The sequence below is a fragment of the Aminiphilus circumscriptus DSM 16581 genome (assembly GCF_000526375.1).
Classification (GTDB): domain Bacteria; phylum Synergistota; class Synergistia; order Synergistales; family Aminiphilaceae; genus Aminiphilus; species Aminiphilus circumscriptus.
In genome coordinates this window covers 689,303-746,973 of sequence record NZ_JAFY01000007.1, presented here as the reverse complement: position 1 = coordinate 746,973, position 57,671 = coordinate 689,303, and the positions used below count along the sequence as shown (strand labels likewise).

51 protein-coding genes and 4 tRNA genes (2 of these 55 running past the window's edge) are annotated in these 57,671 nt (G+C 54.6%); 6 read left to right on the top strand and 49 right to left on the bottom strand.

The features are described from left to right. The 13 genes from ftcD to nadE all read right to left on the bottom strand — a co-directional run. A protein-coding gene (ftcD, locus tag K349_RS0114395; protein ID WP_029166459.1) for a glutamate formimidoyltransferase crosses the window boundary here: on the bottom strand, positions 1-737 show its 5' portion. The gene continues 187 nt to the left of window position 1, outside the view; 737 of the gene's 924 nt are visible here — the first part of the coding sequence; its start codon is at positions 735-737; the stop codon falls past the left edge of the window. Positions 738-873: 136 nt separating this feature from the next. Next, the gene (hutH, locus tag K349_RS0114390) at positions 874-2,400 is read right to left on the bottom strand and encodes a histidine ammonia-lyase (protein ID WP_029166458.1); all 1,527 of its coding nucleotides are present in this window, start codon (positions 2,398-2,400) and stop codon (positions 874-876) included. 154 nt (positions 2,401-2,554) lie between these two features. Beyond that, positions 2,555-3,595 (bottom strand): AmmeMemoRadiSam system radical SAM enzyme, encoded by a 1,041-nt coding sequence (gene amrS / locus K349_RS0114385; RefSeq protein ID WP_029166457.1) that lies wholly within the window; start codon positions 3,593-3,595, stop codon positions 2,555-2,557. Next, positions 3,582-4,157, bottom strand: a complete 576-nt coding sequence (gene amrA / locus K349_RS0114380; protein WP_029166456.1) for an AmmeMemoRadiSam system protein A — start codon at positions 4,155-4,157, stop codon at positions 3,582-3,584. Before amrA ends, amrS begins: the two co-directional genes overlap by 14 nt. A gap of 4 nt (positions 4,158-4,161) precedes the next feature. Next, positions 4,162-4,965 (bottom strand): class III extradiol dioxygenase subunit B-like domain-containing protein, encoded by an 804-nt coding sequence (locus tag K349_RS0114375; RefSeq protein ID WP_029166455.1) that lies wholly within the window; start codon positions 4,963-4,965, stop codon positions 4,162-4,164. 141 nt (positions 4,966-5,106) lie between these two features. Continuing rightward, positions 5,107-6,180 (bottom strand): tRNA preQ1(34) S-adenosylmethionine ribosyltransferase-isomerase QueA, encoded by a 1,074-nt coding sequence (queA, locus tag K349_RS0114370; protein ID WP_029166454.1) that lies wholly within the window; start codon positions 6,178-6,180, stop codon positions 5,107-5,109. Positions 6,181-6,187: 7 nt separating this feature from the next. After that, a complete protein-coding gene (locus tag K349_RS0114365; protein ID WP_169731359.1) occupies positions 6,188-7,588 on the bottom strand; it encodes a SpoIID/LytB domain-containing protein in 1,401 nt (466 codons plus the stop codon). A gap of 96 nt (positions 7,589-7,684) precedes the next feature. After that, positions 7,685-7,915, bottom strand: a complete 231-nt coding sequence (locus K349_RS0114360) for a DUF2905 domain-containing protein (RefSeq protein WP_034265774.1) — start codon at positions 7,913-7,915, stop codon at positions 7,685-7,687. Then, positions 7,915-9,051, bottom strand: a complete 1,137-nt coding sequence (gene ruvB, locus K349_RS0114355; protein ID WP_029166451.1) for a Holliday junction branch migration DNA helicase RuvB — start codon at positions 9,049-9,051, stop codon at positions 7,915-7,917. Before ruvB ends, K349_RS0114360 begins: the two co-directional genes overlap by 1 nt. A gap of 8 nt (positions 9,052-9,059) precedes the next feature. Next, positions 9,060-9,671, bottom strand: coding sequence for a Holliday junction branch migration protein RuvA (gene ruvA, locus K349_RS0114350; protein WP_029166450.1), 612 nt, complete (start codon positions 9,669-9,671; stop codon positions 9,060-9,062). Between the two features lie 101 nt (positions 9,672-9,772). Then, positions 9,773-10,276, bottom strand: coding sequence for a crossover junction endodeoxyribonuclease RuvC (ruvC, locus tag K349_RS0114345; RefSeq protein ID WP_029166449.1), 504 nt, complete (start codon positions 10,274-10,276; stop codon positions 9,773-9,775). A gap of 3 nt (positions 10,277-10,279) precedes the next feature. After that, positions 10,280-11,029: a YebC/PmpR family DNA-binding transcriptional regulator gene (locus K349_RS0114340; protein WP_029166448.1), complete on the bottom strand. Its 750-nt coding sequence runs from the start codon at positions 11,027-11,029 to the stop codon at positions 10,280-10,282. Between the two features lie 34 nt (positions 11,030-11,063). Next, on the bottom strand, positions 11,064-11,816 hold the full coding sequence (nadE, locus tag K349_RS0114335; RefSeq protein ID WP_029166447.1) for an NAD(+) synthase: 753 nt from the start codon (positions 11,814-11,816) through the stop codon (positions 11,064-11,066). Positions 11,817-11,917: 101 nt separating this feature from the next. Here nadE and K349_RS0114330 point away from each other — a divergent pair, with 101 nt between their 5' ends. The 3 genes from K349_RS0114330 (at position 11,918) to K349_RS0114320 (ending at position 16,134) form a co-directional block, all read left to right on the top strand. Further along, entirely contained in the window at positions 11,918-13,600 is a 1,683-nt protein-coding gene (locus K349_RS0114330) for a radical SAM protein (protein ID WP_029166446.1), read from the top strand. 322 nt (positions 13,601-13,922) lie between these two features. Beyond that, complete coding sequence (locus K349_RS0114325; RefSeq protein ID WP_420834450.1) at positions 13,923-15,083, top strand: IS256 family transposase; 1,161 nt, start codon at positions 13,923-13,925, stop codon at positions 15,081-15,083. A gap of 109 nt (positions 15,084-15,192) precedes the next feature. Next, a complete protein-coding gene (locus K349_RS0114320; protein WP_338022325.1) occupies positions 15,193-16,134 on the top strand; it encodes an SDR family oxidoreductase in 942 nt (313 codons plus the stop codon). A gap of 294 nt (positions 16,135-16,428) precedes the next feature. Here K349_RS0114320 and K349_RS0114315 read toward each other — a convergent pair whose 3' ends face one another. Next, the gene (locus K349_RS0114315) at positions 16,429-17,052 is read right to left on the bottom strand and encodes a deoxynucleoside kinase (RefSeq protein WP_029166444.1); all 624 of its coding nucleotides are present in this window, start codon (positions 17,050-17,052) and stop codon (positions 16,429-16,431) included. Between the two features lie 660 nt (positions 17,053-17,712). Between K349_RS0114315 and nikR the strand changes: the two genes are divergently transcribed. Continuing rightward, positions 17,713-18,117, top strand: a complete 405-nt coding sequence (gene nikR / locus K349_RS0114310; protein ID WP_029166443.1) for a nickel-responsive transcriptional regulator NikR — start codon at positions 17,713-17,715, stop codon at positions 18,115-18,117. A 354-nt stretch (positions 18,118-18,471) separates the two neighbouring features. On the opposite strand, the gene argF is transcribed toward nikR, so the two are convergent. The 9 genes from argF to K349_RS0114260 all read right to left on the bottom strand — a co-directional run bounded on the left by argF (position 18,472) and on the right by K349_RS0114260 (position 27,271). Then, positions 18,472-19,419, bottom strand: a complete 948-nt coding sequence (gene argF, locus K349_RS0114300; protein WP_029166442.1) for an ornithine carbamoyltransferase — start codon at positions 19,417-19,419, stop codon at positions 18,472-18,474. An 87-nt stretch (positions 19,420-19,506) separates the two neighbouring features. Next, a complete protein-coding gene (locus K349_RS0114295) occupies positions 19,507-20,754 on the bottom strand; it encodes an arginine deiminase (RefSeq protein WP_029166441.1) in 1,248 nt (415 codons plus the stop codon). 88 nt (positions 20,755-20,842) lie between these two features. Next, entirely contained in the window at positions 20,843-21,697 is an 855-nt protein-coding gene (gene speE / locus K349_RS0114290) for a polyamine aminopropyltransferase (protein ID WP_029166440.1), read from the bottom strand. 85 nt (positions 21,698-21,782) lie between these two features. Further along, positions 21,783-22,823 (bottom strand): flavodoxin-dependent (E)-4-hydroxy-3-methylbut-2-enyl-diphosphate synthase, encoded by a 1,041-nt coding sequence (gene ispG / locus K349_RS0114285; protein WP_029166439.1) that lies wholly within the window; start codon positions 22,821-22,823, stop codon positions 21,783-21,785. 13 nt (positions 22,824-22,836) lie between these two features. Beyond that, positions 22,837-23,871 (bottom strand): M50 family metallopeptidase, encoded by a 1,035-nt coding sequence (locus K349_RS0114280; RefSeq protein WP_084460412.1) that lies wholly within the window; start codon positions 23,869-23,871, stop codon positions 22,837-22,839. Between the two features lie 18 nt (positions 23,872-23,889). Beyond that, positions 23,890-25,101 carry a 1-deoxy-D-xylulose-5-phosphate reductoisomerase gene (gene dxr / locus K349_RS0114275; RefSeq protein WP_029166437.1) on the bottom strand — a complete coding sequence of 404 codons (1,212 nt, stop codon included), beginning with the start codon at positions 25,099-25,101 and terminating at the stop codon, positions 23,890-23,892. Then, positions 25,098-25,922, bottom strand: coding sequence for a phosphatidate cytidylyltransferase (locus K349_RS0114270; RefSeq protein ID WP_029166436.1), 825 nt, complete (start codon positions 25,920-25,922; stop codon positions 25,098-25,100). The genes dxr and K349_RS0114270 overlap by 4 nt, the downstream gene beginning before the upstream one ends. After that, complete coding sequence (gene uppS / locus K349_RS0114265; RefSeq protein WP_029166435.1) at positions 25,909-26,631, bottom strand: polyprenyl diphosphate synthase; 723 nt, start codon at positions 26,629-26,631, stop codon at positions 25,909-25,911. Before uppS ends, K349_RS0114270 begins: the two co-directional genes overlap by 14 nt. Next, entirely contained in the window at positions 26,624-27,271 is a 648-nt protein-coding gene (locus tag K349_RS0114260; protein WP_029166434.1) for a uracil-DNA glycosylase, read from the bottom strand. Before K349_RS0114260 ends, uppS begins: the two co-directional genes overlap by 8 nt. Here K349_RS0114260 and K349_RS19995 point away from each other — a divergent pair. Further along, entirely contained in the window at positions 27,265-28,014 is a 750-nt protein-coding gene (locus K349_RS19995) for a hypothetical protein (RefSeq protein ID WP_157367403.1), read from the top strand. The genes K349_RS0114260 and K349_RS19995 overlap by 7 nt on opposite strands. 103 nt (positions 28,015-28,117) lie before the next feature. Here the strand turns inward: K349_RS19995 and hisC are convergent, their stop codons facing one another. The 23 genes from hisC to polA all read right to left on the bottom strand — a co-directional run bounded on the left by hisC (position 28,118) and on the right by polA (position 54,043). Next, positions 28,118-29,233, bottom strand: a complete 1,116-nt coding sequence (gene hisC, locus K349_RS0114250; protein ID WP_029166432.1) for a histidinol-phosphate transaminase — start codon at positions 29,231-29,233, stop codon at positions 28,118-28,120. A 38-nt stretch (positions 29,234-29,271) separates the two neighbouring features. Then, the gene (murA, locus tag K349_RS0114245) at positions 29,272-30,570 is read right to left on the bottom strand and encodes a UDP-N-acetylglucosamine 1-carboxyvinyltransferase (RefSeq protein WP_034265771.1); all 1,299 of its coding nucleotides are present in this window, start codon (positions 30,568-30,570) and stop codon (positions 29,272-29,274) included. Further along, a complete protein-coding gene (gene wecB / locus K349_RS0114240; RefSeq protein WP_029166430.1) occupies positions 30,567-31,724 on the bottom strand; it encodes a non-hydrolyzing UDP-N-acetylglucosamine 2-epimerase in 1,158 nt (385 codons plus the stop codon). Before wecB ends, murA begins: the two co-directional genes overlap by 4 nt. Next, complete coding sequence (locus K349_RS0114235; RefSeq protein ID WP_245588066.1) at positions 31,721-32,545, bottom strand: glycosyltransferase family 4 protein; 825 nt, start codon at positions 32,543-32,545, stop codon at positions 31,721-31,723. The genes wecB and K349_RS0114235 overlap by 4 nt, the downstream gene beginning before the upstream one ends. Before the next feature lie 86 nt (positions 32,546-32,631). Then, positions 32,632-33,735 (bottom strand): uracil phosphoribosyltransferase, encoded by a 1,104-nt coding sequence (upp, locus tag K349_RS0114230; RefSeq protein ID WP_029166698.1) that lies wholly within the window; start codon positions 33,733-33,735, stop codon positions 32,632-32,634. Between the two features lie 51 nt (positions 33,736-33,786). Next, the gene (gene meaB / locus K349_RS17365; protein ID WP_034265768.1) at positions 33,787-34,719 is read right to left on the bottom strand and encodes a methylmalonyl Co-A mutase-associated GTPase MeaB; all 933 of its coding nucleotides are present in this window, start codon (positions 34,717-34,719) and stop codon (positions 33,787-33,789) included. Positions 34,720-34,799: 80 nt separating this feature from the next. Further along, complete coding sequence (locus K349_RS0114220) at positions 34,800-36,614, bottom strand: tetratricopeptide repeat protein (protein ID WP_157367402.1); 1,815 nt, start codon at positions 36,612-36,614, stop codon at positions 34,800-34,802. Between the two features lie 104 nt (positions 36,615-36,718). Next, a complete protein-coding gene (locus K349_RS0114215; protein WP_029166427.1) occupies positions 36,719-36,934 on the bottom strand; it encodes a hypothetical protein in 216 nt (71 codons plus the stop codon). Positions 36,935-37,068: 134 nt separating this feature from the next. After that, positions 37,069-38,034 (bottom strand): Gfo/Idh/MocA family protein, encoded by a 966-nt coding sequence (locus K349_RS0114210; RefSeq protein WP_029166426.1) that lies wholly within the window; start codon positions 38,032-38,034, stop codon positions 37,069-37,071. Positions 38,035-38,063: 29 nt separating this feature from the next. Then, the gene (locus K349_RS20155; RefSeq protein ID WP_420834465.1) at positions 38,064-38,768 is read right to left on the bottom strand and encodes a purine nucleoside phosphorylase YfiH/LACC1 family protein; all 705 of its coding nucleotides are present in this window, start codon (positions 38,766-38,768) and stop codon (positions 38,064-38,066) included. A 103-nt stretch (positions 38,769-38,871) separates the two neighbouring features. Next, positions 38,872-40,203 carry a bifunctional folylpolyglutamate synthase/dihydrofolate synthase gene (locus K349_RS0114200; RefSeq protein WP_029166424.1) on the bottom strand — a complete coding sequence of 444 codons (1,332 nt, stop codon included), beginning with the start codon at positions 40,201-40,203 and terminating at the stop codon, positions 38,872-38,874. 9 nt (positions 40,204-40,212) lie between these two features. After that, on the bottom strand, positions 40,213-42,906 hold the full coding sequence (locus tag K349_RS0114195; RefSeq protein WP_029166423.1) for a valine--tRNA ligase: 2,694 nt from the start codon (positions 42,904-42,906) through the stop codon (positions 40,213-40,215). 21 nt (positions 42,907-42,927) lie between these two features. Next, a complete protein-coding gene (gene yihA / locus K349_RS17355) occupies positions 42,928-43,551 on the bottom strand; it encodes a ribosome biogenesis GTP-binding protein YihA/YsxC (RefSeq protein ID WP_029166422.1) in 624 nt (207 codons plus the stop codon). Continuing rightward, positions 43,548-45,890: an endopeptidase La gene (gene lon / locus K349_RS0114185; RefSeq protein ID WP_029166421.1), complete on the bottom strand. Its 2,343-nt coding sequence runs from the start codon at positions 45,888-45,890 to the stop codon at positions 43,548-43,550. Before lon ends, yihA begins: the two co-directional genes overlap by 4 nt. A gap of 2 nt (positions 45,891-45,892) precedes the next feature. Next, positions 45,893-47,173 carry an ATP-dependent Clp protease ATP-binding subunit ClpX gene (gene clpX / locus K349_RS0114180; RefSeq protein WP_029166420.1) on the bottom strand — a complete coding sequence of 427 codons (1,281 nt, stop codon included), beginning with the start codon at positions 47,171-47,173 and terminating at the stop codon, positions 45,893-45,895. Positions 47,174-47,337: 164 nt separating this feature from the next. Then, entirely contained in the window at positions 47,338-47,919 is a 582-nt protein-coding gene (gene clpP / locus K349_RS0114175; RefSeq protein ID WP_034265765.1) for an ATP-dependent Clp endopeptidase proteolytic subunit ClpP, read from the bottom strand. A gap of 11 nt (positions 47,920-47,930) precedes the next feature. Continuing rightward, complete coding sequence (gene tig, locus K349_RS0114170; protein WP_169731358.1) at positions 47,931-49,301, bottom strand: trigger factor; 1,371 nt, start codon at positions 49,299-49,301, stop codon at positions 47,931-47,933. Positions 49,302-49,427: 126 nt separating this feature from the next. Beyond that, positions 49,428-49,510: transfer RNA gene (locus K349_RS0114165), tRNA-Leu, on the bottom strand. A gap of 13 nt (positions 49,511-49,523) precedes the next feature. Then, a tRNA-Lys gene (locus K349_RS0114160) sits at positions 49,524-49,599 on the bottom strand. A 138-nt stretch (positions 49,600-49,737) separates the two neighbouring features. Further along, positions 49,738-49,814 (bottom strand) — tRNA-Arg (locus tag K349_RS0114155). A 14-nt stretch (positions 49,815-49,828) separates the two neighbouring features. Further along, a tRNA-Ser gene (locus tag K349_RS0114150) sits at positions 49,829-49,923 on the bottom strand. Between the two features lie 163 nt (positions 49,924-50,086). After that, on the bottom strand, positions 50,087-51,166 hold the full coding sequence (locus K349_RS0114145; RefSeq protein WP_029166417.1) for a peptidylprolyl isomerase: 1,080 nt from the start codon (positions 51,164-51,166) through the stop codon (positions 50,087-50,089). 219 nt (positions 51,167-51,385) lie between these two features. Then, the gene (polA, locus tag K349_RS0114140) at positions 51,386-54,043 is read right to left on the bottom strand and encodes a DNA polymerase I (RefSeq protein WP_029166416.1); all 2,658 of its coding nucleotides are present in this window, start codon (positions 54,041-54,043) and stop codon (positions 51,386-51,388) included. 171 nt (positions 54,044-54,214) lie between these two features. Here polA and gltX point away from each other — a divergent pair, with 171 nt between their 5' ends. Beyond that, positions 54,215-55,534 carry a glutamate--tRNA ligase gene (gene gltX / locus K349_RS0114135; protein ID WP_029166415.1) on the top strand — a complete coding sequence of 440 codons (1,320 nt, stop codon included), beginning with the start codon at positions 54,215-54,217 and terminating at the stop codon, positions 55,532-55,534. Here gltX and K349_RS0114130 read toward each other — a convergent pair. From K349_RS0114130 to K349_RS0114120, 3 genes are all read right to left on the bottom strand, one after another. Further along, positions 55,513-56,571 (bottom strand): asparaginase, encoded by a 1,059-nt coding sequence (locus tag K349_RS0114130; RefSeq protein WP_029166414.1) that lies wholly within the window; start codon positions 56,569-56,571, stop codon positions 55,513-55,515. The two genes, gltX and K349_RS0114130, sit on opposite strands and share 22 nt — an antisense overlap. 63 nt (positions 56,572-56,634) lie before the next feature. Continuing rightward, positions 56,635-57,270, bottom strand: coding sequence for a 4Fe-4S binding protein (locus K349_RS0114125; protein ID WP_029166413.1), 636 nt, complete (start codon positions 57,268-57,270; stop codon positions 56,635-56,637). A gap of 15 nt (positions 57,271-57,285) precedes the next feature. After that, positions 57,286-57,671 carry the 3' portion of a respiratory chain complex I subunit 1 family protein gene (locus K349_RS0114120; RefSeq protein WP_029166412.1) on the bottom strand. The gene runs 607 nt beyond the window's last position, so 386 of the gene's 993 nt are visible here — the last part of the coding sequence; the start codon falls outside the window, past its right edge — the gene reads right to left on this strand; the stop codon is at positions 57,286-57,288.

Sequence of the window (57,671 nt, the reverse complement as noted above, 5' to 3'; positions counted from 1 at the left end):
ACGCGGTAGAGGGCGTTCTTTCGGTGGTCAACGAGATTCATGCTCACCTGAACGAGCCCTCGGTCCTCAAGGGCGAGGCCGATGCCTTTCACATGACAAAAGCCTCCGCTGGAAGCGCGAACAGCCTTGGCAATTTCTTTCGCGATGGCGACATCCGTTGTTCCAAGATTGACATTGAACGCGACGAGGAAGGTGCGTGCTCCGATCACGGTGGCTCCGGCAGTGGGATGGAGTGCTGCACTCCCCTTGTCCGGAAGCCGCTCGGGATTCGAGAGGACTTCCACCTTGAGTGTCTCGTACTGCCCCTTTCTGATAACTTCAAGGCGTTTTCTCTCGGGGCGCAGGGCCGCCTCTTCGTAGAAATACACGGGAATGCCCGTCTCTTGCCAATAACGCTCTCCAAAGGTATGCGCGAGGAGCACGCATTCCTCCATGCTCATGTTCTTCAGCGGTGTGAATGGAATGACGTCCACCGCGCCGATGCGGGGATGACCGCCTTGGTGATGCTCCATATCGATGTTTTCCATCGCGACCCTGGCGGCTTCGAGCAGTGCGTCCTCCATCGGTTCCGGTTCACCCACCAAGCTCACGACGAGACGATTGTGGTCCTCGTCGGCCCTGTAGTCGAACAGATAAACACCCTTCCTTTTTTTGAAGGGTGCCACCAGTGCCTCGATGATCTCTGGACGTCGTCCCTCGCTGAAGTTCGGAACACACTCGACCAATCTGCGTACCATTGTTTATAGTCCCTCCCTTAAAAAATACACCATTCGTTGTTCAAAATCATCCTGTTGTCTGCCATTACGTGCAAAAACGTTTCCAAATCCGCAAAAATGACACACGCGCATCACCGTGTCTTTTCAGATTGTCTTGTCACGAGAGGGGCCCGATTTCTTCCTCCACGCACTGCACCAGTTCTCCACTGCGAACCAGATGGAGCACGTCTTCGATGAGCGGCTGGAGAAAACAATCCTCTTGAACAAAGGGTACGTGCTCCCGAATCAGGCGCCGGGCGACACGGGTTCCTCTTCCTGGCTGAAGGGGTTTGTGAAACTCCACCCCCTGGGCAGCGCAGAGAAGTTCCACGGCGAGAACCTTCTCGGCGTTCTCAAGGATCGCTCTTCCCTTTCTGGAAGAATACATCCCCATGGAGACATGATCTTCCTGGTTTGCAGACGTGGGAATACTGTCCACGGAAGAGGGGTGAGCGAGGACCTTGTTCTCGGACACGAGTGCGGCGCAGACATATTGCGGGATCATGAACCCGCTGTTCAGGCCGCTGTTGCTCACGAGAAACGGAGGAAGTCCGGAGAGCTTCGCATCCACCAGGCGAGCCACCCGTCTCTCGGAAATGCTTGCCAGTTCCGCAGCGGCGATACCGAAGAAATCCATGGCGATGGCGATGGGTTGGCCATGGAAATTACCTCCGCTGATAGCTTCTTCCTCGGCGGGAAAGATGAGAGGATTGTCCGTCACGGAGTTAATCTCTACCGCGATCTTCTGGCGTACATACTCCACCGCATCCCGGCTTGCTCCGTGGACTTGGGGGACGCAGCGCAGGGAATAAGCGTCCTGGACACGGTCATGTTTGTATTTTTCGATGATTTCGCTGGCTTCGATGAGACGGCGCATATTCGACGCGACCTGTCTCTGGCCGATGTGGGGGCGCAATTCGTGTGTTCGAGGGTCAAACGCGTAGGGAACGCCTCGGAGCGCTTCAAGCGAAAGTGCCGCGGCAATGTCCGCGACCTTTGCCGTATGAAGTGCATCGTATACCGTCAACGCTCCCACTGCAGTCAACACAGTTGTTCCATTGTTGAGAGCAAGTCCTTCCTTGGGCTTGAGTGCCACCGCTTCCAGCCCTGTCTGAGCGAACGCATCGGCGACGGGAAGGCGTTTTCCCTTGTACATGGCTTCTCCCAGACCAAGAAGCGCTATGGCGAGATGTGAAAGAGGACAGAGATCTCCGCTGGCTCCGACGGAGCCTTGACAGGGAATGATCGGATGAATGCCGAGATTGAGCATGTTCAGCAGAAGGGTGAGCGTGGGGAGGCTGATGCCGGAAAAGCCGCGGATCAATGTGTTGATCCGCAGAAGCATGATCGCTCGGACCACATCCTCGGGAAAGGGTTCGCCTACGCCACAGGCATGGCTAACGAGCAGGTTGTGCTGAAGCAGTTCGCTTTTCTCCTGGGGGATGACTACCGAAGCGAGATCTCCGAACCCCGTGGTGATTCCGTAGATGACTCTTCCGTCACGAACCCAGGAGGCAACCATGTTTGCACCTCGCTCCACGAAGGCTACAGCGGCGGGATCGAGCGACACGGGGAAATCCTCCCTGGAAACACGCACGACATCCTGCAGGGTCAGGGAGTGGCCGTTCAGTTCGATGCTCTGCATGCTCATCTTTCCGTCCCCTTCTTTCTCTTCTTCGATGTAGGTGAATGGGCCCTCACGCGGTTTGTCTTCTGTTATACTTTTCGAAGTTTTCCCTCTCTGTCGCAAGTGCAAACGAAACCCCACACGCGTCCGTCTTCGGAAACACTTTTCTCACTCAGACGGAACCAGGCAGGCGGAAAAAATTGTTCCCTCCGCAAAAGTTGCACTTTCCAAATGCATCTAATTCCATCATTTTTATATTATAACATTCCCTTGTAAGAATGTCATGCCCGCAGTGGCGGCAGATGGTTGTTGCCATGGAGGGAACATTGCCGAGATATACGTAGAAGAGGTGGGTTTTTGCAAGTTTTTCTCTCCGTTGCATCTGTTCGAGGGATGGAGAGGGGCCCGGCCAGCGGTGCTGCGGGAAGGAGCGACTCACGTGGAGAGGGATCGAAGGCGAGAGAGCGGCGATCCAGCGAAGAAGGGATTCAAATTCTTCTTCCGAGTCGTTGAATCCCGGAACGAGGAGATGCGTCAACTCCACATGGACACCTCCTGAAAAAAGTGTTTCCACGAAGGAAAGAACGGATTGGAGGCTGCCACCCAAGAATGTGTAGTGTTCCTCGGAAAAGGCCTTCACGTCCACATTGGCGGCATCAATGTAAGGAAGGAGTGCTCTGAGAGGAGCGGAACACATCATACCGTTCGTGACGAGCACAACAAAATATCCCCGTTCCTTCAAATACTGTGCGCAGCGTAACACGAACTCGTACCAAACGCTGGGTTCATTGTACGTGAAGGCGACGGATCGGAGGGAATGGCGCTGCAAGATTTGCTCCACATCGGGTGGCTCGATCGGAACGAGTTCCACTGAGGGGACGCTGGTGGCGAGGGGCCAGTTCTGGCAAAAAGGGCATCCCATGTTACATCCCACGGTTCCCAGGGAGAGAATGTGTGTCCCCGGGTGAAAGTGATATAAGGGCTTCTTTTCCATAGGATCTACCGCGATGGCCGCGGCTTGTCCGTCATTGAGGGAAATGAATCCGTGATGCGGGTCATTTTTTCTGACAAGACAGCGTCCGACACCACCCGGAGAAATACGGCAGGCATGAGGGCACAGGCGACACAAGGCGTCCTCTCCGGCACGCTCGTACCAAAGGCAGCTCCGGTGTGGCAAAGACTTGCTTCTCCGTTCTTCCTCAGACGCTTTCATCGGGTATGCCTCTTTCAAGGTACCTCTCGACAATGAAACGATACAGCGTCGTTCCCTCGAGAGTGCGGATCCCAGCCTTGGCACAGGCGATGGCAAGTTGCTCCGAAGTGCTTTCCACGCCCTCCAGATTCGGGAGGAGCACACCTCGAGAATTACCTTTTTCCACAATAACACCGTAACGTTTCGGGTCCAGTTCGCTTTCAGACCGGACCAGCTCTGGGAGAGAAAGAATATCTACGGAGACGCGGATATGCGGCAACTCTTCCTCGGTCAGGGGAGGAAAACGAGGATCTCTGGAGGCGGCGGCCACGGCGTTGGCGAGAAGCTCTTCCGCGAGAGTGGAACGACTTGGAAGTATGGTGCCGATACACCCCCGCAGATGTCCCTTCGTTGTCTTGATGGAAACGAAGCAGGCTCGTCGAGGAGTCCAGATTGCCGAGTCCGCGCAAAGAAGCAATGCCTCTTCTGCAGAAAGAAGCTTTTTGTGCATCACGTAGGCTTCAATCTGTTTTCGTGCCAAACGAACGTAGGGGTGCGGTACCTCATATCCGGAGACGGTCATGCTCTCATCCCCCCTTTCGTGTCTCTTCTCCATGCCAGAAGGCTGTACAGTATCCCACGCCGAAAGGCGCTTCGTAAGACAGAGTGTGTATGGGTTCACCGCGGGCAAATCCCAGAAAGACGAGTAAGGAACGCAGCCCACACTCGCCTGCCTGTTCGACCTGCGATGTTGAAAGAGCGAAGATTGGCGCAGGCGAGGACATTTCAAGAGCGTTTTGGGCCGCCTGATCGTGGATTGCCCCCTGGGGGTTGAATCCACCGGGAGCATCCTGGGAAAGACAATGGGAGAGATCTCCACTGGCTACCAAGGCCCATTTTTCAGGAAAACGTATGTCTCTCAGGAGCTTTCCCGCGTTGAAGGCTTGTTGGAGAGTGAGTCCGAGGGGATTGGCAAGGAGCAGACGCGGCGGAACCTGGCCCCAGGTTTGCGAAAGAAACAGGAGCGGCACCAGGCTTGCGTGATCCAGCGCAACCTGTTCGCCTTCCAGCACGGTGACAGGAAAGGAAGTCGAAAGGGTCCGAGACAATTCCTCCACGCGGATCGTTTCCCCGGTCAAAGAAAGCCCCACTTCGGGGGCTCCAAAGCGCCGCAGGTCACCATGGAAAGATTTTCCTCGAATGATGGTGATTCCTTTCTCCATCGCATGATGAGGTGTGAGGAGGAAAAGCACGTCCGGAACGTTCCTTCTGGAGAGTTCCGCCACACCGGCCATACCCTCCAGCGTCTTCAGGGCCTTCCGCTCTCTGCCTCGTCCCACTTGAGGAATGAGAACGGGAGGGTGTGGCACAAGGGCACTCCAGGTCCACACAACACAACCTCCTCTCGGGATTGGGTCGTATCCTTTCAAGGATATTGTAGCAAGATTTCGAACCGTGGGCCCGCTTGAGATTCTTTGTTGATCCCCCTGTGGGAAAAAGGGTGTGGCAACGCAGCGACACTTGCTTAAAAGCTAGAGCACGAGCATTGCGTCTCCGAAAGAGAAAAAACGGTACTTTTCAGCGACTGCAAGCGCGTAGGCGTTCAATGTCTTCTCGTATCCCGCGAACGCGGCTACAAGCATGAGCAGCGTGCTTCGAGGGAGGTGAAAGTTCGTCACCATACCGTCAATGACACGAAAACGGAATCCGGGGTAGATAAAAATGTCCGTGTCTCCGTCTCCTCCGCAAGAGAGGGTCGTTTCGGAAGCGCTCTCCAGGCAGCGAACAACGGTCGTTCCCACGGCGATGACTCTTTTGCCTTTGTGGCGGACTTGTTTCAGTGCTTCTGCCGTGGAGGGAGGTACGGAATAATACTCCCTGTGCATGGCATGTTCCCGGATATCAGATGAGGAAACGGGGCGAAACGTTCCGAGTCCGACATGGAGCGTGAGGAATGCTATCTCGATTCCCTTTGTATGGAGCGTCTCAAGTAATGTCCGTGTAAAGTGCAATCCCGCTGTGGGTGCAGCGACGGATCCTTCTTTTTCCGCATAGACCGTCTGGTAACGCTCCCGTTCCGCGGAGGTGTCCGTGATATAAGGGGGAAGAGGAATTTCACCCGCTCTGTCGAGAACTGCACGCACATTCACGTTCCGTGGAAAACGGATGAGCCTGATGCCTTCTTCCTGGACTTTCTCCACATAAAGAAAGGTCCCGTCGACAAGACGGACTTCGTGTCCTTCTCGAAGCTTTTTCCCGGGGCGGACGAGAGCTTCCCAGTATGTCCAGTCATCGCATACGGGGCGAAGGAGAAGGATTTCAACATGTGCTCCCGAGGAAACTTTTTCGCCCAGAAGCCGTGCGGGGAGAACCCTCGTGTTGTTCAAAACCAGAAGATCCCCTGCTTCAAGATAATCGGGAAGGTCAAAGAAATGACGATGTTCGCATTTTTCGGTCCCTCGCTGCAGCACAAGGAGTTTCGAGTGATCCCTCGGTTCCACCGGATTCTGGGCGATTTGCTCTTTGGGCAAGACATACTCGTAGGAGTCTGCCGCAAAAAGGGACGGAGCAGGCAGCGCGTATTTCGTTGAGTCGTCTCTCGTCATTCGGGCTTCAATACACTTTCTTCGTCGAGGTTCCGGGATAGTAGTGATCGAGGATCTGGGTACAGGTCCATCCCCTGTCGGCCATGCTTTTCGCCCCCCATTGGGAGAGACCCACCCCGTGTCCCCATCCCCTGCCCTTGAAATGGAACGTTTTCCCCGGCATAGCCGGCGCTTCAGGCACTGGAACGACCGGCAGGGAAGGGCGCTTGCTCCTGGAGAGAGCTTTCTGGACATAGTCCTGTCTTTTCTCCGGATGGAGGAGCATGTCCATGAGTTCTTCCGTGGAAAAAGCCCCTTCTTGCGTAAGGGCGATAACCAGATCCTCTCCCGAGGTGAGGGAACGGTTTGTATCGCTTCCCGTCGGCGGACTCGCCGGAGTAGGCGCGGGAAAAGTGGATGTTGCCGAAGGTACGTCGTTTCCTCGGGGACTGGCGGAAATTTCGAACACGGTACTTCGAAGAACGGTCGGTCCAAGGGCCATGCGGAGCTGATGTGTTGAAACGGACGCTTTGCCGGTCGTGCCCTCTACGAGCAGACGCGGTACTCTTCCTCGGGGATCTTTGTTTTCCGGAATGAGAGAGATGATACTTCCCACATTCACGCCGAGGCTTCTTATGGCATCGGCGAGCTCTCTCTCGCTGAAACTGCTCTCCCAGGATGCATAGGGGGATCCGGAGGCGAACGGTTCCTCCCGCGCCTGAAGGTACTCGTGACTTCCTCCCCAGACACTGGAAACATCCGCAGTGACACCGCCACTGTCGGAATGATACGGAGTCAAAGCAAGCTCACCTCTATAGGTAAGAACCATGCCTTTCGTCACCGAAATGGCCTTGTCGCTTCGAGGATCCTCGGCGTTCACACCTCTGTAGACCTGACAGTGTTGCGTCGCACAAAGATCGAAACCCTGGTCTCTATGTCGTCCGACATGCTTCAGCGCGTAGGTTCGGGCAATGATCGCCTGAGCTTTGAGTGTCTCGAAGGGCCATTGCGGATTGACCTCCATTTTCAGAACTCCTCGGAGATAGCCCTCGACTCCGATCACGTTGATAACATTAACGCCTGATTTGTTTTGAGTAAGACGCAGTGAACCCCGATACGCAGTTTTCTCGAACGTCAACGGAGATTTGCCGGATATGTTCACGGGAAGGGCTAGGGAAGTTTTTCCCACGAGGATCGTTCCCGGTTTGGGTACGGAAAAAACTACGGAACGTGGCACACTGAGCTTTTTGCCGTTTCTGTCCGTCAGAATGAAAGCGCTTCTGGAAGACAGCGTTCCTTGGGTAACGTCCAGAGCGACACCTACGGTGAGCGTTTTTTCCGCCCCTTCGGCGAAAGGAGCGAGGACGACGATAAAGACAAAAGAAGCCACAAGGAGCACGTTTCGGAAGGTGCGATGTGCGTACATCATGGAAGACCTCCACATCATGTTTTCCAGAACAAGTTCATCGTGAAGTTTTGACGCTGCATAGAAATACCCCTATTTCTTCCAGGCAGGAAATGCTTTTCAACGGAACCAGCGCCAAAATATATTAATTCCTACAGTGAGCAGGAGACTTATGATGAGCATTGTCATAAACGGGAATGCGATTGTAATGTTCTTTCGACGGAAAACGAAATCTCCCGGGAGTTTTCCGAAAGGGATCGAACATTTTTCGAAAAGAAGCAAAAGCAGACCGAGAGAAAGCAGAAGAACTCCCGCGACGAGAAAAAGTTTCGCAATCGTATTCACAGACATCATCCCCCTTCCTTTGAGACGTATCTCTCTTCCTCCTCAAGCGTAGCGGCGAAGGAAAGCTGCTCGAACTCCCTTGGTGGATTTTTCCCCAGGTAGGCAAAGGTACCGGACGTCGCTTTTCTTCCGCGGGGAGTGCGCTCCAGGAGTCCCTTCCTAATCAAAAAAGGCTCGTAGATGTCCTCAATGGTTTGGCTTTCCTCATTGAGCGCGGCAGCAAGCGTTGTCAGGCCGACAGGACCTCCGCCGAAGAGTTCGACCAGAGCGCGAAGCAACTTCCGATCTCCTTCATCGAGGCCGAGGTCATCCACACCGAGCATTTCCAAGGCTAGTCTCGACATTGGAAGATCTATGGCCGAGGCGCCGCGTACTTCCGCAACGTCGCGGATCCTTCGGAGGAGGCGTAGGGCGATCCGGGGTGTTCCCCGAGAGCGGCGCCCCATTTCCAGAGCGGCGTTCTCGTCGATGGCAACGCCGAAAGTCCCGGCCGCACGAATGGCAATGGTGGCCAATTCCTCGGGTGTGTAAAGATCAAGTTGCTCGACGATACCGAAACGGCTCCGGAGGGGTGAGGTGAGCAGGCCGAGACGGGTGGTTGCTCCCACAAGAGTGAACGGGGGAAGTTGAAGACGTATGGTACGTGCGAGAGGTCCCTTTCCAACCACGATATCGAGGGCGAAATCCTCCATGCTGGAATAGAGAATTTCTTCCACGGATGGACTGAGTCGGTGAATTTCGTCGATAAAGAGAACGTCTTTCGGCTGCAGGTTGGAGAGGATCGCCGCTAAATCCCCTGCCCTCTCAAGCGCCGGTCCGGTTGTGATGCGCAATTCTCCACCCATTTCCCGGGAGATGATGCCTGCCAGTGTGGTCTTTCCCAAGCCAGGAGGGCCGTAGAAAAGGACGTGGTCGAGCGGTTCACCTCTTTGCCTTGCGGCGGTGACGAAAATGGACAACTTTTGCCGGAGCGCTTCTTGTCCGACAAAATCTCGCAAATTTTTGGGGCGGAGATGGACGAAATCGTCCCCTTCGGTTTGCCGTGGAGGTGTGACGAGACGTTGTGTCTCTTTCGCTGAAGGTCGATCGGGGATGTTTCTCGATTCGAGCGCAGAAAAAGAGGGTTCTTCGGAGGAAAACATACGAGTCGTCACCTCCTTCGCGTGAGGGATTGCAGTGCCGCCTGGAGCAGTTGTTCCTCAGAGTCGGGCGGAACCGTTTTCTTCAAAGCTTCTTGAAGTCCTTCCCGAGACTCGGCAAGAGAGAAGCCAAGAGATTCCAAAGCTTGAAGAACAGCAGCCGCCACTGTGGACTGACCGGAAAGTTCGGGAACAACTATGGTTTGGGAGAGCAAGGGCGTCTTTTTGATCTTCTCTTGCAATTCGAAACAGATGCGTTCTGCTGTCTTTCGCCCGATTCCCGGAGCGGACGCGAGCAAAACCGGCGATCCCGAGAGAATGGCGTGGAGAATTGTCTCCATTTCAAGTGTGCCGAGAAGCCCCATGGCCATCTTTCCGCCGATTCCTTTGACGGAAGTCAACATGTCGAAAAGTTTTCGTTCCTCGGGGGTAGAAAAACCGAAAAGAGAAAGAATGCCTCCCTCTGCGACGGACAGGGACGTGTAAAGACGAAGGTTTCCCCCTCGTTGGGCTCTGGCAAGAACGCTCCTGGAGCAAAGAAGTGCAAAACCGAGGCCGCCCACGTCGAGAACGACGTACTGGTTTTCAATGGAATCGACAATTCCCTGAAGATGTTGCAGCATGGTTTCCTCCGACTTCGGCGTCATTCAAGGTCCGTTTTTGCGAGAGGCTTCGCACTCTGCGGCACCACTTCTTCCGCTGAACGGTGATTTCCCTGTAACGTCTACGGTGATGGAGTTTCTCCACTATTCCAACGCCACAGGGCGATCCCGGCAATCGCCACAGCCAGGGCATCCGCGGCATCATCAGGTTTTGGCGGAGCCGAGAGGCCGAGAAGATACCGAATCATTCCCTGGACCTGCTTCTTCTCGGCATTCCCGTTGCCGCACACGGCGAGTTTCACTTCCGAAGGTTTGGGCTCCACTGTGGGAATACCTGCCTGTGCAGCGGAGAGAAGAACAACTCCTCTGGCCTGCCAGACCATCGCGGCAGTCGTGGTATTGCGGCCGAAGAAGAGCTGTTCCACTGCAACCAAATGGATCGTGCGTTCTTCGAAAATCTTGTGCAATTCTTCATATAACAACAACAAACGTCCCGGAAGAACCGAATGAGGAGGTGTCTCAATGCAACCAAAGCGTTCTACCCTCAGAGTCGAGCGCTCTTGGGCTATTACGCCGAAACCAAGTCTTCCAAGTCCTGGATCGACACCGAGACAGCGAAATTTCACGGATCACTCGTCGAGGGATTCAAGGACATCGTCTGGTATATCCACGTTGCAGGCGACATTCTGTACATCGTCGTGTTCTTCGAGCGCGTCGAGAAGTTTCATAATTTTTGCCGCCATATTCTTTTCCGACACGGAGACTGTGGTCTTGGGAAGAAGCTGAGACTCTGCGTTCGCTACGGGATATCCCTGTTTTTTGAGCGCCTCCGCGACGGTGTGCACCGCTGAGGGATCGGTGTACACCGAGAACGTGTCGCCTTCGTTTGCCAGGTCCTCGCCTCCCGCATCGAGAACGGCGAGAAGCAGTTCGTCCTCGTCCACTCCTCCTTCGATGGTGATGACCCCGCGCCTGGAAAAGTTCCAGGACACGCACCCCGCTTCGCCGAGAGAGCCTCCGTTCCGCGTAAGGAGTGCTCTGATCTCGGGAGTGGTTCGATTCTTGTTGTCCGTTGTGGCTTCAATGATAACGGCAATACCTCCGGGACCGTAGGCTTCATAAAGGACTTCCTCATAAATGGCACCTTCAATCTCCCCGGTGCCTCTCTTGATGGCACGCTCAATGTTCTCGGCGGGGACAGAAACTGCTTTGGCTCGTTCAATAGCGGCTTTCAGACGCATGTTGGCTCCCGGATCTCCACCGCCTTCTTTGGCCGCGATGATAATGGCCTTGACGAGTTTCTGGAAGAGCGCCCCCCGCTTGGAATCCTGTGCTGCCTTCCGGTGTTTGATATTTGCCCATTTCGAATGCCCTGACATAGACTTCACCTCGTGTCATATAAATGAATAAAAACTACAGACCAGTGGTATCGCAGACAGGAGGGACCTTTCGTTTATGCTCCGAACGTGCGTTGGCCTCATTGACGAACGCACGCACTTTCTCACTGCCTTTGCCGGAAAGGATAAACGAATCGAGCTCTTCGTAAGTAACACCCATTTCGCCCTCGTCGGTCTGTCCCGACCACAAACCTGCGGAAGGAGGCTTGTCGATTATTTGAGCGGGAATGCCGAGGTAACGGGCGAGACGGCGGACATCGCCCTTGAGGAGGTCTCCGATGGGAAGGAGATCGACACCGGCATCGCCATACTTGGTGAAGTAACCCACTGTAAGTTCCACCTTGTTCCCCGTGCCGCAGACGAGGTAGTTTCTCGATTGAGCAAGTGAATAGAGCGTGATCATGCGCAACCTGGGCTTGATATTCGCCAGGGCAAGTTCGGGAGAATGTGTTCCCAGATATTGGGAAAGACTGTTCGAAACGGTATCATAGATGGCGCTCAAGTCCACCCGGATCGAGGGAAAACGGAACAATTCCACCATGCGAGCCGCATCGGCCTCGTCGTCAGGAGTGCTGTGGCACGGCATAATCACGGTCAGCATGTCCTCTCCGAAAGCTCGTTGGCAAAGAACGGAAACGACGGCGGAGTCAATGCCACCGCTGAGACCGAGGACGCATCCGCAGGCCTTTGCATCGTTGACAGTCCTGCGGAGCCATTCTACGATATGTCGTTCGAGTCGCGAAAGATCGGGAAAACGTTCAGCACTCATGGCGACTACCACACCTCCGCAGGGGGTCGATTTCGATACGGGGCATATTGTAGCACATCGGAAGGCTCTTCATGATATGCAAGAGAAGGGGAGGTGTGACTTTGGCGCGAGCGTTGCTTTTCGACGGATATGTGGATGAGCCTGCTTGTTTCGGAGTTCCTCCCTATATTTCTCCCTACGTGCGTTATGTCTTTGGTGCATTCGCCGAAGAAGGATGGGAGGTGGAATACATCACCTGCGACCAATGGAGAAAACAGCCCAGAACGGATCTCTGGCGTTCCGCCGACGCGGTCTGTGTGATCTCAGGAATGACGGTTCCCGGACGTTACCGCGGAGGCGTGCCCCTTTCCCTGGACATGCTCCGGAAATTGACAGCCTTGCCGAGAGAGGGGGTTCTTTTCCTTGGTGGTCCCATCAAGGCGGGTTATGCTCTAAGGGGCGGCGAGAACGCCCGCTTGCTCCAAGAGCTTTCCGTAGATTGCATTTGCATGGGGGATCCGGAGGCCACGATTGCTCATTTTGCGAGAACCGGAGAAATCGATCCCTCTCTCACGAGAAGCTACGAGAATTTATTTCCGTGGGCATGTGCCGGAGCGGCTCTTCTTCCCCGCCATCCCTCGTATCCTTGGGTTATGGTGGAAATGGAGCTTTCGAGAGGGTGCGACCGATGTGACGGACGGTGTAGCTTTTGTACCGAAGGATCTGGAATTTCCTATGAGGAGCGGCCTCTGGAACATGTCATCGAGGAGGCGAGGGCGCTCAATCGATGGGGAGCGAAAGCCTTTCGGTTTGGCAGGTGTGCAAATATTCTTGCCTATGGCGGATCGTTTACCGCTTCCGGTGGCAGGCGGCCATCCCCGGAAATACTTCAAACGCTCTACCGGGAATTCCGACAGGTTTGCCCGGGTCTGGAAATCCTTCACACAGACAATGCCAACCCCGCGTCTATTGTAAGCTTTCCCGATGCCGCTGCCGAAGCGATTGCAGCCATTGCAGCGAACAACACCGAGGGTGATGTCCTTTCCTTGGGATTGGAAAGCCTTTCCGAAAGAGTTCGCGGGGCGAACAATCTCAAGGTTGATGAAGAGGGTGCTCTCCTGGCCGTGCGCATCGTCAACGAAGCTGGGGGCTACCGGAAACGCCCCAGGGGACTTCCCTCTCTTTTGCCGGGACTCAATTTTCTCGTAGGACTTGCGGAAGAAAGAGATGAGGATCTCGAACCTAATCAGCGTTTCCTGCGACGACTTCTGGACAGTGCCTATGCGGTGCGTCGCATCAACATTCGTAAGGTCATGGTTTTTCCCGGAACAAAGCTCTCGGAACTCCTCCGCCACTCCCCCTCACGCATCCACGAGAGGGCCTTTCGGAGATGGAAAGAATGGGTGCGGACCGAGGTGGATCCCCTTATGCTCATGCGAGTGGCACCTCAAGGGACGATACTTCGAAACGTAAGGATCGAAGAGCGTCTTGGCCATGTGGGATTCGGCAGAAGTCTGGGAAGCTATCCGCTCTTGGTGGGAATCGTCTGCGACGACGTGAAACCGGATGATGTTCTCGATGTGGCCGTCTGCGATTGGGGGGGGCGCTCACTGACAGCCGTCCCCTATCCGCTTGATATTGAACGGTGTTCGCGCAGCAGCCTTTCCGCTCTCCCAGGTCTTGGAAAGGCAAGGGTTTCCCGCATCCTTGAAGCCAGGCCGGTAGGAGCGATTCGAAACCTCACGATGCTTCTTGACGACCCCCGTGTTGCGGAGGCACTTTTTCCTTATTTTCTCGAAAAATGACCTAGGGACGAGTTTTGCTCTTTCTCGTTGAGAGCGTGTTTGTCCGCGAAAAAGGAACGGAGCGTTTCCTCGAACAATCTTTTATACGTGTCTTTCGGTAATCTTTTATGCTCCGAGACCGTGCCCGTTCTCTCGGATATCAATCATAGGGAATCTCTGAATAAGATTATGCTCTAAAGAGTGTGCAAAAAGTGCTTGCGGAGGGGGATTCAAAAAAAGAAGGTCATGGTGTATGTAGGTTGTCTGCAGCGCACAAGCAACCCGAGCCCTTAGGAGGCGATACACCATGACCGGAAAGAAGCATAGCAGTCGTTTCGCTGGAATGAAAGCCCTTTTCGGGAACGAAACGGACGCCCTGAAGACCCTGATGAAGGAAGTGCTGCAAGAAATCCTTGACGGGGAAATGACGGAACTCCTTGGAGCCGAACGACATGAGCGCAACACAGAACGTACGGGTTATCGGTCAGGCTACTATACCCGAAGTCTGGTCACGCGAATCGGCAAGCTGGAACTGCGGATTCCCAGAGACCGCAACGGAGAATTCTCCACGGCACTGTTCGAGCGTTATCAGCGCAGTGAGAAGGCATTGGTGGCGGCTCTGGCAGAAATGTATGTGCAGGGCGTGTCCACGCGCAAAGTGACGGCGATCACCGAGGAATTGTGCGGACATCGTTTTTCCGCGAGCAGCATCAGCGCCATCAACAAAGGTCTCGATGAAGCCCTGTCTCGTTTTGCGAACCGTCCCCTTGACGAAGAGTACCCGTATTTGATTCTGGATGCCCGCTACGAGAAAGTTCGCGAGAACGGAGTTATCCGTTCCCAGGCGGTACAGATCGCCATCGGAATCAACCGGGAGGGGCAGCGGCAGATCTTGGCGGTGGAATTGGCTCCCCGTGAAACGGCAAGCAGTTGGAAAGAGTTTCTTCTCGGGCTCAAGCTACGGGGTTTGCGCGGTGTCGAATTCGTGGTATCCGACGACCACGCAGGACTTCGTTCGGCCATCGGAGAGACCCTGCTCGAAGCATCTTGGCAGCGTTGCTACGTCCATTTTCTGCGGAATGCTCTGGATCATCTGCCCCGTAAGGCCGATGACGACTGTCTCCAGGAACTCCGCTGGATCTACGACCGCCGGGACATTATGGAGGCCCACCGGGATCTGACGTCCTGGATCACCAAATGGCAGAGGAAATATCCGAAGCTTGTTGACTGGGTGGAGGAGAACATAGAGGAGACGCTGACCTTCTACCGGCTTCCCAGAGCACATCACAAGCATCTGAAGTCAACCAATATGCTGGAACGGCTCAACGAAGAGATCAAGAGAAGGACCCGGGTCGTCCGTATCTTCCCAAACACCGATGCATGTCAGCGCCTGATACGGGCACTGTGCGTCGAAACCCACGAGGCGTGGCTGGAGTCCAGTCGCTACCTCAACATGGACCTGTTGATCGAACACAAAAAGGCACTCTTGGAAAAGTGTGGCTAATCGCCGCAGACGGCCGCCAAACACCATGAAAACCTTTTTGCACAACTTGACGCACACAACTCTGAATTAAAGCTGCGTCAGCCCCGCAGGGCGCCTCGCAGAGCCTGATGTGACCCGAGTCAAGGGAAAGCGAAAGGCCTTTATTCAGAGCTTCCATAGATCAAGGAGTCTACTTCGGGCTCAAGTTCCGATAAAAGTGTATGAAATGCGTTATTCAGAAAGCGTATGCATTAAGAAAGCACCAATGGGAGGTGGAGAAACAATGGAACTCGGATTGAAGGGAAAAGTCGTGCTTGCCATGGCATCGAGTTCTGGTCTCGGGAAAGCGATGGCCAAGGAGTTTGCTTTTGAGGGAGCCAAGGTCGTCCTCTGTGCGACGAACGAGACAAAATTGGAAGCGGCGAGAAAAGAGATACAGGAAACGACGGGGAATAGCGTGCACACAATCCGGTGTGATCTCACCAATGCGAAAGACATTATAAGCGCTGTTGAGGAAACTACGCAGCTTCACGGTACGATTCATGTGCTCGTGAACAACGCAGGCGGGCCGCCTGCCGGAGGATTCGATCTTTTTGACGATGCGGCATGGCAACATGCGTTCGAACTCGATTTTTTGAGCTACGTGAGAACGATACGGGCGGTCTTACCGTTCATGCGAAAACAGCACTGGGGACGCATTGTGAATTCTACATCGAGTTCCGTGAAGCAGGTCATTGACAATCTGATTTTGTCGAATTCCATTCGCCTGAGCGTACTCGGACTCACGAAAACGCTTGCCCAAGAGGTGGGCAAAGATGGAATCCTTGTCAACGTCATTGGACCGGGACGGTTCTCCACGGAGCGGATCGAGTATCTTGACGGCGTTCGGGCGAAAAAGGCCGGTGTTTCTCCCGAGGAAATCCATGCGGCCACATGCAGGGAAATCCCCCTGGGAAGATACGGCAACCCGGAAGAGTATGCGCGTCTTGCTGTTTTTCTCTGTTCGGAAGCAAACACGTATATTACAGGTCAGACCATTCTTGCTGACGGAGGCATGGTGAAAGCGGTGTAACGCTTCTCTGCTTCGGAGATGCCGTTGCGCGACGCTCTTCCGTAATGATTTTGCAGGCAGACTTTTTCGTCCTTGGATTGTCAAGTCAAACGCAACGGAAGTGGAGCCAGCTCTGGATAAGACCTTTGGCTTTCCCTTGACTCAGGTCGCATCAGGCTCTGCAAGGCGCCCTGCGGGGCTGACGCAGCCTTATTCAGAGATTTCCAAGGTTTTTTGTTCTTCTCTTCGCTTTGTTGGGTTTCGGAAACCAGAAAAAACTTTGTAGCACTGAAGTAAAGAGAGTGCTTCGGTTTTTCAACGCCCCAAGCGGTTTCTGACATCGTTAAGAAAAACTTCCTTGTCTTTCTCGGATTCCACCAGGTTCATTCTTTCGCTGTCCACCACGAGAAGGGAAGGAATCTTGGAGTTTTTTTCAAGCGAGTATAGCAATTTTTCATAACTTTCGTGAAGTGTGCTCCAATACTCCTCTCCAGCTCCGAGTTCGCTTGCCACGTTGCGCAAGCGGAGGCGACGCATGGTCTCGTCGAAAGAGCATCTCGTGAAGACAAGGAGCTTGGGGAGTTTGATGTAGCTGAGAAGGAAATCGAAAAGACTCACATACATTTGGTATTGGCTCTCCGGGAAAAAGCGAAGGTTGAAGTACAGAGAGGCGTAAACCCTGTCGCCGAAAATGCTGCGATCGAGAATGGCGTTTTCACTCTCCGACGCGATCAGATAATGGGCAAAGCGCGTAGTGAGAAAATTGAGCTGCATGGGAAAAGCCCAGCGGCGGTCTCTGCTGAAACGCCCCATGAGGTCGAAATGGTCTTTTGCCTGTTCCTGCATGATTTCCAAGCCAAGCGCATCGGAGAGAAGACGTACTGCAGTGGATTTTCCACTTGCGGTCATGCCTTCCACAACTATCTGTACCTGTCCCATTTTTCTCGCATCCCTTCTCTCATTGTCTCTTGCTCTTTCAGGAGCTTTTTCACTCTCGAACATTGAGGCATTTCGTGAAATTTTTCAGAAGAGATAAAAGGCATTAAAAAGCATGTCTAATTAATTAAAAAAGAAACAATTCTACAGTTTTTCTCGACAACGGGTGGTTCGATATGTACTTTTGTTTATGGAAGCTCTGAATAAAGGCCTTTCTCTTGACTCGGGTCGCATCAGGCTCTGCGAGGCCCCCTGCGGGGCTGACGCAGCCTTATTCAGAGATTCCTTATGCCAAAAAAAAGAAGAAATGAAGAGGCCTGAACAATTGAGCTGAGCTTTTCTTGCGAAAAATATCATAAAAATTTAGGTTTTACTTCTCGAAATCTATCTCCAAGAAGGGTCTTTTCTTGCCACAGGACTTGCATATTCCGTTTTCTTTTGTTTTTCTTCGCACAGCACCTAGAGAAAAAGACACGAAAAGATGAGAAATGTATTTCTGTGAAGCAAATGTAGTTTTCAAGACAGAGCACGAGCTTTTTCTTCGGTGGCTCTTTGATGTGGTTGTTATTTCGAGGAGAAGATCCGCCAAGAGACAAGCCCAACCTGTTGCACGACTTGCTCTCGCCATTATCGGGGAAAAGTGACGAAAGGGGAAGCAGAAGAATGGGGCAGACTGTACGATTCGGCGTATCCATGACGGAAGATCTTTTGACCGAACTGGACGATTGGATTGCCCGAAAAGGATATCCCAATAGGTCAGAGGCCATTCGCCAAATAGTTCGTGCATTTGTTAGCGAGGCAAAATGGGAGCAGGGCATTGGTAATGTGTGCGGTGCCTTCACGGTGATCTACAACCACCACAACCACGACGTCGCTCACGAACTTACCCATCTTCAGCATAAATTCGGTGACATTATTGTCTGTACCACCCATGTGCACATGGATGAGGCGCGCTGCCTCGAGGTCGTTATTCTTAAAGGAGATGTAAATCAGATAAAGACATTTCTTGAGGCTGCAGCTGGGTTTAAATCTCTCGCGAGCGTGTCTCCCTCTTTTGTCTCGATTTGACAATAAAAAACGAGCGACCAACGGTCGCTGCGTCAGACACCTCACCCGCTGGAACAGGAACCGGACTGCTGTTTTTTTCGTGTGCGCTCGCCTTCAAGGAGAATGAGCACACGCTCTCGGCAATGCGGACATTTGGACGTGGAGGCAGTGCTCTCTTCGAAAACATATCCGCAAGACGCGCAGCGAAATTTCCTTGCCTCGGTCATAAACTCACCTCTCTTCTTCAGGAAATGTCGATGTTGCGTAAATTTTTCACGAGGTTTCCAGGAGAAACCACAACAACACCCCCGGGATTGAATTATACCCCAGGGGTGCATATTGGATCAAGGATTTGTTTCGGAGGCTCTGGTTTTTTCAGATGTTGCCGATGGTTGCGACCATAACGGCCTTAATCGTGTGCAGCCGATTCTCCGCCTCGTCGAAAACTTTCGATGCCGCGGATTCGAACACGTCCTCGGTAACTTCGTTTCCCTTCACTGCAGGAAGGCAATGGAGAAAGATTGTGTCGCTTCTGCCCGTCGATGCCATAAGTTCCGCATTGATCTGATAGCTTCCGAGAAGTGCCTTCCGCTCGGCGAGTTTGTCCTCCTCGCCCATGGAGGCCCATACATCTGTATACAGTGCATGAGCACCCGCGACGGCTTTTTTTGCGTTTGTCTCAAATTCAAGCACCGCTCCCGTCTGGGCCGCAATACCGCGACATTCTTCAATAAGTCCTTTCTCGGGGAAAAGGCTTTCCGGTGCCGCAATCGTAAAGTGTATCCCCATTTTCGCAGATCCGATCATGAGAGAGTTTCCCATATTATTGCGCCCATCTCCGCAATACACGAGCTTAAGTCCTTTCAAGCAGCCGAAGTTTTCCTGAAGGGTGAGAAAATCAGCAAGGATCTGGGTAGGATGGTATCTATCGGTGAGGCCGTTCCACACGGGAACGCCCGCAAAGGCAGCAAGTTCCTCCACGACGGATTGTTTAAAACCGCGGAATTCGATTCCGTCGAACATGCGCCCCAGCACCCGTGCCGTATCTTTTACATCTTCCTTGTGGCCGAGCTGGATATCGTTTTTCCCGAGGTATTCGGGGTGTGCTCCTTCGTCAATGCAGGCGACAGTGAAAGCACAACGCGTTCTCGTGGAGGGTTTCTCAAAAATGAGAGCGATATTTTTCCCCTTCAGCAATTCTCCACGGATCCCCGCTCGTTTCTTCGCCTTGAGGTCTGCGGAGAGTGTGAGCAAATAGGCGATCTCCTGGGACGTGAAGTCTTTCAACGTCAAAAAACTGCGCCCCTTCAGGTTTTGTGGCATGAGACATCTCCTCCTCGTTTTCGATCTCATTTCTGTATTTGCCCCGAGGGAGAATTGAGAGAATTTCCCACGAGACGGAAGTGTTCCTTAGGAGTTTTTCAACTCTTCTCGGAGCAGCGGCATACTCATGCAGCGAGGCCCCCCTCGCCCTCGTCCGAGTTCGGCGCCTCGGATTTCGAGAACCTTGATGCCGTGTTCCCGGAGGCACTGATTGGAGACAACATTTCTTCTATACGTCACTACTTTTCCTGGGGCGATAGACAACGTATTGGTACCGTCGTTCCATTGGTCCCTCGCGGCAGCCACGGGATCGCCTCCACCGGTTTCGATGAAGCGGATATTCTCGAGGTGCAAAGTGCGCTTCAGTGCTTCTCCGAGATCGTCAAAGCGAGTGATTTCCGCGAGGTTGCCTCCTGCATCATAGGTAAGTTTCCAGACGCCGAGGACGTTGCGGATGCCGGGGTAGATCGTGAAGGCATCTCGATCGACCATGGTGAATACCGTGTCCAGGTGCATATAGGTCCTGGCTTTGGGAATATCCACTGCAAGGATGTTTTTGATACCCACCCGTTGGGCAAGGCGCCGCCCCACGATCTGTGCCGCTCCCGGGCTCGTTCTCTGGCTCAGGCCGATGGCAACGGTATCCTCGGAAAGGACCAGGACATCTCCGCCCTCAATATTGTATGGGTAGGTATCGGTGGTTTCACCGCCGAAAATCATGGTGATTCCTTTAAAGTACGGATGGTGTTCGAAGATGTATCGTGCGTAAAGTGGTTCGCGTCGACGGGCGCTGAACGTCATGACGCTGATGATGACCCCATCGCGAACAAAGACATAGGGATCCCGCTGAAAGTAAAGGTTCGGGAGAGGGCGAATGAAGAAATCGTTGGCATTTGCAACACGGAGAACGAGGCTGTTCAGATCTCCCAGAAGTGCTTGGGTCTCTTTTTTCGTGATTCCCGCGATGAGAATCTCTGCCAGGTCTGAACCGGGCATTTCCATGAGGAAACGTTTTAGCGCTTCGCTCAAGGGGACATCTAGTGCTTCAAGCGCCAACACTTCATCAAGGAGTGCGGAACGGACTTCTTCGTCGCGAAGAATTTGAGCGAGGCAGTTCTTGAAATAGACGACCTCCACGCCGTCATCGCGCAGCATCTCGGCGAATGCGTCGTGTTCCTTCTGGGCCTCTTCAACCCAGAGAATATCGTCGAAGAGGAGATCGTCCTTGTTGTCGATGGTAAGCCGCTCGAGTTCTTTTCCAGGTCTGTGGAGCATCACTCTCTTCAGACGTGCCACTTCGGAGTCGACGAAAAAGGGGCGGTTTTCACTCTCCATCGCATGTGCCTCCCCGAAATAAACTCTATTTTTGTGTCAGTTTACAAGATGTGTTATAGCACATTTCGATCTGTCTGCCAATCGGTTTTTATTCTTCGATCTCCACCATCTTCTGTAGAAACGGAGGAAGGACAAAGGCTGCTTCGTGCAGGGCCGAACTGTAATACCTGACACCCTCCGGTGCATTTCGCAGAGGGCGATGCGTGTCGTAAGATTTTGAGCCGATGGTGTATGTCCACATACCCGTCGGATAAGTAGGCATTGCTCCCCAACAAACAGCGCTTTTCTGAAACACCTTTGCCATGGCGCGGCGGCTGTCTCCGACGAGAATGGGTTCAACGAAAGGGGACTCGGTTTGGATAATCATCATTCCGTCCGGTCGAAGGGCCGTGAAAACGTCACGGAAAAAAGGTTCCCCGAAAAGACCGACAGCGAAATCCACCGGGTCGGTACTGTCAACAATGATGATGTCGAAGGCGTTGCTGTTTTCCTTGATGAAGACAAGGGCGTCCATGGGTTTGATCTGTACCTTTGGGTGGTCGAGAGCACAGCTCACCGTGGGGAAAAACTCTCTGGAGGCCTGAATCACCTCCTCATCGATCTCGCAAAGAACAACCCTCTCGACGATTTCGTGGCGAACCACCTCTCGAACGATACCGCCGTCACCGCCTCCCACGACAAGAACCTGACGAGGGGCTGGATGGGAGCACAAAAGGATGTGAGCCATCATCTCGTGGTAGGTGAACTCATCCTTTTCCGTAAGCTGAATGGCTCCGTCAAGCGCCAACATACGCCCATACTGCTTGGTTTGTGCCACGAGCAGTTCCTGATACGGTGTCTTGCTGTTGCGGAGAATCTCCGTGATCCGAAGGCCGAGTCGTAGATTCGGCGTGGAATATTCGGTAAACCAGATGTCCATGGGACGTTTTTCCATAATTTCCATGCGTGCTCCTCCTTGCTTTTCGCCTGCTCCAGGTAAGTGTTTTGCAGACCGCTCCTCCTCGAAATTCTCTGAGCAACGTCACCTCTCACTTTTCAAGAACTCTCTTGAGTTCCTCCACAATACGGGAAATATCCAGAGAAGAACACTCCGCGATCTTCTCTCCGCGGCGAAAGAGAACGACTCCTTTCGGTGCGCCGGCAATACCTAAGTCTGCGTGGCTCGCCTCACGTGGTCCGTTGACTTCGCACCCCATGACGGCCAAGGTGAGTCCCTCGGGGAATGAGTCGAGTTCCCTGCGAAGGGCTTCCACGATCGCCGCTACGTCCACCCGTTTCCGGCCACAGGTGGGGCAGGAAATAAGAGTCACTCCGGACATCCGTAACTCCAGTGCCCGGAGAATGGAAAATCCTGCCTTTACCTCCTCAATCGAGGGTCCGGTCAGGCTGACGCGCAAGGTGTCGCCTATTCCTTGAGCCAGGAGAAGGGAAAGCCCCGCAGTACTCCGCACAAGTCCATCCATGCCCGATCCGGCTTCCGTCACACCGACATGCATTGGCAAGCTGGGATAGGTTTGCGCGAGGAGCGTGTTGGCCACAACGGTCTCTCGGACGGATGTGCTTTTCGCTGAGAGAATGATGTCTTGGAATCCATGATCCAGAAGAAGGCGGGCCTGTTCTTTCACGGCTTCTACGAGTGCCCTGCCTCTGTCCCCCTGGGCGTCTTCGATCTGTTTGTTGTTGAGGGAACCACTGTTCGCGCCGATCCGGATCACTGCCTTGGAAGCAACCGCAGTGGCCGTGATCCGGGCAAGGTCTCTCTTGGGCATGTTGCCCGGATTGATGCGTACGGAAGGACATCCCATATCCAACGCACGCAGAGCCAGATCTGCGTCAAAGTGGATGTCCGCCATGAGGGGAAGCGTCGCGTCACGGAGGAGGACTTCCAGCATCGGTGCCGTTTCCTTCGTGGGAAAAGCGACTCGAACGAGTTCACAGCCACCTTTTCGGAGCGCCTCCAGCTCTTTTCGGCATCCAGCCACGTCCGCCACCGGTGTTTTCAGCATGCTTTCCACGCGAACGGGAGCGTCGCCTCCGATGGTAAGTCCTCCGATCACCACGGTGTGCATAGGATACCTCCGCTCATTGAGAACCTACAAGGGTCACAATATCCTTCCATGTCACCAGAAGGATCAAGGAAATGAGCACGACGAAACCAGCGAGATGGACATAGTATTCCCAACGCTCCGGAAATTTTCTTCCCGTGAGCATTTCTCCCAGCAGAAAAATCAACCGTCCTCCGTCCAAGGCTGGGAAGGGAAGCAGATTCAAAATGCCGAGATTGAGATTGATCACCGCGAGAAAGGAAAGAAAAGACCAGAGTCCCTGTTTTACCGCTTCGCCGGCCATGGTGGCGATTCCGACTGGACCGGTAACGTCCATCTTTTGCTTTCCAAAAAGCCACGAGAGAATACCCGACAGGATGTCCCGACTCATTTCGAAAATATAGCCGAAAGAGCGTCCCAGAGCTTCAAAAAAGGGATAGGTAATGATCCTGGGACGGATGCCGAAAAGGAAAGCTCCGGATTGGGGATCTTTTCGCAGTGCGGTTTCCACGATGAAACGATCACTTCCCCGCTCCACGAGAATTCGTACGGTGCCTTGGTGTCCTGCCTCCCGAAGCGCCTTGGCCATGAACTCCCAAGACGTCGTGGGTTCATCGTTCACGGCGAGAATGGTGTCTCCTTGTCGCAATCCTGCTTCTGCTGCGGGGTATTCGGTCATAATTTCGCCGATCGTTGTTGATTTCAAATCCATGACACCGCGGGTCATGAGCAGGAATGCCGTGATGCCAACCGCGAGGAGAATATTCAACGCTGCTCCGGCGGAGAGGATCAGGAAGCGTTGCCATGCGGATTTTTCGAAAAATCCACCTCCGGGAAGGAGTTCTTCGTTGTCCCGTTCCTCTCCCATGCCCGCGAGGCGAACGAAGCCTCCGACGGGAAAAATTCGAAAGGTCCAAAGGGTGTTCCATCGTTTTCTGCTGAACAAAACCGGTCCCATTCCGAAGGCGAACTCATGGACCTGGACGCCGAAAAGCCGTGCGGTGATATAGTGCCCCCATTCGTGGGAGATCACACAGATCGCGATGACGAAAAGAAACGCAAGGATCGTCATAAATATGTACCTCCTTGATCAGTTGCAAGACCGGCATGCTATCGCGGCCCGTCGCCGTCCTTCCTGGAGGACGGACAGTGCGTCCTCCAGGGAAGACGGCGCACCGTCGTGCCATGAGTCGAGAACGCGTGCAACAACACCGGCAATATCGGGGAAGGCGATGCGATGGGCAAGAAAAGCCTCCACCGCGATCTCGTCAGCGCCTACGAGTAGAGTAGGGAAAGCACCACCGCGCCGAGCCGTTTCCTGAGCGAGGGCGAGGCAGGGAAAGCGCTTCGTGTCGGGAGGCTCAAAGCGCAGCTCGAAAGAGTTCTCCATGTCGAAACACGGCAGTGCCGTTTCCTCCGCCAGGGGAAGCCTGATGGGCCAACTCATTGCAATGGCTGCGGGGATCCGCATATCCGGTGCGGAGAGAAGCATTTTGCTGCAGCCGTCTCGGAAACGGACAATCGCATGGGCTTTGGATCCGGGATGGATCAGCGCGGACACCTGTGCGGCATCGAGGTCGAACAGAGACATGGCTTCAAGGAGTTCAATCCCCTTGTTCATGAGCGTTGCGCTGTCAATGGTGATCTTCGCTCCCATTGCCCACACGGGATGTTTCAGTGCCATCTCCGGTGTCACCCGGCGGAGTTCCTCCGAGGAAAAAGAACGGAAAGGACCCCCGGATGCTGTGAGATAAACACGATCGATTCTTGTTGAAGGTGCTGTTTTTTCTCTCTCATGTCCCATTTCGCCCATGAGAGCCTGCCAGACCGCGTTGTGCTCGCTGTCAACCGGACGGAGCTGCAAAGGGTGATCAATCAGAGGCATGACCCACGGTCCTGCGACGACGATGCTCTCCTTGTTTGCGAGCGAAGCTTCTTTTTTCAGACGGAGTGTTTCCTGCAATGCCGGAATAGCCATCGTCCCCGAGGATGCGAACACGACATGTTCCACCTCGGGATGTCGGACCACATCGAGGAGAGCGTCAGCACCGCTCGCCACGGAAACACTTGTCCCGAAAAGTTTTTCGGAAAGCCGGCGACCTGCTTTAGGTTCGGTCAGTGCCGCGAGTTTCGGTCGGAACTTGACGACAAGTTGTTCCATGGCCTCGACGTTGCTTTGCGCTGCAAGGGCTACAACCGGGAAACGATCCGCATAGGTCTCGCAAACCCAGAGAGCAGCCCTTCCCACAGCACCCGTCGCACCGATGATGGCTATCCCCTTGGAAAACCCATTCCCGATCAATTCCAGATCACCTCGAAAAGCATGTACACACAAGAGGCGCTGAAAAGAATGCTGTCGAATCTGTCCAGCATACCCCCATGTCCAGGAATGATGGATCCACTGTCTTTCACTCCGGTTTCTCTTTTTAGGACTGATTCTGCAAGATCACCGAGTTGTCCCACCAAACCGCAGATCAACCCGATGAAAAGCAGCGGTAGAGGCGGGACCCCGGAAATATAGGCAAGAAGTCCCGCAGTAAACAGGCTTCCGCAAAACCCTCCGAGAGCGCCTTCCCATGTTTTCTTGGGACTCACTTTTTCGCAGAGCAAGAACCTTCCCCAACGGTTGCCCACAAGGTAGGCCATGACATCACAACTCCAAGTACAGAGCAAAAGTGCCCCGGTGAGCAGAAGTCCCCATTCACGCGTGCGCATCTCGATGAGAAAAGACCAAGGATAGACGATGTAGAGAACACCTGCAAGCGTGCCTCCTGCATTGCGGATGGCATTGCTTGTTCCTGCGAGCTGTCTCCGCAGAACCTCGATGGCCAGAACGAGCAATACCGACGCAGGAAGAATGACTACCGAGTATTCGAGAGGTGAACTCAATCCTGTGAAAACCAGCGTCACGATACCGACAAGAATGCCGATTCCACGGGAGACGTGAAATTCTCGTTCGAGCATTCCGTAGAATTCCCAGAGAGACACGAGGGCGATGCACGAAACAATGCCGGCCCACCACCATGCGCCGAGGTAGAGGGCGGCGGAGACGATGAGCACAACGGCAAAGCCGCTCAGAGCGCGGGGGAAAAGATCGCTGACCCTTGAACTAAGCACCGCCATAACGGCGCTCTCTTTCCGCATAAGATCGAAGGGCTTTTTCGAGTTCTTCTTCGCCAAAATCCGGCCAGAAGGTGTCACAGAAATATAATTCACTGTATGCACCTTGCCAAAGCCAGAAATTGCTCATTCGCAGTTCCCCGCTGGTTCGAATGATGAGATCCGGATCGGGAAGGTCAGAAAGGTAAAAATAGCGCCGTAACAACTCTTCCGTAAGGTAAGGCCGTTCGGAGTCAGAGAGGGTGTTTCTGGAGCGGTCCTCCAGAAACGCATTGATTGCCTCCAAGATCTCCTGGCGTCCTCCGTAGTTCAGGCAGACCACCATGTCAATGGCAGTGCACGAGGCTGTTTCTCCCTCCGCTTTCCGAAGAAGTTGTCGTATGTCTTCGGGAAGAGCGGCGAGGTTTCCGGCGAAACGGATCCTGGCCCCTTCTGCCTTGAGGGCATCGATCTTGCTGGAGACATAATACCGGAAGAGTCCCATGAGCCCCCCCACTTCCGAGGGAGATCGTTTCCAGTTTTCCGTGGAAAACGCATAGAGGGAAAGATGTGCGATTCCCGCATCTCGGGCGGCCCGAACAGTCCGCTCTACCGCGCGAACACCTTCATGGTGTCCCATGACGCGGGGTAAATGGCGTTTTTTTGCCCATCTGCCGTTTCCGTCCATGATAATTGCCACGTGTTTCGGTACGGAAACATTTTCCTCAGGCATCTTCCGCAACGCCTCCCTTTTCCAAGGCAAGCCATTTTTCCTTGACGGCCTTGATGTCCGTCCAGGTCAGGTGTTTGGGGCTGCCTACAGTGGACGACTGATACCGCAGAAGATAACTGGGGTGAAACAAGGGCATGACGAAAATACCTTTCCAGTTGAACCATTTTCCACGAGTTTTCGTGATTCCTTCGCTCGTCTTGAGGATCCACTTGGTAGGCGTGTTGCCGAGGCAGATCAGAATGCGGGGACTCACAAGAGCGATCTGCGCCTGAAGGAATCGGTCGCAGGCAAAGGTTTCCTCAAGGGTGGGGACCCTGTTTCCGGGGGGGCGACATTTCACGATGTTGGTGATGAAGACGTCCTGTCGTGGAATACCCGCTGCTTCGAGAATTTTCGTGAGCAACTGTCCCGCCTTGCCCACGAAAGGCTTTCCCGATGCGTCTTCATCAGCTCCCGGTCCCTCGCCTATGAAAAGGATGGTGGTTTTCCGAGGTCCCTCGCCGAAGACGGTTCGGGTCCTGGTGGAAGCGAGGGGGCATCGTGTGCATTGTGCCACCTGGGCTTGCAAGTCTCTCCAGAGTTCTTCCTTTTTCTGTTCTTGCTCATTCCCGGAAGGTGAAAGGGATATCCAAGATGTCATGGCTGCACCTCGTCAACGTTCACGTCAACATTTCCCACGTCAATGCCGGAAAAATACCGGATAGTCGACCAAAGTCGTTGCTGCAGAAAGTGTGCGACCTCCAGGAAATTTCTCTTGCCCCCTGCAAGGCGCACGTGAACCTTGATGTCGAGTTTTTCGTCGCTTTCCCCCACGTGCACATCAAGAACCTTTGCCACTTGTTTCGTCCGTTCGCTGATTTTCGTGGCAATTTGGGCTATGGCTTCTTTCTCGATGTGCAGTTCACCCCGGAAACTGAAAGGAGGTCTGACGATCGTTTTTTCACCCTGATGTCTGTCTTTGTGCCAGAAGACCTTGAATCCTCCGACCAGTTTCCCGGCGAAGTTTCTCCGTACCTGGACATGGGAAACGGGAATCACATGCTGCTTTTTCTGCATCCGTTCCTTTCTGGCTCGGCTTATCTCCTCTTCCGATGCGACGTCCTGAATATGCACAATCTCGTCGGGAAACGGCAGGCCCAGTCTTCGGGCGATGCGCACTGCCATCTCTTCCGAGGTGGCAACGAGCATAATGCGACATGGACGCATTGCAACGAGAAAATTGCGTACTTCCCGTCGATGGTCGGAAAATTGAAAAAGCGCACGACGAATGGCCCGAACCTGATTCCGTTCCGACTTTGCGCTTTTCCCGCAGGCAATCTGGCCCTTGCGGATCAAAAGCCCATCATCAATGATGATGTCAATCCTACGATTCCGCGCCACTAGCTGCGCTCGCTGGCTTTTCCCGGTACCTGCAGCTCCGACGAAAGCGGTCACGGAAAAGCGGGAGAGCAGCGTTCGCACGTCCGCAGTGGTCGTTGTTTCCCTGTTAGCGTCTTCCAGCGCGCTTCATCACCTTTCGCAATGATGCGGCAAACCGCTCGTTTTCCTCGGGAAGTCCGATGCTGACTCTCAGAAATCCCTGCATGCCCATGTCGCTTCCTGGCCTGACAATGATTCCTTCCCGAAGGAGATCTTCGGCCACAAGATCCGCATCTTCCACGCGGAGGAGCAGGAAGTTCGTATGCGTCGGATATACTTTTACCCCCAAATCGGAAAGCACGGAAAGCATTTTTTCCCGCTCAATGAGGGTTCTGTCACGGATTTCCTCGATATATGCGGTTTGTTCCAGTGCTGCCACGGCGGCGTGTTGGGCGATCTTGTTCACTTCGAAGAATCTTTTGACCTTGCTGAAGGATTCCACTACTGGCTTGGGAGCGATGCCATAACCGATACGCAATGCGGCAAGGCCGTAAATTTTTGAAAAGGTACGGAGGATGACGATGTTGCCGAGCTGGCGGAACAACTCCACGCCGGAGACGTAACGAGGGTCGATGACATATTCGGCGTAGGCTTCGTCGACGACGAGGAGAGTCTGCATGCCCTCCAGATGTGCGGCCAAACTCAGGAGTTCGCTACGAGACATGATCGTTCCCGTCGGATTGTTCGGATTGCACATGATCACGACTTTCGTCCGTTCACTGCACGCGGCGATGATCATGTCCGCAGTGGGAGTGAAACTATCCGTGAGAGGAACGGCCACACATGTCGCCCCCGCGGCTTTCGCGGCGAGAATATGGAGAGGATAGGTGGGCATGCAGTGGACGACATGATCCCCCTCATCGATTATGGCCTGAAAGAGGGCGTAAACGACACCTTCCGTTCCGGCTCCGACGATGATCTCCGAAGGAGAGACGCCCCACTTTCGCGCCAAGGCGCGTTTCAGGTAATATGCTCCGGGGTCTGGATATCTGTTCACTTCCTTCGCAGCGCTTTGGATTGCTGTACTGACCGCTTCCGGAATGGGCCAAGGGTTTTCGTTTGAACAGAGGCGAACGATTTCCCGCAGTCCGAGTTCCCGTTGTACATCACTGATGGGTTTGCCGGGTCTGTAGGGTTCGACATCGGCAAGAGCCTTCCGGACGAGTCTTTCCAACCAAGCCACTTCAGTTCCTCCTTTCGAGGCGAGGAGCGTTCGAAAAGTCAGGCATCCTCGTCAGGACACGGAATTATTTCCACCCGAGCTCCGACATGACCGAGCTTTTCGACGATTTTCTCATATCCTCTTGCTACATGTTCCACACCAAACATCTCAGTCTGGTCGGACGCGGAAAGTCCGGCCAAGATGAGAGCCGCTCCGGCGCGAAGATCCGTGGCTCGTACATCTGTTCCGTGAAGGGCAGGAACTCCGGTGACGACCGCAGAATTTCCCTGAACTTCTATATGTGCACCCATACGCTGCAGCTCCGGGACGTGAAGAAATCGCGATTCGAAAATGCCTTCCTGAACGATACTACTTCCCTCGGCGATGGAGAGAAGAGCCATCATCTGGGGCTGCAAGTCCGTCGGGAATCCTGGAAAAGGAAGTGTTTTCACCGAGATGCCTCTTAACCTCTGGGGGGCTCGGGCGGAAACGGTCTCTTCCGTGCAGAAGACTTCCGCCCCCGCTTCCTCGAGTTTGGCAAGCAGGGCATCCATGTGTTGTGGGATGACCTGATGGACTGTGATCTCACCTCCGGTCATGATTCCCGCGAGGAGATAGGTACTTGCCTCGACGCGATCGGGAATGACGGTGATACGTGTTCCGGAGAGCTCCTTCACTCCCGTGATTCGTATTGTGCCGGTTCCCTCTCCTTCAATTTTTGCCCCCATGGCGCGAAGCACTTCGGCGAGGTTCGTAATTTCCGGTTCTCGTGCCACGTTTTCCAGAATGGTTTGTCCGCGGGCAAAGACTGCTGCCATCATGAGGTTCTCCGTCGCGCCGACGGAGGGAAAATCGAGATAAATACGACACCCTCTGAGACCCTTGGCTTTTGCATGGACAGATCCATGGACGAGTTCGATCTGGGCGCCCATTTTTGCCAGTCCTTTGAGGTGGAGGTCAATCGGTCTGCCTCCGATGGCGCACCCCCCTGGAAGGGGAAGAACAGCCCTGCCGCAGCGTGCGAGGAGGGGGCCGAGAGCCAGGGAAGACGCTCGCATTTTCCGGACGAGGTGTGCCGGTGTCTCCCAGTCCGGCTCTTCCGGAGCCGCTATAATCATTGTCCCCTTCTCAAAGGTTGTCTGGGCTCCGAGATGTCCCAGAAGATCCGCCATGGTCCGAGTGTCCTGAAGATCAGGAATACGATCGATGATTAATTGTTCCCGGGAAAGGAGCAGCGAGGCCGCCATAATCGGAAGGGCTGCGTTTTTCGCCCCCTGAGCCGAGATGGAGCCTCTCAGGGGGGTGGCACCTCTGATAAGCATTTTTTGCCGTTGTGTGGTCACGATGAACCTCCTCATCGATTTCGGCGTGGTTCGGAATGCCGCGAAATTGTCGTCAAGCTTTTTTTAAGTGCCTCTAGGATACGTTCCGAAGCGTTTCCATCTCCAAAGGGGTTGCGTCGTTTTTCTACAAGTTTCGCGTATTCTTGAGGGTTCGTGAGCAAGCGTACACTTTCACGAACGATGCGCGAAGATTCCGTACCAACAAGAAGAGCAGTTCCTTCAAGAACTGCTTCCGGGCGTTCCGTCACCTCGCGGAGCACCAACACCGGCTTCTTGAGAAAAGGCGCCTCTTCCTGAATACCTCCGCTGTCACTGAGGATGAGCGTACTCCGTTTCATCGCCCAGACAAAATCAGGATATTCCAGTGGTTCGCAGAGGGCGACACGGTCAAATGCACCGAGTTCTTCCATGAAGACAGAACGAACCTCTGGGTTTCTGTGCATGGGAACAAGAAACCAAAGCTCCGGGATCTTCTCGGTGAGATGTCGTATGGCTGTACAAATCTCTCGGAGTCCCTTCCCCCAGGATTCCCTCCGATGAGCGGTGACGAGCACGAGCCGGCACGTCGCAGGAATGCGTCTCAGTTCAGCGAGCGATGGTTCGTCGACTCTTGAAACGGCAACACGGAGCGCATCAATGACAGTGTTGCCCGTAACCCAAATACGCTCGGCATCGCAGTCCTCTCGGAGAAGATTTTCTCTCGCCAATGGGGTTGGTGCGAACCAGTATGTGGCAAGTCGATCCGTGAGGAGTCGATTCATCTCTTCCGGAAAGGGGCTCTGAAGATCACGACTCCGAAGTCCCGCCTCCACGTGCCCCACGGGAATTTTCCTGTAGAACGCCGCGAGAGTCGCGCTTAAGGTAGAGGTCGTATCTCCATGGACAAGGACAAGAGAGGGACGCAGACGATCCAGTACGTCGCCCACTCCGGTGATGACCGTTGCCGTGACGTGATCGAGGCTCTGTCGTTCCTTCATGATTCCCAGATAATCGTCGGGAACGAGATCAAAGAATGCAAGCGGGTTAAGGAGCATTTCCGCGTGTTGTCCCGTGGCGAGTAAATGGAGTTGAAATGTCTCGTCATGTTTCAGGGCGAGTGCGATCGGGGCCATCTTGATTGCTTCCGGCCGCGTTCCCACAACGACACAGACAATTTTTCTCCGCTTCACAAGGCAGGGCCTCCTCCGAGAAGGTAGATTCCGCTGGCGACAAGAGCGATGTGCAAAAGGTTGAGAATAGCCAACACACCCCATCCATGAAGTCCCGCATCGAGGAGTCTGTGGTGAAAATGCCCCCTGTCGGGGGAAAAGGGAGAACGCCCGTGCAGAATACGTCGCACGATGGAGTAGGATGTGTCGAGTATAGGGACCCCACCCAAAAGGAGCAAGAGCAACACCACCATGTGAAACGGCATTCCCTGCAAAATCGCTCCCGTTTCTTCTGCCAGAAGAGCGCTCCAGAGAAATCCGAGGAGGGTGCTTCCTCCGTCACCAAGGAAGGTCTTTGCCTTGGGAAAATTCCAAAAGAGAATTCCTGCGGAAATACCGAGGAGCAGTCCCCAGAAACTGCCGAACCCGGTGGCTGCTCCAATGGCGAAGCTGCTCATGGAGAGAGTCAGGCACAGACCATTCATGCCGTCGATGAGATTGAAGGCACTTGTGCATCCCGCTATCCAAAAGAGGAGGAGCAGGCGTATTCCGTAAGGCAGCGGAAGCGGGAGAAGAACGAGAAACGCGGCCACGAGATGAAGGGCGAGACGAAAAAGCGGAGGTAAAGGACGCATATCGTCTATGTAGCCTACGAAGAAAACGAGGCTTGCTCCGGTTGCGAGAGGGACGGACATGGTACCGTTCCCCCAGGCAACGAGGCTCCAGAGCATGAGACCGGACCAAAGAGCGAGTCCTCCACCCCGAGGAATATCCTCGGGGTGGGTCTTTCGCTCTCCAGGACGATCGATGATTCGATAACGGGCAGCCAATCGAATCGTCATGGGGGTAAACGCGATCCCCCAAAACAAGCCGAAAAGAATGGTGCCGGCAAAAAGAGTCCGTACGATCATCTGTGCCATGAAAACGGTTATTTCGTTCCGAAAAGACGATCTCCGGCGTCGCCGAGTCCTGGGACGATGTATCCGTGATCGTTGAGATGCTTGTCGAGAGCCGCTGTAAAAATATCTACCTCGGGATGTTTGTGGCGAACCTTCGCCACCCCTTCGGGTGCGGCAATGAGGCAAACGAGCGAGATTTTCCTTGCTCCCTTGCGTTTGACGAGATCGATGGCGGCCGAGGCGGATCCGCCGGTGGCCAGCATGGGATCGAGGATGTAAATATCCCGTTCCTGGATGTCTCCCGGGAGCTTGCAATAATACTCGACGGGCTCCAGTGTCTCGGGATCCCGGTAAAGGCCGATATGCCCCACCTTGGCGTTCGGAACGAGACGAAGGATGCCGTCTACCATACCCAAACCCGCTCGGAGCACTGGAACCACGGCGAGCTTTTTCCCTGAGAGGGTTTTTACGACGGTTCGCTCAAGGGGTGTTTCGACGCAGGTTTCTTCAAGCGGAAGGTCCCGCGTTGTCTCGTAGACCATAAGCCCTGCAATTTCCTGCACGAGCTCCCGAAATTCTTTGACACTTGTCCGCTTGTCGCGGATGATGGCGACCTTGTGCTGGATCAACGGGTGATCCATCACGGTCAAACGCCCCGATTCAACTCTCTGAACGGGATGTTCCGGCGTGTTTCGCCTCTCGTAGTGTTGAATCGACCGCGTTCTCCGCAAATGCCGCTCGCCCTCGAAGGAAGTGGAAAGCCAGGTTGTAACGATCTGGCATGCGATTTCTTCGCCGAGAATTCGTCCGCCCAGCGCGAGTATGTTGGCGTTATTGTGCTTCCGGCTTGCCTGGGCCTCGAAGACACCGTGACAGAGTGCAGTGTAGGCACCCTTGACTTTGTTGGCTGCGATGGACATGCCGATACCCGTTCCGCAAAGAAGAATGCCTCGATCGTAGGTGCCGTTCGCTACTGCCTCTGCCACTGGGATGGCGATATCCGGATAATCGACGCTCCGCTCCGCCGAGTCGGTCCCGAAATCGTCCACATGATGTCCCAATGACAAGAGAAGATTTTTTAAGGATTCTTTCAGCGTAAAACCGGCATGATCCGCCCCGATGGCGATGTTCATGGTTCCACTTCCCTTCGCAATGTCGTTTCTTTTTTGAGAAGGCATCGCCCTTTAAAACATCTCCTCGAAGACGGCATCCGCCACAGCATAGGGTGTGGTTCTCCGTTCTTCCAAGGCAAGAAGGAGATCGGGCGATTTCAATTTTTCCCAGGAACGCTCAACCATTCCGGCGACTTCCCGACGGAGGATTTCTTCTACTTCCATCTCCAATCTTGCCCAGCGACGCCGACGTCCCTCTTCACTGCGGAGGAGGAAATCCCTGTGCTTGGCAATGGCTTCCACCACTTCTGGAACCCCTTCGCCACGTTCGGCCACGGTCTTGAGGACGGGCGGTCTCCATGCCTTTTCTCCCAAGAGGTCGAGCATCATTTCCACTTCGCGAACCACCCGTTCAGCTCCGTCCCTGTCCGCCTTGTTGACGACAAAAAGATCTGCGATTTCCATAATGCCCGCTTTCATGATTTGGATGTCGTCTCCCATGCCCGGGACGAGGACAAGACACACCGTGTCGGCAATGCGCATGATGTCGACTTCGGACTGTCCCACCCCAACCGTTTCGATGAGGACGACATCCTTGCCGCAGGCATCAAGAATCAGCGCGGCCTCGTATGTGGCGCGGCTCACGCCCCCGAGGGAACCTCTCGTTCCCATGCTTCGAATGAAAACACCGCTCTCCGTGGCATGTTGTTGCATCCGAAGGCGGTCTCCAAGAATGGCACCTCCGGTGAAGGGACTGGAAGGATCGACTGCGATGATTCCGACAGTTTTTCCTGCATCACGGAGTGATGTGATGATTTTGTCGGTGAGCGTGCTTTTCCCTGCGCCTGGACTGCCAGTGATGCCGAGAATCTGCGCTTTCCCCGTGTGGGGGTAGATGGAACGCATAATACTTTCAGCAGAGGATGCTTCACTTTCGATAATGCTGATGAGCCTTGCGATGGATCTTGCATCCCCTTCGAGTGCTTTTTGCACCAACGTGTTCAACAGAGTCTCTCCTTTCCCAATGAGGGGTGTTCCCTCTACTCTCCGTCTTCGGCAAGGGCACGAGATATCAAGAGAGCCCCCTATTCTTGGGGATTTTCTGCGCTTCGAAGACCCGATGGCCAGAAGGGAAACCAATCCCGGAGGATGTGTTCACCGCTGTCGACGAAAACGGAAAGCATGGATCCGCTTGGATATCCCGAAGGGAAGGCGTCGACGGGCAGGGGGAAACGCATTTCGAGCACGAATGGATCCGGTGTGACAATGGTATCGAGCGTTTCCGAGACGAGCAATCTTCCGCCGGTCAGAAGCATGAGTCGTGCAAGGAAACGTGACGGAATTTGTGAAGGCGCCCAGAGGTGTATCCGAATTCCGTTGTGAAGGGCAAGCGCCAGAAGACGGCGCAGGTCATCCCTGGAAAAAGGTATTCCCGTGTCCAGGATAATGTCCGTGGGAACAATGCCCATATCCCATCCGGAACGCCGCAGGACAGGGAGCAGAACTCCTCCGTCCTGAAGGACAGCACTTCCGGGATGATCAAGCGTCTTCCCCGGAGCAAGGAGGACCAACGGTGTAATTGCTGAGCGATGAAGAAAGCGCACGTTTCCTTGCAGCTGTTTTCCCATCCAAGCGGCAGATGTGTAGGTGCGTTGTCTACGAAGGATCTCTTGAGCGGGAAATCCCACGTATCCCTGTAAAATGGCTTCAGGATCGGAGCCTTGAGTCACGGAGGGAGTAAAAAGATTGAGCATGAAAAGTCCCGCGTTGACAGGCGGAAAAGGCTTTCCTTCCCAGAGGTACTTCCCCGATACGTGGAGAACGAAGGGCTTTCCGTCGAGAACATCCAGGGTCCATGCGCCTTCTAACCGAACGAGGCGTTCTGGAGGCGTTCCGGATTTCCATGTGTAAAGATCCCCACGCTCGTCGAGGATGAGAAGACTGCCCCAGGGGGTCCATGCGATGTCCCTGGGCGTTTCCAATCCATCGATCTCAGCCTCGACCGCCCTGGCGCGTGTATTCAGAAGGAGGACACGTCCCCTTCCCCGGTCCGCTATGGCCAGTAGTTCTCCCAGTCCAGCCAGTGCAACGGGTTCGAAAGGTTGGAGAAGAGTCTCCGTCCCAGGCGACCAGTTCCAAAGCACTTGGAGAGAGGGAAAATCGATAAAGGAGAGTTTTCGCTCCCCCCAATCAGCGACGCAAAACGTGTTTCCCGAAAGAGAAACGGCATCGGCGACCAATGTTCCCAAACTGCCCATGGGTGTCACATCGCCTGAGAGGTGTCCTGTTGCGTCCAGAGAGGCTTCTCCGATATCTCCGCTTCTTCCTACCACGAGGAAAGATCCCCCGTTTCTCGGGATGACCGTGACGGGTCTGTCCGAAGAGAGGATTTGAGGGCGGAATCCTCCTCCTTCCCGCACGATCCAAGTCTTGTTGCCCTCCGTGTCTGCGAGGAAGAACAGGGAGCCTGCGGCCGTCATCTTTCCCATTCCGAGAGGCGTAAAAGGAGCCCATCCGGGAAAGGCGAACGCCCTTTCGGAGGTGTGGCGAAAAATGCTGAAACGCTCCCCCTGGACGTCGCCGTCAAGAGCTTGTTCCAGAAAACGCACCTCTTCGACAAGAGCTTCAAAAATACGGGAGGGAGCGTGTTCGGCAGGGCGAACCTCGAGGTAATGTGACAACGCTTCTGCTGCTGCGGCAGTTTCTCCAAGCCGCCGCAAAATGAGCCCTTTCATGAGGTAATAATCCACCAGGTAGGTGTTGTTCTGCAGTGCCACTTCAAGTGAATCCAGTGCTTTCCAGTAGCGCTGCTGCACCATGAAGGAATAGGCAGCGAGAAGATGACGCTCCGCTTCCTCGCGTTTCGCTCCCGGTAGGGTCTGAGGAACTGCTTGCGCCATACCGTGATCCCCGTGGAGAACAAGGGGGAGTTCAAAGAGCACCGAGGAAAGCGACAGTAAGAAGATTACCGCAGACAGAACACATCGTCGTACCACGCTGAGACCTACCTTCTGCCCAGAATGTCGATTCCCGCAAACGCGTAAAAGGCGAATGCGATGGAAGCAGTGAAGACAAACCCCAGAAGGACACGTAAATAAAAAACCCAGACAGAACCTCCGGGCCAGATTCCTCGATTGATGTTATTGACACTTCGGGCAAGAAGCAATGCAAGAAGAAAAAGGCCGATGGACAGAAGAGCTTGGACGTTCACACTGGGCATGGTGAAGCACCTCCACTTCCTTCAAGAGCATACCAAAAAAAAGCATAAAAAAAAGAGGAGAAACGCTTCTCCTCTTTTTTCGGACGACTTGGATGCTTTTCTTTCGCGAGTGGGATCGGGAGAAATCAGGTGGGTCAGACTGCAGCCTCCGAAAGATTTTTCTCGGGAGTGGAAATTTGTCGAAGCACTGCTATTGCCACTTCAAGGGCGCGTTTGCCGTCGCTGATACCGACGAGAGGTTGGCGTCCTTCCCGAACACACGAAACGAAATGCTGCAATTCAAGCTTGAGAGGTTCCTTTTTCGGAAAGACGGGATGCTCCACCACTTCCACAAGGCCGCTTCCGTTTTCCCGAACGCAATGATGAATGGACACGTCCTGCGTCTCATAGTTGACGGAAATATAGCGCTCTGCCTCCATGATCTCAAGTTGACGGAGACGCCTTTCGGAGACCCGGCTCACAAGGATGTGCGCCATCGCTCCGTTGGCGAAGCGGATCTGGGCGGAGGCCACGTCTTCGAAGTTGGAACGTACGGAACTTCCCATTGCGGAAATGTCGACGATTTCCGAGTGGACGAGAGAGAGGATGATGTCGATATCGTGGATCATGAGATCAAGGACGACTCCCACGTCGCTTATCCGAGGGGAAAAGGGGCCGAGTCTCCGAGACTGGAGAAAGAGAGGCGCATGCACGATATTGGCTACATGCTGCATCGCGCTGTTAAAACGCTCAATGTGTCCCACCTGAAGGACCAGGTTTCTTTCCGCTGCGATTCGCAGAAGGACTTCGGCTTCCTCGACCGTGGAAGTGACGGGCTTTTCGACGAGCACGTGAATGCCTTTTTCAAGAGCCTGTCGGGTGACATTGTAGTGGGCATGAGTGGGTACCACGATACTGACCGCATCGGGCTGCGCGGCGGCGGCAAATTCCTCGAAACTGAAGAAATGAGGTACCCGCAGCGTTTCGCCGACAGCACAGGCCCGTTCTTCGTTAGTGTCCACGACACCGACGAGCTGCGTTCCCAGGATTTCCGTATATACGCGGGCATGATGGCAACCGAGGTGCCCCACTCCGACGACGCCGACACGTACCGGACCCATACCGACCACGCTCCATCTCCTTCGATCTTCTACTGAACGGGTAAATTCCCGCTATTACTGTTCTCCCACCAGTATCGCCTTTTGTGGACTCCTTCGGAAATTCCCGCCAGGAGAAACGAACGTGAATGCAGATCGCCTCCTCGGTAGGAGTGAAGCCTCTCTGGAGAGCACTTGGTACAGCAATCCACATCATGGATATTCGCCGTGCGTATTCCCTCAGCGGTGAGTTGAAACGCGACGATTCGTCTCAGATCGAAAAAGATCTTTTCCCCGCGCCTATCCCATCCCTCGGAAGGAAGAAGCTCCATGCCTCGTCTCGTCATCGGGTCATTCTCGTCTCTGCAATAGCAGCAGCGCCCGATGGATGGAGCGAGCAGCACTACCGCATCTTCAAGGATCTCCGAACCGTGTTTTGTCACGAGGCGACGCACGGCTCTGCCCGCCATGTTCGCCACAGTTCCTCCGTAGCCTGAATGGAGAAGTAGACACCAGAGTGACGGAACACTGCCGACCACGACTACGGGGAGGCAGTCGGCAAAACGGAGGCTGCCCCAGATTCCGGGTCTGTTCAGGAAGATGCCGTCCGCTCTCGGGCGATGTGGAAGGCTCCAAAGCGGAAGTGCATCGACGACAGCCGCACCGTGAACCTGTCTCGGTGCCAGAAGAGGAGACGAATCTTTTCCCGAAAGGGCATGCCAAATTCGTTGAGGGTCGCCCTCCGCGGACTCTGTCACAGGGCCTTTCGCAAAGAGATGCACCTGAACATTCGCAAAGGTCTTTCCGGGAAACCAGTCGAGGATCCATGTGCCTTTTTCCTGCCTCCAGGTGATGAGAAAGTCAGGCAAAGTCGATCCTCCTCTCCGGAACGAGCCGGCTGCGCATCCAACCGACAAGATAAAGGCTGCCGCACACCACTACCATCGACGCACTTTGTTCGGCCATGGCAAGAGCACGGAGAGGATCCTCCTCACTGACGGGCGAGGTCCATCCCGCCGCTTTGGCCATTTCGACGAGAACGGCGGAGGTTTCACAGCGGGACATGCCGGGAACGGAGGTACAAATCAGACGATCCGCCACCGGGCGCAGGAGTTCCAGGGAACTCTTCGAATCTTTGTCCCGCATGGCGGCAAAGAGGATCGTCTTTGGCTGCGTTTTTCCCCAGACATCCCGGAGTAGAGAGGCAAGCGCACGGGCGCCGTGAGGATTATGTGCCCCATCAAGGAGAATCGGGGGGGATCCGGGCAGCAATTCTCCTCTGCCAGGCCAGTCCGTTGCCTTGAGACCGGCCTGGATACTGGAAGACGTGATTCCCGGTATGCGTTGTCCAAGGAGAATGGCCCCAGCGGCAGCGAGTGCGCTGTTGTTGATCTGATGCCTTCCTACGAGAGACGTCTTGAGCACCTTTCCGTCAAATCCCGGGCCGAAAAGCTCGTAGGAACACCCCTCTTCCTCAACCACAGGATGCTCCACGTGCCAGGTGCGGCGAAACACGTAGGGTTCAGCCTTTGCGAGGGAGCACCGCTCGAGGAAGAGTTCTTCGAGTTCGGGGGGTTCTCCGGAATAGAGTGCAGGGGTCCTCGGGCGGACAACGGCGAATTTTTCCATCCCTATGGAATGGAGTGATGTGCCGAGATATTCCTCGTGATCGAGGGCGACTGGTGTGATAACGGACAGTAGAACCTGTTTCGCTGCGTTCGTGGCATCGAGTCTACCCCCCATGCCGGCTTCCATGACAACCACGTCGGGAGCTGCGCTCCGGAGAACACAGAAACAAAGTGCGGTGAGAAGTTCAAAAAAGGTCGGTGGCATCTGCCGGAGAAACGGATCTTCCCGCAGCGCACGATAAAGCATGTCCTCTTCCGCCTCCCAGAGTGTTGGAGAAACACTCGTTCCGTTCATTCGGAGACGTTCCCCGAGAATGTCGAGATGAGGACTCGTGTACAGTGCGGATCGTCTGCCTGAGCAGCGAAAAATCGCGTCCAGAGATGCTGCGGTGGATCCCTTCCCGTTGGTTCCCACTACATGAATGGCCGGAAAATCGTTTTCCGGATTCCCTAGGCGGCGGAGCAGGCGGGCCAAACGGGACAAGCCCGGACGGATGCCCGGGCTTGCCGCTTTCAAAAGGCGCGTCTCAATGGCGGCAAAAGCCGCTCGGATTCCGTTCTTCACTGCTCGACGCTACCGGAGACTCTCGAGATTTTCGAGAATCCGTCGCTTTCTGTTCTCCGACTCGGCAAGGCGGGCTCTCTCCTTTTCAACAACATCCTGAGGTGCCCGAAGGAGGAAACTTTCATTGGAGAGTTTCTTTTCGCTCATGGCCATATCCTTGTCGAGCTTCTCCAGTTCCTGTGCGAGGCGGGCGATCTCCGCGTCAACGTCCAAGAATTCCGACACCTCCAAATAGGCCACTGCCTTCGGCAGGACGGCGGAGAGTGAACGGGGAAGATTTGTTGCCTCTCCAAGAATGAGCAGTGTCTCTACCCGGGTGAGCAAACGGACAAGGTCCTCGCAGGAAGCGAGAAAGCACCGGTCCTTTTTCTCGGGTACGACCAGAACCACCCGAGGTGCCACGGTTTGGGGAGAAAGGCGCGCCTCTGCCCGGAGATTACGAATATTCTTCACTAAATCCTGGAAAAACGCCATGTCGTCGTCTTTGTCGAGGTGGAGAGGGATATGCTCCGGTTTCGGCCAGTGCGATTCCTCAATGGAAGCCTCGCCGAATCCGAAGGCATGCCAGAGTTCTTCCGTGACAAAGGGAATGACGGGATGAAGCAGCTGCAGTGTCACGGAGAAGACTTCCCGCAGAACCTCCCGGGTAGCGCGTTTCCTCTCCGGCCCCTCTTCGCCGCGCAATGCCGGTTTCGCCATCTCCAGATACCAATCGCAAAGCTCGCCCCAGACGAACTCGTAAAGCCCGCGTGCGGCTTCTCCGAAGAAATAACCGTCGAAATGCCGTGTCGTCGACGTCACCATTTCCCTTGTTCTTGAAAGGATCCAACGGTCGTGAAAGCGGAGTCCGGTGGACTTTTCCAGAGAAAGGAGATCGCGTTTCTCAAAAGAAGATGTTTCGTCCTCCAGGTTCATGAGGGCGAACCTGGAAGCATTCCAGAGCTTGTTCAGAAAAAAGCGATACGTTTCGATCCTGGAAGCGCTCAGGAAGATATCCCGACCTTGCGTCGTGAGTGCCGCGAGCGTGAGCCGAAGCGAGTCCGCACCGTATTGCTCGATGACGTCCAACGGGTCGATCACGTTTCCCTTGGACTTGCTCATTTTCTGTCCCTGTTCATCCCGGACGAGAGCGTGGATGTACACGTCCCGGAAAGGAACGTCATTCATGAACTCCAGCCCCATCATGATCATGCGTGACACCCAGAAGAAGATGATGTCGAATCCGGTGATGAGAAGAGATGTGGGATAATAGCGAGATAACTCCTTCGTCCGCTCGGGCCAGCCGAATGTGGAAAAAGGCCAGAGCGCACTGCTGAACCACGTGTCGAGCACATCCTCTTCCTGGGTAAGCTGTGTGCCACCACATTTTCCGCACTTTTTCGGCGTCTCGTTCGCCACGACAAGGGTACCACACTCTTCGCACGTCCAAGCGGGAATTCGATGTCCCCACCAGAGTTGCCTGGAGATGCACCAGTCCCGAATATTCTCCATCCACTGGTAATATGTGTTTACCCACTGCTCGGGCACCCAGCGGATACGTCCGTCCTTGACCGCCTGAACTCCAGCCTCTGCGAGGGGTTTGGTGCGGACGAACCACTGTTCGGAAAGATAGGGTTCGATGATTGTCCGACAGCGGTAGCAGTGCCCCACCGCGTGATCATGTTCCTCCATCCGCAGCAACAGATTCTTCGCCTCAAGATCGCGGACGACGGCGGCCCTGGCCTCGAAGCGATCAAGCCCGGCGTATCTCCCCGCGCTGTCGTTCATGATTCCCTTGTCGTCCACGACCTGGATCTGTTCGAGACCGTGCCGCAATCCCACCAGGAAATCGTTCGGGTCATGGGCAGGTGTGATCTTCACACATCCCGTTCCGAACTCGGGATCCACCATGTTGTCCTCGATGACGGGGACAGGCCTGTCCACAAGAGGCACGAGGACGGTTCTACCGATGAGGTGGCGATTTCGCTCATCTCTGGGATGCACGGCAATCGCGACGTCGCCGAGGATCGTTTCGGGCCTCGTCGTCGCAATGGTGACACCGAAGGATGCGCCATCCTCTTCCCGTCCACCGTCGGCGAAGGGATAGGTCACGAAATAGAGCTTGCCGGACGTTTCCTCGTGTTCCACTTCGAGATCGGAAAGAGCCGTGTTGCATCGGGGACACCAGTTGATGATGTATTTCCCTTTGTAAATCAGATCTTTTTCGTAAAGTTTTACGAAAACCTCACGGACAGCCCTGGAAAGTCCTTCGTCCATGGTGAAGCGCTCTCGCCTCCAGTCGCAGGAGGCGCCGAGCTTCTGGAGCTGGCGGATGATCCGGCTTCCGTACTGCTCCTTCCACGACCAAACCCGCTGTTCAAAGGCCTCTCTTCCTATGTCGTGACGAGAAAGTCCCTCCTGGGACAAGTGTCGCTCCACCACGTTTTGCGTGGCGATGCCCGCATGGTCCGTTCCAGGAAGCCAGAGAACGTTGCATCCGCACATACGTTTGTAACGACAGATAATGTCCTGAAGCGTGTTGTTCAGGGCGTGTCCCATGTGGAGTGAGCCGGTTACATTGGGAGGAGGGATGACAATGCTGAAAGCTTCGCCTTCGGCGTCGGCTTCACCGTGGAAGAGTCCTCGCGCCGTCCACCAGGCGTACCATTTATCTTCGATGGGATCTGGATCGTAGGCTTTGCCGATTTCTCGCGTTGCGTCCACCGTATACCCTCCTCTGTCATATCAAGCCTCGGTGGCTTGACCGGAAGCGTTTTGGCTCGAAAAAGCCGTGAGGAACAGTTTCAATTCTTCCACACCCAGTCCGGAGGCGGCACCGGTAATGTGTGGTACCGTCCTCGTAAAAACGCTCCGAGAAAGATAGCGCTCCAGGTATTCTCTGTGCTTTCCCCGGGCGATCTTGTCGGCTTTCGTGAAAACTACCTGAACCGGAATGTCGTTTCCGCGGGCCCATTGCTGGAAAATCCGGTCGTTATCCAAGAGTCCGTGCCGAAAATCGACGAGCTGGAGCACGAGAGCGAGGGATTCTCTTCGGAGCAGGTATTCCTCGACAAGCATCTTCCACTTCTGCTGCTCGCTCTTCCCCCGTTTCGCAAAACCATACCCGGGAAGATCCACCAGCAGAAATGAGACGTTCTCGGACTCGCAGATGATGGAGAAAAAATTGATGCTTCGAGTTTTTCCGGGCGTGTTGCTCACGTGAGCGAGACGTTGTCCGAGAAGCTTGTTCACGAGTGTCGATTTGCCCACATTGGATCGCCCGACCAGCGCGATTTCCCGAAGACGAGCCGGAGGGAACTGCGCTGGCGTGTAACACGTGGACAAAAGGCCGGCTTTCCAGAGGATCATGCTTTTTCTTCCAAGAGTGCCGTACGGAGCACTTCCGAAACATGCTGCACCAGAATGAAGTCAAGCCCGCGTCGCACCCAGGGAGCGAGACTTTCAAGGTCAACCCTGTTCCCCTCGGGGAGGATGACCTGTCGGATACCCTGTCGCTTTGCCGCGAGAACTTTTTCCCGGATGCCTCCCACAGGGAGGACGTTTCCCCGAAGCGTGATCTCGCCTGTCATAGCGAACTCGTGTCGGACTTGCCTGTGGGAGAGAGCCGAAAGAATGCCCGTGGCGAGTGTCACTCCGGCGGAGGGACCGTCTTTGGGGATGGCACCTTCCGGAACATGCACATGGAGGTCCGTTTCATCCCAGGCAATCTCCGGAATGCCGAGGGCGTCGGCATTGGCCTTGATGTAGCCAAGGGCTGTTCGAGCCGATTCCTGCATGATATTTCCCAGGTTTCCGGTGAGTGTGATGTTCCCCTTCCCTTTCATCGTCACCGTTTCGATGACCAGAACGTCCCCACCCGTTTCAGTCCAGGCGAGACCGATGACGGTTCCTTCGCTGGGTTCCTTGGGAATACGGGTGTCCTTCGTGAGAGGAGGTCCCAGATAAGTCTTGATCTGCGCGGCGGTGACCCTCACGGGAAGCGTCTTTTGCTCTTTTCTCTCATCTGCTTCGACGATCTCCCTCGTAGCCTTTCTGGCAAGCTTCGAGAGCTGTCGCTCCAGGTTCCGCACCCCTGCCTCACGAGTATATTCGCTGACGATTTTCTTGATCGCCTTGTCGTAGACGAGAACATCATCCTTCGTCAGGCCGTGTTCATGGAGCACCTTCGGCAGGAGGTGCCTCCGGGCGATGTAAAGCTTTTCTTCCATGACATAGCCGGGAATGTGAATCACTTCCATTCTGTCGAGCAGTGGACGCGGAATGGTGTGCGCCACATTTGCGGTGGTCAGAAAAAGAACTCTGCTGAGATCGAAAGGGACCTCCAGAAAATGATCGGTGAAGAGATGGTTCTGTTCCGGATCGAGTACTTCCAGTAAGGCCGCTGCGGGGTCACCGCGAAAATCCACGCCGATTTTGTCGATCTCGTCGAGAAGCATCACGGGATTTTTGGTGCCGCAACTCCGAATTTTTTGAATGATCCGTCCGGGAAGCGCTCCCACATAGGTTCGCCGATGTCCGCGAATCTCTGCCTCGTCGCGCATGCCTCCAAGAGACATGTTGACGAATTTCCTGTTCAACGCCCTTGCGATGGAGCGTCCAAGGGACGTCTTTCCCACGCCGGGAGGTCCGACGAAGCAAAGGACCTGTCCTCGCACGTCCTGGCGCGCTCTCTTGCGAACGGCGAGGAACTCGAGAATTCTCTCCTTCACCTCTTCGAGCCCGTAATGGTCTTCCTCGAGCACATTCTTCGCGAGGGCAAGATCGAGTCGATCCTTGGACTGCTTTTGCCACGGCAGGGAAACGAGCCAGTCGATATAGGCCCGTACCACCGTGGCTTCCGCCGACATGGGAGGCATTTTGGTGAAACGTTCCAACTCTTTCAGTGCCCGTTTCTCCACGTCCTTGGGCATGCGCGCCTTAGTGATTTTGTCGGTGAACTCCTCGTATTCGGAAGAGCCCTCACCATTACCCAACTCGTCCTGAATGACCCGGAGCTGTTCCTTGAGGTAGTATTCCCGGTGGCTTCGTTCCATCTCTCGCCGCACTCGGTCATGAATGTCATGCTCCAGCTCGAGGATCTCGATTTCCCCGAGGAGTATCTTCAGGAGGTGTTCCATTCTCTGTTCCGGGTCCAGGATCTCAAGAAGCTGCTGTTTTTCCGCGACCTTCACGAGCAGATGGGAGGAGATGAGGTCTGCCATTTGTCCCGGGTCTTCGACGGACATAACGGACATGACCACTTCACTGGGAATTTTCGGATGAAGTGTTACATAATGTTCGAACTGCTCAAGAATGCTTCGCCGGAGAGCCTCGATCCTGTCCGTTTGGATCACGCTCGTCTCTATCCGGCTGATCTCCGCTTCGAAATAATCCCTCTCGAGAGAATACCGGTCCACGCCAACCCTGGCGATGCCTTCCACGAGTGCTTTCGTTGTCCCGTCGGGAACGCGGACCATCTGCAGCACGTGGCAGAGGGTTCCCACGTGATACAGATCCTCAGCGGAGGGGTCGTCCACGTACATCTCCTTCTGGGCGACGACGAGGATGTTCTTGTCCCGCAGCATGGCTTCTTCCAGAGCCTTGAGCGACCGTGGGCGCCCCACGAAAAGGGGCGCGATAATTCCGGGGAACAACACGAGATCCCGCACGGGAAGGACGGGAATACGCCGGAGCGAATCGGATCCCATGTTTAAGCGACCTCCTTGTCGTCCTTGCGAATCTCGACGGGATGGACTCCGTCCTCGACGGTCTCCTTCGTGACAAGGATTTTCTTGAGTTTCTCAGCCCTGGAGGGAACGATGTACATGAGATCCAACATGATGGATTCCATGATGCTTCGCAACCCCCGCGCACCGGTGTTGCGTGCGGCGGCCTTGGCAGCCACGGCCTGAATGGCCTCTTCCGAGAACTCCAGGGTCACACCTTCCATTTCGAAGGATTTGACATACTGCTTGACGAGGGCATTTTTGGGTTCCACGAGGATGCGCATGAGCGCTTCTGTGTCCAACTCCTCGAGAGGTGCGATGATGGGAAGACGTCCCACGAATTCCGGAATGAATCCGTAAGCCATGAGATCTTCCGGCTGCGCTTCCTTGAGAAGAGAATAGCGGTCCGAACGAGAATTGCTCAGCACCTGTCCGCCGAATCCAATGACTTTTTTGTTGACTCTCCGGGCAATAATGTTTTCGATTCCCTCGAAGGCACCTCCACAGATGAAGAGGATATTCGTGGTGTTCAATTGCACGAAATCCTGATGGGGGTGCTTGCGTCCGCCCTTGGGCGGTACGTTGGCGACAGTTCCCTCGAGAATGCGAAGCAATGCCTGCTGCACTCCTTCTCCGGAGACATCCCTCGTGATGGACACGGATTCGGATTTTCGCCCTACCTTATCCACCTCGTCGAGGTAGATGATCCCCCGTTCCGCGCTTTGCACGTCGTAATCGGCGGCCTGAAGGAGACGCACGAGAATGTTCTCCACGTCTTCCCCCACATATCCCGCCTCGGTGAGTGTCGTGGCATCGGCCATTGCGAAAGGCACCTGCAGTTTTTTCGCCAGGCTCTGTGCAAGAAGTGTCTTGCCCGATCCCGTGGGACCGATGAGAAGAACGTTACTTTTGTAGAGTTCCACCTCAGGATCAGGCTCCTGCATGGAGGCAATGCGTTTAAAGTGATTGTACACTGCAACAGCGAGTACTTTCTTTGCCGCGTCCTGGCCGATCACATATTGGTCGAGAAACTCCTTGATTTCGTGAGGCCTGGGAGTTTCCTTCGGCTCCGGAAGCGCCAAGTCCTCCTGAGGCGTTTTTTCTTCCTTGAGAATGAGGTTGCAAAGGTTTACGCATTCGTTACAAATGTAAACGCCGGGACCCGCGATGATCTTCAACACTTCTTTCTGCCCCTTGCCGCAGAAAGAGCAGCGAATGCCCCGTCGCTTTCCGTCCTTGTTGTCTCCTCCATCGAATCGAAACATGTGGCCCCTCCTTGTGGAGACGTACTCCATCGAAACTCCTATGGGAATCAATCATTGATGTTACCGCAATTCACTTCAAAAAACAAACAAGGGAGCAATCGCTCCCTTGTCGCAGGTATCAGCCCCTCCGCGAAAAGGTGTCCGCCGGGGTCGTTCCCCTTCCGTCAGCGTTTTTCGATGACCTTGTCGACAATTCCGTAACGCTGGGCTTCTTCTGCGGACATGTAATAATCCCTGTCCATGTCTGCGGCGATTTTTTTGATGCTCTGTCCCGTGTGTTCCGCCAGGATCTTGCCGAGGAACTCCTTCATCCTGAGAATTTCCCTCGCCTGGATTTCGATATCCGCCGCCTGCCCCTGCGCACCTCCGGAAGGCTGATGGATCATGATCCGGGCGTGAGGAAGAGAGTACCGTTTGCCCGCAGTGCCGCCGCAGAGCAAGACCGCCGCCATGCTCGCCGCCTGCCCGACGCAAATCGTCGATACGGGACACTTGATGTACTGCATGGTGTCGTAGATGGCCATCCCTGCCGTGATGACGCCTCCGGGGCTGTTGATGTAGAGATGCACGTCCTTGTCGGGATCTTCGCTTTCGAGAAAAAGGAGCTGTGCTACGACGAGGTTTGCCAGATGGTCCTCTATGGCATCACCGATGAAGACGATGCGGTCCTTGAGCAACCGGCTGTAAATGTCGTAGGAGCGCTCCCCCCGTCCGGTTTGTTCGATGACATAAGGTATGGTGTACATGAGGTCACCTCTCACTTGGCCGCGCTGTCTTCAGCAGGTTGTTCCGATTCCGCCCGCGTTTCGTCTCCACCGGCGGGAATTTCCTTCACGGTCACACAGGAGGCGAGATGAGCGAGGGCCTTTCCCATGCGAACATTGTGCACCAGTGCGGCGAGAGCCTGCTGGTTTTTTCCGTACAGCTCATACACTTTCTTGAGGGGAACTCTTTCGCGAAAAGCAAGAAGACGCATCTCTCTTTCCACGTCTTCATTGCCGACCTCAATCTCCGCCTTATCCGCATACGCCTCGAGGATCAGACTGTTTCTGACGTTTTTCTCGGCCCGTTCACGAAGCTCCGCCTCGTACGCCTCCAGGCTCTGCCCGCTTTGTTCCAGAAAAGCCTCAAGCGTCGTGGAGAGTTGTTGTTCGAGATATTCCCTCTCTTTTTCCCTGAGGGATGCCTCTTCTCGGGAAACGAGCGTCTCCGGAAGAAGCTCAACGGAGGCTGCTTCCACGAGTTTTGCGAAGGCGCCGTTCTTGACGGCCTCGGCGGATCGGTACTCCATTTCCTTGACCATACGGTCCCGGAGAAGTGAACGTAGCTCTTCGAGAGAAGAGGCTTTCCCTTGCGTCCACTCGGAAATACGGTCGGCATCGAGTTCGGGCAGTATCTCTTCCTGAACTTCGAGGACGTTGAATCGATAGGTCACGTCTTTTCCGGCGAAACGTTCATCCTTGTAGTCGTCTTCCATGTGAATGGTCACGGAGACATCCGCCCCCGGTTCGGCTCCTAAAAGGGCACTGCGAATCTCGTTCCGGAGTTCAGGGGAGTGGAGGTGAATGTGGGCATCCTCTTCGGTGAAGGGAACCTCTTCTCCGGCAAGAACGGCACTGTAGTGAACCTTCACCGTGTCCGACTCCACGGCACTCCGTCCATCAACGGAAACGAGAGACGCGTGTTCCTTGCGGAAACCCTCCACGGCCCTGTCGATATCTTCGTCCGTGAAGGTGAAGACAGGTTTTTCCACAACAAGGTCCTTGGGATCCACAAGAGCGACTTCAGGGCGAACCTCGAAGGTCATGTCCATGACAAGAGGTTTTCCTTCATCGACTTGCGTGAAGGAAATCTGGGGTCTTTCCAGGAGAACCAACTCGTACTCCTCGATGAGTGTATCGACAATCTTCGGGACGAGATTTTCCAGAGCCTCCGTGTGGATGGCCTTTTTACCCACCACCATCTCGAGAACACGACGTGGGATGTGCCCTTTCCGAAATCCTTTGATGTTTGCAGATTTGCTTAATTCTCGAACGGCATTGGCAACCTCGCGTTCGAATTCTTCCGCGTCGATTTCCACATGAATGACCGTTTTGTTCTTCTCCTGGGAAAGAATTTCTGAACGCAAGAAGGACAACCCCTTTCGCCGAGACGGTTTTCGTACTTTGCTCGTAGTATAACACGGTCAATGTAATACATAAAAAGACCTCGATGGAAAGCCCACCGAGGTTTCTCAGTCTTCTAACCTGAAACGTGGTGCGAGAGGGGGGACTCGAACCCCCACGCCGAAGCATAGGATCCTAAGTCCTACGTGTCTACCAGTTCCACCACTCTCGCAGACTGAAATTTCTGGTGGACCGTGCAGGAATCGAACCTGCAACCCCCTGATTAAGAGTCAGGTGCTCTGCCAGTTGAGCTAACGATCCGTTCTCACTTGTACTTGAATTACCGTTTTTGCTTGCGTTCACTCAGGCTTTTGCACATTCCCCACGATTTTCAATAACGAGGACTGTGCTAAAAACGATTCCCCTGGGAAACCCCTCCTAGGGGGACCGAGAAAAACTTGGCGCGCCGGACAGGATTTGAACCCGTAACCTTCGGATCCGTAGTCCGATGCTCTATCCAGTTGAGCTACCGGCGCACAAAAGGCACTTCTGGCGGTGGGAGAGGGATTCGAACCCTCGAGGGAGGTTTTTGCCCCCCTACCCGCTTAGCAGGCGAGCGCCTTCAACCGACTCGGCCATCCCACCCCAACGACGCGGGGTATATTCTATTAAGGCTCACTCTTTCTGTCAATACCGTAAAGCCACGAGTTTTGCCAGATCTTTCGAGGCGACGTCCCCCGTATCACAAATTTCCCCTTGTCTTTCTCCGACCGCTAGGCCCGTCAAGGGACTTTGCTCTTGTGCCGCCTCAGGAATTGCTGTCCGGCGATGTGAGGTCAGGTGAGAGCGGTACGACCTCCGGAGATGCCGGCGTCATGTCCGGCGACGCGGTTTCCGTAACAGGATCGGCGAAAAGCGATGCATCAAGAAGGCGAACGGTGGCACGCTGCCGCAGGGATGCAAAATAGGCATTCTGAGCTTCCCTACGCTTTTCTCCGAGAATGAGTTCACGCACGTCTGCACTGACATCCTCGAAGGGAACGATGCCGCCCTCGTCTCTGCTGATTCGCTCCAGAACATAAACATCCTCACTGAGCACCACAGGGGATGTCGCGGCGCCATCTTCGAGAGAGACTACGGCGGTCCAAATCTCCTCTGGGACCCGCCCTTTCGCAAGGGTAACCGTGCTGTCCTCGGAGACGGGATATACCAAGTCATCCGAGAACGTGCGTCCCAAATCGTTCCAGGAGGCGCCGGCGAGGAGTTCCTCGGAAAAACGCTGCGCCTTGTCCCGGTCCTTGAGATGTGCCGCACGGACCAGAATCGTCTCCGGGCGAGTGAAGAAAAGTTCTTTGAGCGTATCGTAGAACTGAACGTCCTCGTCGCCCGAAATCGTCACGCCGGAGACTTCCATTTCGAGAATCTTTTGCTGCGCGATATTGTCGGCGATCTCCTTGCGCAGAACTTTTTCGTTGATCTGTTGCTGTTGGATGTACTCCCGGTATGCCTCGATCGTGGGAAACTGGTTTTGGATATTCTTCAGCGCGATGTCAATCTCCGCGTCGGAAACATCGATCTTGCGAGCCGCGACTTCCTTGCGGAATTCCTGACCGATGGCGAGATTATCGATGAACTGGCGCCGGAGACGCACGACGTCCGCCTCTGTGACATCCTTCATCCCGCTCCGTTCCGCGAGGTCCGCCACACCTCGTTCGAGCTGGGAACGCATGACCTTGTTCCCGTTGATTTCGGCGACGGCATAGTCGCCTTCCGCCCTTCCGCCTCCGCCGGAACGGGTGTACATGCCGTAACCAGCGAAAATAGAGATGACGAAAAGAATCACCACACTGATCATGATTCCCTTCACCTGGGTGCGCAGTGTCTTCATGAACAAGGCAAACCGTCCCCTTTCGTGTTTCCGTTTCCTCGTGCCATTTTGCGGCAGCGTCACATATGATACGGTCGATACCGGAAGGTGTCAAAGGTCCATTCTTTCGAAAAAAGGGGTCAGTTCGTGCGAGGACGGAGGACTCTGGAAAGGCGTAGTCCTGGCTGTCGCTCCGGATCACTCACGTTTTCCCATCCTCGGAGTAGGATTCCGAAAAACTCAGACATCCCGCATGGAACTTCCTCGCTTCGGTTGGGCTTTGAGCGGGATAGAAAGATCTGCGGCACCTTGCATCGCTTCGAGAAGAACCTTTTCTGTTTCTTGAACGGCGACGGAAGGCGTCTCCACCACCAGGGAATCGTGAACCTGGAGAACGAGCGTCGCCTCAGGGAGATTTTTTATGGCCAGATTGTGGAAGCGGATCATGGCCAACTTGGCGATATCCGCTGCCGTTCCTTGAATCGGCGTGTTGATGGCGACTCGTTTCAACGCGCCACTCCCCCGCCCTTCGACGGTGGCGACTTCGTCCAGAGGGCGGATCCGCCCAAAAAGTGTTTTCGTATATCCTCGGCGGAGAGCCTCCCGGGATGTTTCCTCCATGTATTCCCGGACGCCCGGAAACACCTGGAAGTAGCGTCGAACCAGTTCCTGCGCCTCTTCATTCCCGACGGCGAGCCGCTCTGCAAGGCCAAAAGCGCTCATTCCGTAGAGAAGACCGAAGTTCACGACTTTCGCCTTGCGCCGAAGCTCCGGGGTAACATTCTCCGGTGAGACGGAAAAGACCCATGAGGCTGTTTCCGTGTGGACGTCTCGTTCTTCGACGAAGAGAGTGCGAAGACGTTCTTCTCCAGAAAGATGCCCGAGAATGCGAAGCTCAATCTGGGCATAATCCGCGGCGACGAAAAGATGTTCCTTTTCTCTGGGGACGAGTGCGCCTCGAAAACGTCCTGCCCACTCGCCGAAGACGGGAAGATTCTGCACGTTTGGATTTGTGCTGGAAAGGCGTCCCGTTCCGGTCACGACATGCTCGAAAGTGGAATGGACACACCCGGTCGTTTCATTTCTGGCCTTGAGAAAAGGGTGAACAAAGCCCGTGAGCATTTTGCTCAATTCTCGATGTTCGAGGAGCAGCGAGGGAACGTCGCCACCTGGACGGGACGCAAGCATTTGCAGGACTGAAACGTCCGTGGAATAACCGGTTTTTGTTTTCTTCAGCGGAGGAAGGCCAAGCTTTTCGAAAAGGAGCCATCCCACTTGTTTTGGAGAATTCAGGTTTACCTGTGTACCCGCGTTCTGCGTAAGCTCTTCTTCAATGACATCGATGCGTTGTTGCAAATCCTTTTCAAGCTCAAGGAAAGCGGCCTCGTGTACGCCGAGGCCGTGTTGTTCCATGCTCACCAACACGGGACAGAGAGGCAGGTCGATGGAGCGCTGGAGTTTCTCCAGTCCGAACTCCTCCAACTGTGGACGAATAACGGAACGAGTACGCCAAAGCGCTTCCGTTACAGCCAAAGGCGTGGTATCGGCGGGGACTCCTTGGCTTTCCAGGGTGTTTCGCAGTGACATGGATGCTCTGTCCGGGTGTAGCAGATAGAAGGATGTCTCGGCATCCCAGATCCGTTCAGGGGAAAACGTCACTCTTCCACGAAGAATAGAACAGAGGGTCTTGTAGCGAAGCGTCAGGAGCGTTCCCTTTTCCGCCCATTTCGAAAAAGGAACGAAAAAGGCTTCGCTTTCAGGGGATCCGGACCAGCAGCGTCCGTCCCTGGAAGCGAGAAAGAGCGTTGGACACTTGCCTCGGAAAAGTTCCTCGTTCTCTGGAAACCAATGGACAGCCAGCTCGTCCTCGCGGAACAATTCGTCCAGAGGGACTGTCCGATAGGCTCGGTTCTCCACCTCTTCGGAAAGAGAACGCGTTTTCAGTCCGCCTTTTTCCTGTGTTGTCCTTTCATCTTTCGGAGCCTGGTTTTCGGAAGGAGTCTCTCCCGATTCTTTTTCTTTTCCCGAAGAAGCGTTTCCCAGAGTAAGAATCTTTGCTGAAAAGCGTTCCATGCCCAACCGTGAGCAGAGGTCCCTCAGTCCCTTTTCATCGGCGCTTCGCGGCAGAAGTGTCTCAAGGGCAAGTGCCTCTTTCATGGAGAGCGTCACGAGATCTCTGCTGGCCCACACAGTTGCCTGATGTTCCAGAAAACGCCCCTTCAGGGTCGGAGAGAGTTCGGAAAGGGACAAATAGATGTTTTCCAAGGACCCATAGTGCCCGAGAAGTTTTCGCGCCGTTTTATCGCCTACACCAGGAATTCCCGGAATGTTGTCCACAGCGTCCCCCACTATGGCGAGATAATCTCGCATGGCATCCGGACGAAATCCATACTCCCGGACAAAAATCTCCTCATCGAACAGGGCAAAGGAAGAGACACCTTTTTTCGGACGAAGAACACGGATTCGGTTTCCAAGAACCTGGAGGATATCCTTGTCCGCAGAGACGAGAAGGACCTCGGCCCCTTCGGCGGCCACACGGAGTGCAGTCCCGGCAAGGACGTCGTCTGCCTCGATGCCCTCGAGTGCGGTGACACAGTATCCCGATGCGTGAAGTATCGATTTCAAAAGCGGAAGTTGCCTGGAAAAGTTCGGCGGGGTGGGAACGCGTCCCTCTTTGTATGCGGCATAGATTTCATGACGAAACGTGGGCCCCTTCGCATCGAAGACGATGCCCACGTGGGATGGGGTCCATTCCTCGAGAATTTTCTGGAACATGTTCAAAAACCCCACGATAGCGTTTGTTGGTGTACCGTCGGGAGCGTTGAGTTCCGGCAGTGCGTAGAAGGCGCGAAAGGCGAGCCCGTGACCGTCGATAAGGAGTGCGAGTGTTTTTTTCATTGCCTTTTCCATCCTCCGATTCCTGTTTCGCTCAGTATACCCCATTCGGGAAGATGGGAAGCGCTTCCGAAAGACATCGTGCGTTTTCGAGATCCCTCATGTGATGGTAATATAAGGCTTCTCGTAAGCGCCGTAACAATTTTTCCGAATCGACATGTGGAGGGATTACCGATGACAGAGCATGTACGCGTGCGATTCGCCCCTAGCCCTACGGGGGCGTTGCACATCGGAGGCGGTCATACCGCGTTGTTCAATTGGCTCTGGGCAAGACACACTGGAGGAACCTTTGTCCTTCGCATAGAGGACACGGACCGCCAGCGCTCGACCGTGGAATACGAAAAAACAATCATGTCCGGAATGCAATGGCTCGGCTTGGATTGGGATGAGGGCCCCGATCGCGGCGGTGATTTTGGCCCCTACCGCCAATCGGAACGGTTGGAAATGTATCGTACCCATGCGGAACTCCTTTTGAGCGAGGGGTGCGCCTACCGGGATGGAGAGGCCGTGATTTTCCGGGTTCCGCAAGGGAAAACCATTTCCTTTGACGATGCCGTGTATGGAAACATCACCATGCAGAGCGAGACCTACAAGGACATCGTTCTTTTGAAGAGCGACGGTTTTCCCACGTACAACTTTGCCGCCGTGGTGGACGACTACACCATGGATATTACATGGGTCATACGTGGTGAAGATCACATCATGAACACACCGAAACAGATTCTTCTGTACGATGCTTTTGGATGGCGCCTGCCCCGTTTTGCACACCTTCCCATGATCCTCGGCACGGACAAGAAGAAACTCTCCAAACGCCACGGAGCGACAAGCGTGTACGAATACCGTGATCTCGGCTTCCTTCCCGACGGAGTGTTCAACTTCCTGGCGCTTCTCGGGTGGAACCCCGGCGACGAGCGGGAAGTGTTCGATCGGAAAGAGGCAGTGTCCCTCTTCGAACTCTCCAGGGTAACGAAAAAAGCAGCAGTCTTCGACATGAACAAGTGCCACCACATCAATCAGGAGCATCTCAAGCGATGTTCTCCGGAGACGCTTTTCGAACTTGTCTCGCCTTTTTGGAAAGAACTCGGGCTTCCCGTGGAAAGCCATTCCCGCGCCTTTCTCGAGAAGGCCCTGGTCCTCATGGGCGGGCGCGGTCAAACCACGAGAGAACTTGCCGAATACAGCGATTACTTTCTTTCCTTCGCTCCGGTGATCTCCAGATATACCGCCTCCGATCTCGACCCCGGCAAGCGAGCGTTGCTCGACGATTTTTTCCGAAAACTCCTGGTCCTTGATGTGTGGAACGTTTCCTCCATGGAAGAAATGACGCGACGATGGGTCGAGGCGAATGGCGTCAAGATGAAAGACGTGGCAATGGCATTCCGTTGGATTCTGACGGGGCGAAAAGTCAGTCCGGGCATTTTCGAGGTGGCGGAGCTTTTGGGTAGGGACGAGGTCGCGAAACGCCTCGCACACTATGGATTTCCGGGAGCATAGCCCTTCAGGTAGTGTCCGAGAATCGAAGCGGGAGAATCGGGAGCCGCGAGAAATGCATACCAGAGAAGCGCGTGAACAAATTCCAGGGATGCGTCGCCCTGACCCCACACGAAAAAACCTTTCTTGGCGAGAGAAGCGATCCCCACGCCTTTATAGGCCTGGGGATTTTTCGTGTCTCCTTCGGCCTGGCTGCAAGCGATCACCATGGGTTTCATTGGTTCATTCTCAAAACGTGAGACAAGGGCTTGCAGAATCTCGGAGGGAGCGTTTCCAGCGCCAAATCCCAGAAGGACGAGAGCTTTTTCTTCCCCCGTAAAATGCGGCGCACACCCCGGCATGCACAGATACCAACGAAGTTGTCTCGCAAGTGTGGAAATGGTCTCCGCCGTTTCCTTTTTTCTTAAAAGATTTTGAAGATGTTGGGGGGGGCGCCAGTGTAATTCCGGCAGAAGAATCTTCGGCGCTTCACGTCCCCACTCGGGGCTGAAGAAGACGGGCAATCCGTTGACCGCGGTAAATGCGTCGGGATGAATTGCCCTTGCTTTGTGAGCCCGCTTTCCAGGGATCAGCTTCCAGTTGAAGTAGACCCACACACCGGGATAGCCGGCACAGACGACCTGCGCGGCGCCTCGAAGGTTCACCTGCACGTCTTCGGGTGTGTAATCCAGCGTCAGTTGACTTCCTGTAAGCACCACGGGAAGAGGAATTCCTTCGAGAACAAGAGAGAGCCACGCTGCGGTAAAGGCCATGGTATCCGTTCCGTGAAGGACAATAATACCCTGAAGATCGCCTTTCTGCAGCTCCTCGATGATGATTCGAGTGAGCCGGATCCAGTGTTGCGGGTTTAGATCGGAACTGTCCAGTCCGGGAACTCCCCAGGGAACGGCAGTGGCGACCTGAAGGCCTCGGTCGTCGAAGAATTCTTCAAGAAGGCGCTCGAGTCTTTCGGATGCTCCGGTGTCCGGCGCAGTGTCCTTGCCGTCCCTCATCGCTCCGGCTATGGTCCCTCCCGTGAGTACCACCAACACACGCCGCACGGCAATCCCTCCCGGCAAAAAACAGGTCGGCGACAGGATTTCCCCTGCCGCCGACAAAGAACATCACTTCGGGTGAATGGCGTTTTTAGGGCAGGCGTCGGCGCAGGCGGCGCAACCAACGCATTTGACCTCGTCAATTCGGTGCTTTTCCTTGATTTTTCCCGAGATGGCTTGAGTAGGACAGACCTTTGCACATTTCGTGCAGCCAATGCACGCATCCGAGTCTACCTCGTAGGGAGAACGGGGCTGTTCGTCCTCCGCCTCCGAAGTGGTTGCCTGCGTGGCAGGATTTCTCGGGCCGGAATCGCGAACGATCTCTCCGATGCGATCATAGGTAGAGTTGAGACATTCATCAGTCATCCAGATACAGTTGACGGGACAGATCTCCGTGCACTGTTCGCAAAAACAACATCGATCGACGTGGAAGATCACTTTCTTTTCCTCTGGCAGAAACGTGATGGCGTTGGCAGGGCAAACTTTCTGACAAAGCCGACAGCCGATGCAGGCGGAACGGTCATAGGCAATGCGCCCCCGAAACCGCGGAGGGACGCTCACGGGAGGGACAATGTCCACTACCCCCTCTGCTGCCGCACGCAGGGCATGGCCGAGATGCTCCGGCATGTGCGGAAAGGGAAAGGGGTTCGTGAAGGTCGGTTCGCTCAGTTGTCGGAGAACCTGGAGCATCATGCGATTCAACATGGTCGAACTTCCTCCTCACACCAGAGTGTCCAGGGAGACGAGAAGCATACCTGCCAGCGCGAGGCCCGAAACGTGAACCCAGTAGAATTTGGAGGCTTGCCAGATCTTGAGACGTCCCAGCGAGGTGCGCACGAGCGTAACACTTACCATCTGCACGAGAAAGACCTTCATCCAGAACCAGAGAAAGTCCACGGCAAAAGCGATTATGCTGCTCATGCCGAGAAAGCGGGCCAGTGACCACGGGAAGAAGAGAGATACCACGACACCGCACATGGCAAGCGTCCGAACAGCAAAGGTCATCTTCAGCAGCGCGAGATTTCTCCCCGAATATTCCGCAATGAGCCCCTCCAGGATTTCCGTTTTGGCCTCGGGAATATCCATGGGTGATTTTCCCACCTCTG

Bases quoted from the DNA above. Each gene is read 5' to 3' on its own strand.
- K349_RS0114280 (WP_084460412.1), bottom strand. From the start codon at position 23,871: ATGACGATCCTTGCGTTTCTTTTCGTCATCGCGATCTGTGTGATCTCC.
- polA (WP_029166416.1), bottom strand. From the start codon at position 54,043: ATGAAAAAAACACTCGCACTCCTTATCGACGGTCACGGGCTCGCCTTT.
- ispG (WP_029166439.1), bottom strand. From the start codon at position 22,823: ATGCACACCGTGGTGATCGGAGGACTTACCATCGGAGGCGACGCTCCC.
- K349_RS0114295 (WP_029166441.1), bottom strand. From the start codon at position 20,754: ATGGAGAGTGAAAACCGCCCCTTTTTCGTCGACTCCGAAGTGGCACGT.
- K349_RS0114235 (WP_245588066.1), bottom strand. From the start codon at position 32,545: ATGACGATTCGATTGGCTGCCCGTTATCGAATCATCGATCGTCCTGGA.
- K349_RS0114145 (WP_029166417.1), bottom strand. From the start codon at position 51,166: ATGAAGACACTGCGCACCCAGGTGAAGGGAATCATGATCAGTGTGGTG.
- amrS (WP_029166457.1), bottom strand. From the start codon at position 3,595: ATGAAAGCGTCTGAGGAAGAACGGAGAAGCAAGTCTTTGCCACACCGG.
- upp (WP_029166698.1), bottom strand. From the start codon at position 33,735: ATGAACATCGCCATCGGGGCGGATCATGCCGGTTTTACGCTGAAAGAA.
- K349_RS0114270 (WP_029166436.1), bottom strand. From the start codon at position 25,922: ATGGCGGTGCTTAGTTCAAGGGTCAGCGATCTTTTCCCCCGCGCTCTG.
- ruvB (WP_029166451.1), bottom strand. From the start codon at position 9,051: ATGTTTTCCTCCGAAGAACCCTCTTTTTCTGCGCTCGAATCGAGAAAC.
- amrA (WP_029166456.1), bottom strand. From the start codon at position 4,157: ATGACCGTCTCCGGATATGAGGTACCGCACCCCTACGTTCGTTTGGCA.
- argF (WP_029166442.1), bottom strand. From the start codon at position 19,419: ATGCCACAAAACCTGAAGGGGCGCAGTTTTTTGACGTTGAAAGACTTC.
- nikR (WP_029166443.1), top strand. From the start codon at position 17,713: ATGGGGCAGACTGTACGATTCGGCGTATCCATGACGGAAGATCTTTTG.
- clpP (WP_034265765.1), bottom strand. From the start codon at position 47,919: ATGTACACCATACCTTATGTCATCGAACAAACCGGACGGGGGGAGCGC.
- clpX (WP_029166420.1), bottom strand. From the start codon at position 47,173: ATGTTTCGATTCGATGGAGGAGACAACAAGGACGGAAAGCGACGGGGC.
- queA (WP_029166454.1), bottom strand. From the start codon at position 6,180: ATGACGAGAGACGACTCAACGAAATACGCGCTGCCTGCTCCGTCCCTT.
- murA (WP_034265771.1), bottom strand. From the start codon at position 30,570: ATGAGGAGGTTCATCGTGACCACACAACGGCAAAAAATGCTTATCAGA.
- speE (WP_029166440.1), bottom strand. From the start codon at position 21,697: ATGGAAATTATGGAAAAACGTCCCATGGACATCTGGTTTACCGAATAT.
- K349_RS0114125 (WP_029166413.1), bottom strand. From the start codon at position 57,270: ATGTTGAATCGCATGATGCTCCAGGTTCTCCGACAACTGAGCGAACCG.
- yihA (WP_029166422.1), bottom strand. From the start codon at position 43,551: ATGATCCTCTGGAAAGCCGGCCTTTTGTCCACGTGTTACACGCCAGCG.
- hutH (WP_029166458.1), bottom strand. From the start codon at position 2,400: ATGCAGAGCATCGAACTGAACGGCCACTCCCTGACCCTGCAGGATGTC.
- gltX (WP_029166415.1), top strand. From the start codon at position 54,215: ATGACAGAGCATGTACGCGTGCGATTCGCCCCTAGCCCTACGGGGGCG.
- K349_RS0114325 (WP_420834450.1), top strand. From the start codon at position 13,923: ATGAAAGCCCTTTTCGGGAACGAAACGGACGCCCTGAAGACCCTGATG.
- K349_RS0114220 (WP_157367402.1), bottom strand. From the start codon at position 36,614: ATGGCGCAAGCAGTTCCTCAGACCCTACCGGGAGCGAAACGCGAGGAA.
- lon (WP_029166421.1), bottom strand. From the start codon at position 45,890: ATGGGATCCGATTCGCTCCGGCGTATTCCCGTCCTTCCCGTGCGGGAT.
- nadE (WP_029166447.1), bottom strand. From the start codon at position 11,816: ATGAGTGCTGAACGTTTTCCCGATCTTTCGCGACTCGAACGACATATC.
- K349_RS0114260 (WP_029166434.1), bottom strand. From the start codon at position 27,271: ATGACATCTTGGATATCCCTTTCACCTTCCGGGAATGAGCAAGAACAG.
- K349_RS0114315 (WP_029166444.1), bottom strand. From the start codon at position 17,052: ATGGGACAGGTACAGATAGTTGTGGAAGGCATGACCGCAAGTGGAAAA.
- K349_RS0114340 (WP_029166448.1), bottom strand. From the start codon at position 11,029: ATGTCAGGGCATTCGAAATGGGCAAATATCAAACACCGGAAGGCAGCA.
- K349_RS0114360 (WP_034265774.1), bottom strand. From the start codon at position 7,915: ATGTCTGTGAATACGATTGCGAAACTTTTTCTCGTCGCGGGAGTTCTT.
- K349_RS19995 (WP_157367403.1), top strand. From the start codon at position 27,265: ATGTCATGGCTGCACCTCGTCAACGTTCACGTCAACATTTCCCACGTC.
- K349_RS0114215 (WP_029166427.1), bottom strand. From the start codon at position 36,934: ATGCCCAGTGTGAACGTCCAAGCTCTTCTGTCCATCGGCCTTTTTCTT.
- uppS (WP_029166435.1), bottom strand. From the start codon at position 26,631: ATGCCTGAGGAAAATGTTTCCGTACCGAAACACGTGGCAATTATCATG.
- K349_RS0114365 (WP_169731359.1), bottom strand. From the start codon at position 7,588: ATGATGTACGCACATCGCACCTTCCGAAACGTGCTCCTTGTGGCTTCT.
- K349_RS0114210 (WP_029166426.1), bottom strand. From the start codon at position 38,034: ATGGGTCCGGTACGTGTCGGCGTCGTCGGAGTGGGGCACCTCGGTTGC.
- ruvA (WP_029166450.1), bottom strand. From the start codon at position 9,671: ATGCTGCAACATCTTCAGGGAATTGTCGATTCCATTGAAAACCAGTAC.